Annotated in this window: 44 protein-coding genes, 4 pseudogenes and 1 CRISPR repeat array; of the genes and pseudogenes, 12 read left to right on the forward strand and 36 right to left on the reverse strand. The window is 69.3% G+C overall.

The window, feature by feature from the left end; genetic code table 11:
• Window positions 1-99: pseudogene (locus IF99_RS33505) on the forward strand (IS481 family transposase); the annotation flags it as partial.
• 1,332 nt (window positions 100-1,431) lie between these two features.
• On the opposite strand, the gene IF99_RS0118445 reads toward IF99_RS33505, so the two are convergent.
• The 6 genes from IF99_RS0118445 to IF99_RS0118470 form a co-directional block, all read right to left on the reverse strand.
• On the reverse strand, window positions 1,432-2,187 hold the full coding sequence (locus IF99_RS0118445) for an ABC transporter permease (protein WP_051703556.1): 756 nt from the start codon (window positions 2,185-2,187) through the stop codon (window positions 1,432-1,434).
• Window positions 2,188-2,199: 12 nt separating this feature from the next.
• Entirely contained in the window at window positions 2,200-3,162 is a 963-nt protein-coding gene (locus tag IF99_RS0118450; RefSeq protein ID WP_030997635.1) for a daunorubicin resistance protein DrrA family ABC transporter ATP-binding protein, read from the reverse strand.
• A gap of 59 nt (window positions 3,163-3,221) precedes the next feature.
• Window positions 3,222-3,869 carry a PadR family transcriptional regulator gene (locus tag IF99_RS0118455; RefSeq protein WP_051703557.1) on the reverse strand — a complete coding sequence of 216 codons (648 nt, stop codon included), beginning with the start codon at window positions 3,867-3,869 and terminating at the stop codon, window positions 3,222-3,224.
• Window positions 3,870-3,945: 76 nt separating this feature from the next.
• Complete coding sequence (locus IF99_RS0118460; protein WP_030997637.1) at window positions 3,946-6,402, reverse strand: excinuclease ABC subunit UvrA; 2,457 nt, start codon at window positions 6,400-6,402, stop codon at window positions 3,946-3,948.
• Window positions 6,403-6,460: 58 nt separating this feature from the next.
• Window positions 6,461-8,002 (reverse strand): FAD-dependent monooxygenase, encoded by a 1,542-nt coding sequence (locus IF99_RS0118465; RefSeq protein ID WP_234340744.1) that lies wholly within the window; start codon window positions 8,000-8,002, stop codon window positions 6,461-6,463.
• Window positions 7,999-9,177: a nucleotide disphospho-sugar-binding domain-containing protein gene (locus tag IF99_RS0118470; RefSeq protein ID WP_030997639.1), complete on the reverse strand. Its 1,179-nt coding sequence runs from the start codon at window positions 9,175-9,177 to the stop codon at window positions 7,999-8,001. Before IF99_RS0118470 ends, IF99_RS0118465 begins: the two co-directional genes overlap by 4 nt.
• Window positions 9,178-9,390: 213 nt before the next feature.
• On the opposite strand from IF99_RS0118470, the gene IF99_RS0118475 reads away from it, so the two are divergent.
• A complete protein-coding gene (locus tag IF99_RS0118475; RefSeq protein WP_030997640.1) occupies window positions 9,391-10,530 on the forward strand; it encodes a glycosyltransferase in 1,140 nt (379 codons plus the stop codon).
• Between the two features lie 360 nt (window positions 10,531-10,890).
• On the opposite strand, the gene mtmMI is transcribed toward IF99_RS0118475, so the two are convergent.
• The 5 genes from mtmMI to IF99_RS0118500 form a co-directional block, all read right to left on the reverse strand.
• The gene (gene mtmMI, locus IF99_RS0118480; RefSeq protein WP_030997641.1) at window positions 10,891-11,928 is read right to left on the reverse strand and encodes a demethylpremithracinone o-methyltransferase; all 1,038 of its coding nucleotides are present in this window, start codon (window positions 11,926-11,928) and stop codon (window positions 10,891-10,893) included.
• Window positions 11,929-11,966: 38 nt separating this feature from the next.
• The gene (locus IF99_RS0118485) at window positions 11,967-12,995 is read right to left on the reverse strand and encodes a class I SAM-dependent methyltransferase (RefSeq protein WP_107048982.1); all 1,029 of its coding nucleotides are present in this window, start codon (window positions 12,993-12,995) and stop codon (window positions 11,967-11,969) included.
• Between the two features lie 12 nt (window positions 12,996-13,007).
• On the reverse strand, window positions 13,008-14,198 hold the full coding sequence (mtmGIII, locus tag IF99_RS0118490; protein ID WP_030997643.1) for a mithramycin biosynthesis glycosyltransferase MtmGIII: 1,191 nt from the start codon (window positions 14,196-14,198) through the stop codon (window positions 13,008-13,010).
• Between the two features lie 13 nt (window positions 14,199-14,211).
• Window positions 14,212-15,435, reverse strand: a complete 1,224-nt coding sequence (locus IF99_RS0118495) for a nucleotide disphospho-sugar-binding domain-containing protein (protein ID WP_030997644.1) — start codon at window positions 15,433-15,435, stop codon at window positions 14,212-14,214.
• Window positions 15,436-15,615: 180 nt separating this feature from the next.
• Complete coding sequence (locus IF99_RS0118500; protein ID WP_234340745.1) at window positions 15,616-16,557, reverse strand: aldo/keto reductase; 942 nt, start codon at window positions 16,555-16,557, stop codon at window positions 15,616-15,618.
• A 208-nt stretch (window positions 16,558-16,765) separates the two neighbouring features.
• Here IF99_RS0118500 and IF99_RS0118505 point away from each other — a divergent pair, with 208 nt between their 5' ends.
• From IF99_RS0118505 to IF99_RS0118520, 4 genes are all read left to right on the forward strand, one after another.
• The gene (locus tag IF99_RS0118505) at window positions 16,766-18,202 is read left to right on the forward strand and encodes an NDP-hexose 2,3-dehydratase family protein (protein ID WP_051703558.1); all 1,437 of its coding nucleotides are present in this window, start codon (window positions 16,766-16,768) and stop codon (window positions 18,200-18,202) included.
• Window positions 18,199-19,194 carry a Gfo/Idh/MocA family protein gene (locus tag IF99_RS0118510; protein ID WP_234340746.1) on the forward strand — a complete coding sequence of 332 codons (996 nt, stop codon included), beginning with the start codon at window positions 18,199-18,201 and terminating at the stop codon, window positions 19,192-19,194. Before IF99_RS0118505 ends, IF99_RS0118510 begins: the two co-directional genes overlap by 4 nt.
• Before the next feature lie 125 nt (window positions 19,195-19,319).
• A complete protein-coding gene (locus IF99_RS0118515) occupies window positions 19,320-20,582 on the forward strand; it encodes a class I SAM-dependent methyltransferase (RefSeq protein ID WP_030997648.1) in 1,263 nt (420 codons plus the stop codon).
• Window positions 20,582-21,328 carry an SDR family NAD(P)-dependent oxidoreductase gene (locus IF99_RS0118520; protein ID WP_420705684.1) on the forward strand — a complete coding sequence of 249 codons (747 nt, stop codon included), beginning with the start codon at window positions 20,582-20,584 and terminating at the stop codon, window positions 21,326-21,328. Before IF99_RS0118515 ends, IF99_RS0118520 begins: the two co-directional genes overlap by 1 nt.
• 87 nt (window positions 21,329-21,415) lie before the next feature.
• Here the strand turns inward: IF99_RS0118520 and IF99_RS0118525 are convergent, their stop codons facing one another.
• The 7 genes from IF99_RS0118525 to IF99_RS0118555 all read right to left on the reverse strand — a co-directional run bounded on the left by IF99_RS0118525 (window position 21,416) and on the right by IF99_RS0118555 (window position 27,783).
• Window positions 21,416-22,189: a cyclase family protein gene (locus IF99_RS0118525; protein WP_030997650.1), complete on the reverse strand. Its 774-nt coding sequence runs from the start codon at window positions 22,187-22,189 to the stop codon at window positions 21,416-21,418.
• Window positions 22,190-22,194: 5 nt separating this feature from the next.
• The gene (locus tag IF99_RS0118530) at window positions 22,195-23,499 is read right to left on the reverse strand and encodes an FAD-dependent monooxygenase (RefSeq protein ID WP_051703559.1); all 1,305 of its coding nucleotides are present in this window, start codon (window positions 23,497-23,499) and stop codon (window positions 22,195-22,197) included.
• A 9-nt stretch (window positions 23,500-23,508) separates the two neighbouring features.
• The gene (locus IF99_RS0118535) at window positions 23,509-24,273 is read right to left on the reverse strand and encodes an SDR family oxidoreductase (RefSeq protein ID WP_234340747.1); all 765 of its coding nucleotides are present in this window, start codon (window positions 24,271-24,273) and stop codon (window positions 23,509-23,511) included.
• A 28-nt stretch (window positions 24,274-24,301) separates the two neighbouring features.
• Window positions 24,302-24,571, reverse strand: a complete 270-nt coding sequence (locus IF99_RS0118540; protein WP_030997653.1) for an acyl carrier protein — start codon at window positions 24,569-24,571, stop codon at window positions 24,302-24,304.
• 73 nt (window positions 24,572-24,644) lie between these two features.
• Entirely contained in the window at window positions 24,645-25,910 is a 1,266-nt protein-coding gene (locus IF99_RS0118545) for a ketosynthase chain-length factor (RefSeq protein WP_030997654.1), read from the reverse strand.
• Window positions 25,907-27,175, reverse strand: a complete 1,269-nt coding sequence (locus tag IF99_RS0118550) for a beta-ketoacyl-[acyl-carrier-protein] synthase family protein (RefSeq protein ID WP_030997655.1) — start codon at window positions 27,173-27,175, stop codon at window positions 25,907-25,909. The genes IF99_RS0118545 and IF99_RS0118550 overlap by 4 nt, the downstream gene beginning before the upstream one ends.
• A 155-nt stretch (window positions 27,176-27,330) precedes the next feature.
• A complete protein-coding gene (locus IF99_RS0118555; RefSeq protein WP_030997656.1) occupies window positions 27,331-27,783 on the reverse strand; it encodes a nuclear transport factor 2 family protein in 453 nt (150 codons plus the stop codon).
• Between the two features lie 233 nt (window positions 27,784-28,016).
• Between IF99_RS0118555 and IF99_RS0118560 the strand changes: the two genes are divergently transcribed.
• From IF99_RS0118560 to IF99_RS0118580, 5 genes are all read left to right on the forward strand, one after another.
• Window positions 28,017-28,964 (forward strand): aromatase/cyclase, encoded by a 948-nt coding sequence (locus IF99_RS0118560; protein WP_030997657.1) that lies wholly within the window; start codon window positions 28,017-28,019, stop codon window positions 28,962-28,964.
• The gene (locus IF99_RS0118565) at window positions 28,957-30,567 is read left to right on the forward strand and encodes a class I adenylate-forming enzyme family protein (RefSeq protein ID WP_051703560.1); all 1,611 of its coding nucleotides are present in this window, start codon (window positions 28,957-28,959) and stop codon (window positions 30,565-30,567) included. The genes IF99_RS0118560 and IF99_RS0118565 overlap by 8 nt, the downstream gene beginning before the upstream one ends.
• A complete protein-coding gene (locus tag IF99_RS0118570) occupies window positions 30,561-30,860 on the forward strand; it encodes an antibiotic biosynthesis monooxygenase family protein (protein WP_037827130.1) in 300 nt (99 codons plus the stop codon). Before IF99_RS0118565 ends, IF99_RS0118570 begins: the two co-directional genes overlap by 7 nt.
• Window positions 30,853-32,451, forward strand: a complete 1,599-nt coding sequence (locus tag IF99_RS0118575) for an FAD-dependent oxidoreductase (protein WP_030997660.1) — start codon at window positions 30,853-30,855, stop codon at window positions 32,449-32,451. The genes IF99_RS0118570 and IF99_RS0118575 overlap by 8 nt, the downstream gene beginning before the upstream one ends.
• Window positions 32,452-32,528: 77 nt before the next feature.
• Entirely contained in the window at window positions 32,529-33,290 is a 762-nt protein-coding gene (locus IF99_RS0118580) for an SDR family NAD(P)-dependent oxidoreductase (RefSeq protein WP_030997661.1), read from the forward strand.
• A 356-nt stretch (window positions 33,291-33,646) separates the two neighbouring features.
• On the opposite strand, the gene rfbB is transcribed toward IF99_RS0118580, so the two are convergent.
• From rfbB to IF99_RS0118595, 3 genes and pseudogenes are all read right to left on the reverse strand, one after another.
• Window positions 33,647-34,639: a dTDP-glucose 4,6-dehydratase gene (rfbB, locus tag IF99_RS0118585; protein WP_030997662.1), complete on the reverse strand. Its 993-nt coding sequence runs from the start codon at window positions 34,637-34,639 to the stop codon at window positions 33,647-33,649.
• A complete protein-coding gene (locus IF99_RS0118590) occupies window positions 34,636-35,703 on the reverse strand; it encodes a glucose-1-phosphate thymidylyltransferase (RefSeq protein WP_030997663.1) in 1,068 nt (355 codons plus the stop codon). The genes rfbB and IF99_RS0118590 overlap by 4 nt, the downstream gene beginning before the upstream one ends.
• Before the next feature lie 88 nt (window positions 35,704-35,791).
• A pseudogene (locus IF99_RS0118595) lies at window positions 35,792-36,925 on the reverse strand (adenosylhomocysteinase); the annotation flags it as partial.
• On the opposite strand from IF99_RS0118595, the pseudogene IF99_RS32530 reads away from it, so the two are divergent.
• Window positions 36,918-37,178 (forward strand): annotated as a pseudogene (locus IF99_RS32530) (transposase); the annotation flags it as partial. The pseudogenes IF99_RS0118595 and IF99_RS32530 overlap by 8 nt on opposite strands.
• Window positions 37,179-37,336: 158 nt before the next feature.
• Here IF99_RS32530 and IF99_RS0118605 read toward each other — a convergent pair.
• The 15 genes and pseudogenes from IF99_RS0118605 to IF99_RS0118675 form a co-directional block, all read right to left on the reverse strand.
• On the reverse strand, window positions 37,337-38,137 hold the full coding sequence (locus tag IF99_RS0118605; RefSeq protein WP_078655150.1) for an AfsR/SARP family transcriptional regulator: 801 nt from the start codon (window positions 38,135-38,137) through the stop codon (window positions 37,337-37,339).
• 802 nt (window positions 38,138-38,939) lie between these two features.
• A pseudogene (locus IF99_RS32535) lies at window positions 38,940-39,334 on the reverse strand (helix-turn-helix domain-containing protein); the annotation flags it as partial.
• A gap of 715 nt (window positions 39,335-40,049) precedes the next feature.
• Window positions 40,050-40,268 (reverse strand): hypothetical protein, encoded by a 219-nt coding sequence (locus IF99_RS34040; RefSeq protein WP_158716621.1) that lies wholly within the window; start codon window positions 40,266-40,268, stop codon window positions 40,050-40,052.
• Window positions 40,269-40,370: 102 nt separating this feature from the next.
• Complete coding sequence (locus IF99_RS0118615; RefSeq protein ID WP_234340748.1) at window positions 40,371-43,847, reverse strand: RHS repeat domain-containing protein; 3,477 nt, start codon at window positions 43,845-43,847, stop codon at window positions 40,371-40,373.
• 769 nt (window positions 43,848-44,616) lie between these two features.
• The gene (locus IF99_RS0118620; protein WP_030997669.1) at window positions 44,617-44,982 is read right to left on the reverse strand and encodes a hypothetical protein; all 366 of its coding nucleotides are present in this window, start codon (window positions 44,980-44,982) and stop codon (window positions 44,617-44,619) included.
• A 7-nt stretch (window positions 44,983-44,989) separates the two neighbouring features.
• Window positions 44,990-45,838 (reverse strand): helix-turn-helix domain-containing protein, encoded by an 849-nt coding sequence (locus IF99_RS0118625; protein ID WP_234340749.1) that lies wholly within the window; start codon window positions 45,836-45,838, stop codon window positions 44,990-44,992.
• A 1,224-nt stretch (window positions 45,839-47,062) separates the two neighbouring features.
• Window positions 47,063-47,740, reverse strand: a complete 678-nt coding sequence (locus tag IF99_RS0118635; RefSeq protein WP_030997671.1) for an HNH endonuclease family protein — start codon at window positions 47,738-47,740, stop codon at window positions 47,063-47,065.
• A 430-nt stretch (window positions 47,741-48,170) separates the two neighbouring features.
• Window positions 48,171-49,175: a CRISPR direct-repeat array (repeat unit 29 nt; unit sequence CGGGTGACCTCCGCGCGAGCGGAGCGGAC).
• Between the two features lie 17 nt (window positions 49,176-49,192).
• On the reverse strand, window positions 49,193-49,510 hold the full coding sequence (cas2e, locus tag IF99_RS0118640; RefSeq protein ID WP_030997672.1) for a type I-E CRISPR-associated endoribonuclease Cas2e: 318 nt from the start codon (window positions 49,508-49,510) through the stop codon (window positions 49,193-49,195).
• Between the two features lie 22 nt (window positions 49,511-49,532).
• Complete coding sequence (cas1e, locus tag IF99_RS0118645; protein ID WP_030997673.1) at window positions 49,533-50,513, reverse strand: type I-E CRISPR-associated endonuclease Cas1e; 981 nt, start codon at window positions 50,511-50,513, stop codon at window positions 49,533-49,535.
• A complete protein-coding gene (gene cas6e, locus IF99_RS0118650; RefSeq protein ID WP_030997674.1) occupies window positions 50,510-51,223 on the reverse strand; it encodes a type I-E CRISPR-associated protein Cas6/Cse3/CasE in 714 nt (237 codons plus the stop codon). The genes cas1e and cas6e overlap by 4 nt, the downstream gene beginning before the upstream one ends.
• Window positions 51,220-52,095, reverse strand: a complete 876-nt coding sequence (cas5e, locus tag IF99_RS0118655) for a type I-E CRISPR-associated protein Cas5/CasD (protein ID WP_030997675.1) — start codon at window positions 52,093-52,095, stop codon at window positions 51,220-51,222. The genes cas6e and cas5e overlap by 4 nt, the downstream gene beginning before the upstream one ends.
• A complete protein-coding gene (cas7e, locus tag IF99_RS0118660) occupies window positions 52,092-53,279 on the reverse strand; it encodes a type I-E CRISPR-associated protein Cas7/Cse4/CasC (protein WP_030997676.1) in 1,188 nt (395 codons plus the stop codon). Before cas7e ends, cas5e begins: the two co-directional genes overlap by 4 nt.
• A 113-nt stretch (window positions 53,280-53,392) precedes the next feature.
• Window positions 53,393-54,163, reverse strand: a complete 771-nt coding sequence (casB, locus tag IF99_RS0118665) for a type I-E CRISPR-associated protein Cse2/CasB (RefSeq protein WP_030997677.1) — start codon at window positions 54,161-54,163, stop codon at window positions 53,393-53,395.
• On the reverse strand, window positions 54,160-55,803 hold the full coding sequence (casA, locus tag IF99_RS0118670) for a type I-E CRISPR-associated protein Cse1/CasA (protein ID WP_030997678.1): 1,644 nt from the start codon (window positions 55,801-55,803) through the stop codon (window positions 54,160-54,162). The genes casB and casA overlap by 4 nt, the downstream gene beginning before the upstream one ends.
• Before the next feature lie 225 nt (window positions 55,804-56,028).
• On the reverse strand, window positions 56,029-56,679 hold the full coding sequence (locus IF99_RS0118675) for a hypothetical protein (protein WP_234340750.1): 651 nt from the start codon (window positions 56,677-56,679) through the stop codon (window positions 56,029-56,031).
• Window positions 56,680-56,840 lie beyond the last annotated feature (161 nt).

Consider the following 56,840-nt stretch of genomic DNA (forward strand, 5'->3'; position numbering starts at 1 on the left):
GACTTCCTCCACACCTACAACCACCACCGCTGCCACACCGCACTCGGAGGCCAACCTCCGATCAGCCGCGTCAACAACGCTCCGGGTCAATACACCTAGCGGCTCATGAGCCGAAATGGTTGTCCTTAGCACACCCGATCCCGGACGCGACCGAACGCAACCCTGATGCCTGGAACACCCCCGCGTCGTCGGGGGCCGCCTTGTAGGCAGCGTGATGGCTGGCGGAGCACCCCTGCATCGGCGGTGGGGATGTAGCCGCTGGGACAACGCCGCAGCCTCGCGGCGGACGCCGGACAGACTCCGGAGGAATACCTCCAGGCGGCCATCGCCCAGGCGCTGGCCCGCGGCCGCTCTACGCGGCGGGCACGGCTGGCCTGCGCCCTGAGCGGACTGTTCCGCGAGTCTACGCCTGAGGAGGTTGTGGCAGAAGTGGCACATCGGATCAGCAGAGTCTGACAGCGCGGCTTTCGGCCGGAAAGCGCTGAGGTCTCGACTCGCGTGCCGGGGTGGAGAGGGCCGACGGGCGGGCAGCCACTGGGGAGGATGCCAGGCGAGCTGCGTGCCGTTCGCCGGCGGACAGTGGCTGGACACGCCTACGGGCCAGGCTCGACCGGAAGCTCTGCGGCTGGGTCGTTCCACGCACGGCGACAAGCCTGATGTCGGCTGACGTCGAGTGAGGACGTACCGCTCCAGAGCCTCCCGCAGGTGCGCGATGGACCCATGGAATCGAGTCGCGGGACAGGTCCCGCCCATCCGGTCCCGGCTGCGCACCACAGAGCGCCAAATAGTTCCGTGGAGAGGCACAACTCCTCGATCGCATGGAACGTCCGGTCGACCGGAAATAGGGCGCGTCAGCCGCAAACGACGGCGCGGAAGTACTGCCAGGCACGGCGCAGGACGTCTGCGGAAAGGTGACGGTGCGGCAGCGACGCGCTGCTGCTGGTCGTAGTCGACGTGGTCACGGACGGTGTGGGCCATCAGCGCCTGCAGGGCGTGGTGGGCCAGGAGGTGGGAGTAAATTCCCGGCGGGTGCCTTCGGGCGTCTCGCCAGGACCGCACTCTTCGTGCCGGGTTGGTGAGTCTTGAGCTCGTCCAGCACCGTTTCGCTTTACCAGCCCTGCGGGTAGAGCGCGGAGGTTGGGCGGCCGGGCCGTGTTGGGGTGCCTCCCTTGGAGGGAGCTGGCCTTGGGGCCGCTCAGGCTTGGTGACGCGAACGGGCGGATGACGAGCGCCTCATCTCGGCGTCGAACTCCCGGCAGCGTGGCCCGACGGATCCTTCGGGACACGTTGGGCAGTACGCGCCGAGGTGAGCCAGAGGGAACGGGATACGGCGGCAGAGGAGGGTCCTCCGGCCGCCGCGAACGTCATCCCGTCACCGCACTGCGACAGTCGTCCGCCGCGCCCGCGACGACACCGGAGACGTAGGAGGGCTCAGGCGTTGTACTTGGCGAAGATGCGGGTACCGGCCGTCGCCGACACGATCATCAGGCCGACCACCACGGCCAGGCCGGTCAGGACGGCGTGCGAGCCGTACTCGCCGGCGAAGAATCCGCGCATGGCGTCCACCGCGTACCGCAAGGGGTTGGCGGAGCCGATGGTCTTCAACCAACTGGGGGCGTACGAGAGCGGCAGGAGGATGCCGGACAGTAGCATGAGCGGCAGGGCAATGCCATTGAGGACGGGCGCGAAGAGCCACTCCGATGTCAGCTTCAGTGCCAGCGAGTAGGAGAGGAAGGCCAAGCTGATCCCGACGAGCATCATCATGGCGATGGCGGCCAGTACGCCCCCTACGGGAGCACGCAGCCCGAACAGCAGGGCGATGAGGACGATGATGACCGACTGGATGAACAGGGCCAGCACGTCCCAGAGCACCCGCCCCAGCAGCAGCCCGAGCCGGCTCGCCGGGGTTACCCGAAGCCGTTCCAGATAGCCGGAGCGGACATCGGGGATCAGACCGAACCCGGCGTAGCCGGTGGCGAACAGGCCCAGTTGGACGAGCAGGCCAGGAATGTAGATCTGCCAGGCGGACGGGCCGCTCTCCGGCAGCATTTTGACCAGGAGCGGGCCGAAGAGGGCCATGTAAACCAACGGTTGGACGAGGCCGATGAGCAGGCCCATCCTCTTCTGCGCGGCGGCCGAGGCCTCGTCCCGGAAGACGATTCCCGCATCTCGAATCGTGTGCATCATTGGGCGCCCCCCTCAGGCGTGGACGGCGTCCGCGTCCGGCTGCGGACTGCGGTCGGTCATGGTCATGAAGACGTCGTCGAGCGAGGGCCTCGCCACGCGCAGGGACTCCGCCCGGATGTGCGCGGACTCCAATGCGCGCAGAAGGTCGGCGAGGATGCGCTCGGCGCCTCGGCAACTGACCGACAGCACGGTGCCGTTCACCGAGACGCCGTGGACCTCTGCGTGGGCGTCGATCAGTTCGGCGGCTCGCGCCGCGTCGCCGTCCACCTCGATCTCGATGGTGTCGTGGGCGATGGCGGCCTTCAGGTTCTGCGGGCTGTCCTCGGCGATGATGCGGCCCTTGTCGATGATCAGGACCCGGTCGCAGAGGTTGTCGGCCTCGTCCAGGTAATGGGTGCTGAGGAACACGGCGGTGCCGTGCTCGTCGCGCAGGCGACGGATGTGTTCCCAGACACCGTTGCGGCTCTCGGGGTCGAGGTTGGCGGTGGGCTCGTCGAGGAAGAGCAGCTTTGGTTCGTGTACCAGACCGAGTGCCATGTCGACGCGGCGGCGCTGGCCGCCCGAGAGGGTCTGGATGACACGGTTCGCCAGCTCTTCGAGACCGAGCTGCGCGATCACCTCGTCGGCGCGGGCTTCGGCCTCGGGGCGGGACATCCCGTAGAGGCGGGCCTGCAGGACGATGTCCCTGCGGACCGGGGAGCTGGGCTTGGATCCGCCTGCCTGGGAGACGTAGCCGATGTGCATCCGGACCTTCGCCGCCTCCTGCAGCAGATCGCATCCGGCGATGGTGGCCGTGCCCGAACTCGGGCCGAGCAGGGTGGTGAGCATTCGCATGGTGGTGGTCTTGCCGGCACCGTTGGGGCCGAGAAAACCGACGATCTCCCCCGCGTTCACTGTGAAGTCGACTCCGGCCACCGCCTCGACGCGGCCCTGCTTGGTATGGAAAGTCTTGGCCAGCCCCTTGGCCTGGATCATGGGTAATGCCTCCTGTGACGGATCCTGTACGGCACGCTCGTGCGATGCGGGTAGTGCGGTCATGCCTGCAGTCCTTCGCGCTCTTCCTGCTCTTCTTGATCGGCCCATACCTGGCGGCCCTCCTTGGTGGTGAGTTCGGGCCAGGTGAGGGTGCCGTCCTGGATCTCGCTGACGATCCGGCCGGCCCAGTCCCGCTCGGCCTCGGCCATGGTCAGGGCGTATTCGAGTTCGATCACGAACAGCCGTGGCGTCTGCTGGCGTAGCACCTCGGACTGCGCCTGACGCGCCTGGTCGATCTCCTCATCCAGCCGGGCAATGCGTTCCCGCAGAGCCAGGACCGCGCGTTCCGGCCCCAGGACGCCGAGGTAGCTCACCGCGGCGAGGAAGCTGGGATATTCCTTCACCGGTGTGCGGACGAGTTCGTCCAGCCAGCTCATGAACTCCTTGCGGCCCAGCTCGGTATGGGCGTACACCTTGCGCTCCGGCCGGCGTCCGGCGCGCTCGGTGCTGTGTTCGGCGATCCAGCCCGCCCGGACGAGCGATTCGACGACGTCGTAGAGCGAACCGGTCTTGATCTTGAAGCTGGTGTCCTTGTTGCGTTCCCGCAGGGTCGTGGCCATCTCGTACGGATGCATCGGCTGCTCCAGCAGCAGTCCGAGGACCGCGAGCCCGAGCAGGTTGGAGACCGGCCGTTTGCGCGCCGCCATCTTTCAACCTCCTTTAGTCGGAACCGACTATACGGCATCGACTTGTGCATCGATCGACCGACGCATCGGCTGACGGTCAAGTAGTGGCGGACTCTGACTGGAGCCGCAGCAGAAACTCGGCCGTAGGGCCGGAGTCCGGTCGCAGGGCGTCCGGACGGCCGCAGTGCAGGACCGTGCCGCCGGCCTCTCCGCTGCCCGGCCCCATGTCGATCAGCCAGTCCGCGGCGGCGGCCAGGTGCAGGTCGTGCTCGGCGAGTACGACGGTGTTGCCCGCGGCGAGGAGCACGTCGAAGGCGTCGACGAGAACCTGGACATCCGCCGGGTGCAGACCGGTGACCGGTTCGTCCAGCACGACCAGACCGGGCTGCCGCGAGCCCTTGGTCAGCGCGGCCGCCAGCTTCAGCCGCTGTGCCTCACCGCCGGAGAGCACCGTGGCGCTCTGCCCGAGCCGCAGATAGCCCAGACCTGTCTGCCGCAGGGCCGTGAGCACCGATCGCAGTGCGGGAGTGTCGAGGACCTCGGCGGCCTCGTCGACGGTCAGGTTCAGAACCTCGTCGATGGCCAGGCCTTGGTAGGTCACCGCGAGCACGTCGGACCGGTACCGCCTGCCCTCACAGACGTCGCACGTGACCCAGACGTCGGGCAGGAAGTTCATGTCGACCTGCCGTACGCCGTACCCGGTGCACGGCTCACATCGGCCACCCGGCGAGTTGAAGGAGAAGGAGGCTGCGGTGAGCCCGCGGCGGGCGGCGGCGTCGGTGGCCGCGAAGAGGTTACGGATCAGGTTGAAGGCCTTGGTGTACGTGGCCGGGTTGGAGCGCGGTGTTCGGCCGATGGGCTCCTGGTCCACCACGGTCGCCCAATGCAGGGGGCCCGCCCAGGTCACTCCGCCCACAGCCGGCGCACCCGTGCCGTCCAGCCGGCCCTGCACCGCGTCGGCCACGCCCTCGATGAGCAGGGTGCTCTTGCCGCTGCCGCTCACTCCGGTCAGGCAGGTCAGCGCTCCCAGCGGGATGTCGATCCGGTCGGCACGCAACGTGCGCACCGCGACGTCGGTCAAGGTCAGCATCCGGTCGTCTCGGACCGGGCGTCGATCGCGCCGCACCCGCCCGCCGCGCATGGCCAGGTAGCGGCCGGTCAGCGATTCGGGTGCGGCCATCACGTCCTGTGGAGTGCCCTGGGCCACGAGCCGCCCGCCGCCGCGTCCGGCCTGCGGACCGATGTCGATCACCCAGTCCGCCCGCCCGATCAGCTCGGGATCGTGCTCGATCATGAGGACGGTGTTCCCGGAGCCGCGCAGTTCTTCGATGAGCTCGCCCAGCCGCTCTTTGTCGGCCGGGTGCAGCCCCGAGGACGGCTCGTCGAGGACGAACGCCACCCCCGACAGCTCGGTGCACAACTGGGCCGCAACCCGCGCGCGTTGCAGTTCCCCGCCCGACAGCGTCGAAGCCGGCCGCGAGAGCTGGACGTGTCCGACACCGAGTCGGACCAGCAGCCGGAGCCTCGCCTGCAGGGCGGGCAGTACGGCCTGAGCGGCCTCCTGCTGGGCCGGTCCGAGTGTCGCGGCCAGGCGTTCGCCCCAGTCCAGGACTTCTAGGACAGGGCAGTCGAGCAGCTCGTGCAGGCGCCGCCCGCTGAGCCGGACCGTACGGGCGATCGCTCCCAGGCCCGTCCCTTCGCACTCGGCGCACGGCTCGTTCCTGACGAAGGGCGCGTAGGACTCCCGGACGGCAGGGCTGGGGGCGCCGGCGTACAGCCGCTCGGCCTCGGCGACTGCCCCCGGCCAGGGGCGGCTGTTGCGGACGCTGACCGAAGTGCCGCTCTTCTTCATGGTTGTCTCGTAGGCGATCTCAAGCTCCTCGTCGCCGGTGCCGTACAGCACCGCGTCACGGAAGTCCCCGGGCTGCTCCTGCCAGGCCATGTCGAGATCCGTCCCGAGGCGCTCGGCCAGCGCTGCCACCGTCGCCCGCTCGGGGGTGCGCGCCATGGTGAACCACAGCGATGCCCCGGCCAGCAACGGCAGGCCGGGCTCGGTGATCAGCAGCGCCTCCTCTGACCGAGCCCTGCCCCCGCTGCCGCGGCACTCCGGACAGCACCCCTCCGGCGCACCTGGGTTGAACTGCGCCGCCTTCAGCACGGTACCCAGTGCTGGGTCCCAGTCCCGGTCCAGCGGAGGCAGTCGGGCGAAGGCCAGGCCGAGGTAGTCGCTCACGCCGGTGACCGTGGCCATCGTGGACCGCGGGCTGCGGGCCGGGATCCGCTGGTCGACGGCGAGTGTGGGGGGCAGCCCGTCGATCCGGTTCACCTGAGGACGGTCCCGGGGGGTGATGAACTGGCGGACGAACGGGCTGATCCCCTCCAGATACCGCAGCTGGGCCTCGGCGTGGATGGTGTCGATCAGCAGGGAGGTCTTGCCGCTGCCGCTCACGCCCGAGAACGCGACGACCTTCCCCTTGGGCACCGAGACCGACAGGTCCTCCAGGTTGTGCGTACGTGCACCGACCACCTCGATGGCGTGCTCTTCAGATCCCATGACACCCTCCTCGGATTCCGATATTCGGACCCGAATATAAGGGTTCGGCTATTGTGCTTCAAGGGCGATCAGCACCAGGAGGACCGAACCAGCGGGCCAGACCCGAGCGCAGCCCGGCGGGCGTGTCGTCCGCCGAACCCGCCCAGGCGACATAGCCGTCGGGACGGACCAGTAGTGCCTGGGCCGACGGCTCCAGGGCCGCCTCCCCGGCGACCACGGACACCCGGTCGGCCCACGGCCGCGCCGCGTCCCGCAGATCAACGCGCCCCGCCAGGTCGAGCAGCAGGGGCCGGGCAGGCCGCAGTAGTTCGGCCACCGGCACCGGCTCTCCCGGCCGGCCGGACAGCACCAGATGGCCCGCGAAGCGCCCCGCCCACGGATGTGCCGCCGCTGGCGGCTCGGGCGTGACCGTTGGGTAGCGCACATCGGTGCCGGTGATCATTCCGGCGAAGTAGCGGTTGACCTCGTCGATGCCGAGCAACTCCTCGACGAAGCCGCGCAGCGGGGTGGTGTGCTGCTCGTCCGGCCGCATCAGGGCCAGCTGCGCGCGCGTATTGAGCAGGACCCGTTCGGCGACGGGATGCCGCTCGTCGTGGTAGGTGTCGAGCAGTTCCTCCGAACCCCAGCCGCAGATCCGGGCCGCCAGCTTCCAGCCCAGGTTGACCGCGTCCTGCAGGCCGGTGTTCAGTCCCTGGCCGCCGATCGGGAAGTGCACATGCGCCGCGTCACCTGCCAGCAGCACGCGACCGCAGCGGTATCGCTCCGCCTGCCGGCTGGCGTCACCGAACCGGGACAGCCACGTCACCGGCTCGGTCAGCTCCAGCGGCTCACCCCGCACGCGTGCGACCGCGGCGTTGAGCTGCTCAAGGGTCACGGGCCCCTCGTCCGCCGAGCGCCCGCGTCCGTACTCGATGGCGACCACCCGCCCCGTGCCCCCCTCCGGCGGAAAGGCCAGGATCAGAATGCCGTCGGGGGTGCGCTCCCAGCGGCGCGGTACATTGCGTTCGGGGGTGTGCACGTAGCCGATCAGCGCGGTGACGGTGGCCTCGGTGCCGGGGAAGCCGATTCCGGCCAGCCGTCGCACCGTGCTGCGCCCGCCGTCGCAGCCGACGACATAGCGGGCCCTGATGCGGTAGGGACCCCGCGGGCCCTCCACCATCACTTCCACACCCTCTGCGTCCTGGTGCAGCCCGGTCACCTCGTGGCCGCGGCGGATCTCCACCCCGACCCGGTCCGCGTGCTCCGCCAGCAGCTCCTCGGTGCGCGACTGCGGGACCAGGGCGGTGTACGGGTGCCGGGTGTCCATCAGACCGAAGTCCAGGCCCTGGCTGAAGATCCCGGCGAAGGGAAGCCCCTTGGCGAGCTGGGTCCTCTCCAAGAAGCGGTCCAGCAGCCCGCGCAGGTCCAGCATCTCCACGGTCCGGGCGTGCAGGGCCCCCGCCCGGTCGTGCTCGACGGGCTCGACGAGCTTCTCGAGAACCAGGGCCTGCGCACCGCCGGCCCGCAGCTCCCCGGCCAGCATCAGGCCGACCGGGCCTCCGCCCACCACCACGACATCCGTGGTGAAGCCGTCGTCGACTGTGTTGTCGTTCTGCATCATGCGCCTTCCGTGATCGATTCGACCGGTACGGAACACCGGGCGACCAACTCCTCGAAACCACTGGCGATCTGGGCCGGGGAAGGGCGGGTCAGGGCCTGGCCCTGGAGTGCTGCGGCGGCCCGGGCGTACCGGTCGTCGGTGACCAGCTGTTGTGCCGCCGCCTCGACGGCGTCCGGATCCGCGTCCTGTGAGCCCAGGTGCAGTCCGACGCCCGCTTCCGCCAACCTCCCGCCGTTCAGGGCCCGTTCGAACGTGTCGCTCACGACGAGCTGAGGCAGTCCGCGGGCGACGGCACCCAGGGCGGTGTTGGCCCCGCCGTGGTGGACGACCGCCGTGCACGAGGGCAGCACGGCGTGCAGCGGCACACCGGACACCGTGCGTACCTTGGCGGGCAGTTCGCCCAGCCGGGCCAGGTCCTCGGGGCGCGCCACCAGCACCACCTCGGTGCCGGGCCGCGACAGGCCGCGGACTGCTCGCATCAGGGGATGACCGCCCGGCACACCGTCGGTGAACGTCCCCCAAGTGACGCAGATCCGCTCCTCTTCGGGTAGATCGAGTAGCCAGGTGGGCACCGTCCCGGGCCGGTCCACCGGAACGAAGCGGATCGGCACCTTCTCGCCCGGACCCAGCCGCTGCATCGGAGCGGGACAGGGGTCGACCACCAACTCCCGCGCCGACGGCGGCCACACGCTCCCGGGCACCTCGGCCGTCACCAGCTCGCGCGCCCTTTCGCGCAGCCAGGCACCGTGCGGCGTACCGAAGACGTCTGGCCCCCACAAGTGCCGCAGAGCGGGTATTCCCCGAGCCGCGGCAACCGCCTCGGCTGCGAAGGCCACCGGCTCGTGCACCACCGCGTGCGGCTGCCAGTGGTCGATGAGCGCCGCCAGTCCGCCGAGCATGGCCAAAGCGTTCTCGGCGAACATGCGGGTCAGAGCGTCCTTCTCCCGGTAGTACGGCTCGCCGGGGACTCCCCGCACGTTCTCGCGGTGCCGCCGCGCGAACCCGCCGTCCGTGCTCACCCTCACCACGGCGAGTCCCAGTGCCAGAGCACCGGGTGCCGTGTCGGCGTCGCACGCCACCCGCACGTCGTGCCCGGCGGCCCGCAGGGCCCAGGCGAGCGGAACCATCGGAGCGAGGTGGGAACTGGAGACGGACGTCACGAACAAGATGCGCATGAAAGCCCCTGATCCTGTACGTCGGAAACGGGGCCGACGCTAGGCAGGTGCCCTAGAGGCTGGCATGAGCCCGGGCCGTGCCGTTTCTTCCAGCGCCGCTCGAGTACAGCGCGACCCGCTCCCAGGAGGCTTCGTGCGAGGAGTGTTCGCGTCGTAGCTGCGCGGTCGACGGCTGGGCGCCGTGGCTCCCACCTGGGCTGAAGGTAGGTCGCAATGAAGGTTCTGGTCTGTTCCACTCCGCTGCTCGGGCACCTCAACCCCATGCTTCCGTTGTCCTGGGCGCTGCGTGCCGAGGGGCATGAGGTCCTGGTGTCCACGGACGAGGGCTTCGCTCCCCGGGTCCTCGAGCGCGGGCTGCCCGTTGCCGCGCTGTCTCCTGTGGCACTGCAGGAGGTGATGGCCCGAGACCGGGTCGGCAGGCCGGTGCCCCACACTCCCGAAGCGGACCGGGTGTGGCGCAGCGGCCACGGTTGGGGGCGTTTGGGGGCCCGGCACCTCGTGGAGACGGCCGCGTTGATGCGCCGGTGGCGGCCGGACCTGGTCGTCACCGACCCGGTGGAGTTCGCGGGACCGCTGGCAGCCGCACGGCTGGGCATACCCTGGATCGAGCACGGCTGGGGCATCCGGCCCAGCCCCGAGTTCGCGCTGGCCGCCGAGGAGGAACTCGAGCCCGAGATCGAAGAGTTCGGGCTGAGAGGGCTCCCCCGGCCGACCCGCATCCTGGACACTTGCTCGCCCACCCTTCAGCGCCCGGGCGCGTCCGGTGACCCCATGCGTCACATACCGGTGACCGGTCCCGCCGAACTGCCCGGCTGGCTGGACGAGCCCAGGCGCCGCCCTTTGGTGTGCCTCACCTTCGGGAGCCTGCTGCCCTCCTTGGCGCCGGACAGGCTGCGGGCCCTGACCAGCTGGCTGATGCACACGCTCCCCGCACTCGGTGTGGAGGTCGTGGTGGGCATCGACCCGGCACATGCGGAGGCGCTGCGGCCGGTGCCGCCGGGCGTCCTGTCCGTGGGCTGGCAGCCCCTGGACCACGTGGTGCCCCGGTGTGCCGTACTGGTCCATTACGGGGCGTCCGGTACGACGATGGCCGCGGTGGCCGCCGGGGTGCCTCAGGTGGTGCTGACCATCCCGATCGCGGACGCCCCGGACAACGCGCGGCGCATCGAGGCAGCTGGGCTGGGCATCGTCCTGCCCGGTCTCGACCTCGATGCGGAACAGGTCGTCGCGGCCTGCCGGGCCCTGCTCACCGAACCTTCCTGGAAGGCCCGGGCCGCCGGGGTCGCCGCGGAGCAGATCGGTCGGCCGACGCCTGGCGAGGTCGCGGCGGAGTTCACGACCGCGTTTGGCTGAGTGCTGCACCGCGAGTGAGGACGAGTGGGCGGCCATCCCTGACACCGGGACGGCCGCCCACTCGACTTCCACCAGCGGATCTCGCCTTTGCGTGGGCGTGGTCAGGACGCGCGTGGTGTGAGGGCCGGGCGAGGGGAGGCGGCGGCGCGAGGCCGGGAAGATGCCCGGCGTAAGGCACGCGGCGCAAGGACCGGGAGAGCCCGCGCGTGGGCTGGGGAGAGCGCGCGGCGTAGGTGGAGTCGGCGCCGGCCGGGCTTGGGCCCCACGCCCACCTGCCACGCCGCGCGCGGCCCACCCGCCCCGCCCCACGGCCGAAACGGCGGTCCCGGTGTGCTCGTGGGACCGCCGTACCTGTGCGGCTCAGCCGGGCTTGCGGGCCACCAGGAGCCGGTCGTGCGTCATCGTGTCCAGAGGGATCACCTGCTCCACCTCATAGCCGATCTCCTCCGCCCAGGCCGAGATGTCACGCACCCGGTACTCAGAACCGCCGTCGAGGATGACGGAACACACCAGGCTCTGCAGATACGCCCCCGGCTCGGAGCTCTCGTCGAGCATCGCGTCGTAGACCAGCAGCATGCCGCCCGGGGGAAGGGCGTCGAAGGCCTGGGCCAGCAGCTTCTTGCGGGATTCCTCGGGATGGTCGTGCAGGACGTGCCCGAAGAGGATCACGTCGGCACCGGGCAGGGGATCGTTGAAGAAGTCGCCACCCACGAAGCCGACCCGGTCCGTGGTGCCGCGTGCCGCCATGTGCTCGTCGAACAGCGGCTCGACGCCGGGTACGTCGAAGACCGAGCCCTTCAGGTTCGGGTGGTCCAGCACCAGTCGGGCCGCGACGTTGCCGCGGGCCCCGCCGACGTCCACGAAGGTCGTCCACCGGCTCCAGTCCAGCACGTGGCTCAGTTGCGCGGCCACGAACTGGTTGAAGGTGTCCATGTGATCGAGGAATCGGCGTGCCCGGTCCAGGTCCGGCTGCTCCTCCACCACCGCACCCGCGGTGATGTTCCGCCCCGAGGTGGCCTTGCCGTCGCGCAGCGCATCGGCGAAGCGGTTCCACAGCTCGTAGTGGACCCGGCCGTGCTGGAGCACGGCGCCGCCGATGTAGTGCGGCCGGCCGGGGACCAGGAAGTGGTCGGCGCGGGAGGCGTTGGCGTAGCCGCCGCCGTCGAAGGTCAGCAGGCCGAGTCCGACCAGTGCTTCCAGCCAGTCGCTCACCAGATGGGAGTGCAGCTCAGCGTACTCGCGGATCTCCGCCTCGGTGCGCGGACCCGCGGCGAGGAACTCGAAGAGGCCCAACTCCAGTGCGGTGTGCAGCACTCGGGCCCGGGTGTAGGCGACATTGAGCTGGAGGACCTCGCGAGCCTCGGCCAGCGAGGGTGCCTCCGGCGTGGCGTTCGTCATCACGTGCCTTTCGGTCGAGGGGGGATGAAGGAGGGAGGTCAGAGCCTTTCGGCGATCAGGAGACGCAGCGGTACCCCGCCCACCTGGTGCAGCTGCGGCTCCCCGAAGCCGGTGGCGGTCAGGAGGTCGCGGTAGGTCTCCAGCGCGTGCGACTCGCCCTCGTGGGTCCAGGCCAGCATCAGCGCGGCGAACAGATGGGGAACCGGGTCGGAGGCCGGGTCATGGCCGTCCGCGGTGACCGCGACGATGCCGATCCGCCCGCCCGGCCGGGTCACCTGCGCCAGCCGGCGCAGCATGTCGCCGGCGCGCTCGGCGGAGAAGTGGTGCAGCACATTGGTGATCAGCGACAGGTCGTACGGACCCCCCAGCGGCACCTCGAACATGTCGCCGGGCGTCAGCTCGACCCGGTCCAGTATCCCGAGGCGCTCCGCGTGGCCCCGGGAGAACTCCAGGACGTTGGCCCAGTCCACGGAGCGGACCCGGGCCTGCGGGTTGCGCTGCGCCACCGTGTAGCCGTACAGCCCGTGCCCGCAGGCGACGTCCAGGATGTCCAGACGCTCACGGCCCTCGGCCCACGGGGCCAGCGTCTCCGCCAGGAGATCGGCGACGAGGGGCGTGTGCGGGGTGGGATTGCGTGCCAGGTCCTCCCAGAAGGGGTACTCCGGGGTCTCGGCGTTGGTGTCCAGCACAGTCCCGCCGCGCCGGACCGCGTCCGAGAGCCGGCCCAGTGCCTCCCACTCGTAACGGCTGACCGCCAGCCGGAGGGTGTCGCCGAAGAAGCCCGGGCTGGACCGGACCAGCACGCGGTCGACGCCGGGCGCCAGCCAGAAGCGCTTGCCGTCCGTGTTGAGCAGTTCGATGGCCGCGAGCCCCCGCAACAGCACGCGCACGCCCCGTGGGGGAACGCCCAACTGTGCGGCAACGGTCTCGGGGTCGGCCGGGCCGTCCGCCATCGTGTCGAAGACGGCGAGGTCGAGCCCGGCGCACAGCACTCCGGCACGGCGCACCGCCTGGGCCATGTTCAGCAGGGTGAACTCGTCGATCGTGGAAAGGGTGGTCTGTGTCACGATCCCTCTTCCTCAGTTGTGTGTATACGTGGTGGCCAGTTCGGCGAGCCCTGCGGCCACCTGGGCGGGGGTCGGCTGGGAGAGCATCTCGGCGCGCAGCCGGTCGGCGGCCGTACGGACTTCCGGGTCCTCCAGCAGCCTGATCACCGCGGCTCGGATGGCCTGCTCGTCTGCCTGCTCGCCGGACAGATGAATGCCGGCACCCGAGCCAGCGAGGGCGGCCGAGATGTTGTCCTGGTCGGCCATGTGGGAGATGGCCAGTTGGCCCAGGCCGGCGCGGATCGCGTTGAACACCGTGCCCGAGCCGCCCTGGTGGACGATGGCGTCGCAGTCGTCGAGTACCAGGTGCAGGGGCGGCGAGTCGAGGACCCGGACGTTGCCCGGGAGATCGCCGAGCTGATCGCGGGACGAGGCGTCGATGGCGACCACGATCTCGATGTCCAGCCCGTCGAGCGCCCGGATGATGCGGGGCAGTAGGAAGGCCCGCTCCCCGATGATCCGGCTGATGGACCTGCCCCAGGTGAGACAGATCCGCGCCCTGCTCTTGCCGCCTCGGCGCAGCTGCGGGCCGGGAGCGAGGCCGGCGCCGTTGTACGGCACGTACTGCACTTGCAGCCTGGCGGGCGACGGCGGCGGCTGGAGGCTCGGCGGGCAGGGGTCCACGGTACGGAGCGCGGGGTCGCCCTGGACGTCCAGCCCGTAGGCGCGGTACGGCTCGTAGAATCCCGGTAGCGAAGCCAGGATCTGCTCGCTCCCGGCCGAGCCGAAGAAGTCCCAGCCCCACAGGTGACGGATCCCGGGCACCCCTAGCTCCTGCGCGGCGACGAGCCCGGGCGGGCACATGGTGTCGGCGAGCACCAGGTCGGGTTTCCAGGCTCGGGCGAGGTCCATCACCGGGTCGAGGTTGGCGAGGGCGGCTCGCTGCCACTGGTCGAAGACCTGCCCCCCGTCGTCCGCCCGGTCGGGGTCCTCGGGTTTCTGCCGGGCCTTCAGCTCCTGTGACAGGGTCTTGCGGCGGATCTCCACCATGTCGATGTCGATGCCGACGGCGGCCATGGGCAAACCCGACCGGGTAACCAGGTCCGCCATGGAGGGTTGTGCCACCACCAGAACCTCGTGGCCCGCGGCGCGGAACGCGGCGGCGAGCGGCTGGACGATGAAGTAGTGGGTGGGCCACGGGGACGTGGCCACCAGAACACGCATGTGCTTCTCCTCCCTATCGGGCAAGGTTCGTCAGGTCGGCCACCAGGTCGGCCGGCGTCGGCTGGGTGCGCATGCCGTCGGCCAGCTTCATCGCGGCGGTGCCGTGGGCGGGGTCCGACAGGAGACGGTCCACTTCGGCTCGCAGCAGGCCCACCCCCTCGCGGCCGGCGGGCACGTCACCGGTCATCAGGTGCCGGGCGGCGCCCGACGCGGCCAGCCGGGTGCCGTTGACCGTCGGCTCGGGCCGCGTGGTGATCAGGAGTTGACGCACCCCCGCGCCCGCAGCCGTCATGCTGGTGCCCGCGCCCCCGTGGTGAACCACGAGATCGCAGGACGGCAACAGCAGGTGCAGCGGCAGCCCGACCGTGATCCGCACCCGGTCCGGCAGTGGCGCGGTCTCAAGGGCCCGCGCAGTCTGCTCGGTCACCGCGACCACGACCTCGTCGGCCACCTCGGCGGCGGCATCGACGCACTGGCGTACGAGTTCGACGACCGTGCCGCCGCGCAGTGCCATGGACGTGGCACCCCAGGTCACGCAGACCCGGGTACCGGCACGGCCGCGCAGCAGCCAGTCCGGCAGCAGGCCCGGCCCGTTGTAAGGGACGTAACGCATCTGACGGCAGGTCGGCCCGGCCGGGTAGCGGATGCCCGGTGCGCTGGGGTCGATCCAGGCGGTCGGCTCGGTCCGCACGTCCGCCCGGGCCCGCTCGTACAACTGGGCGTATTCCGACAGTGGTTCGCTTCCCATGCGGTGCATCTCGATGCGCTGCAGCCCGGGAGTGCCCCACAGATGGCTGACGTTGGGCACGCCCAGGGCCGCGGCGACCACGGGCCCGGCGAGCGTGACAGCGTCGTGCACCACCAGGTCGGGCTGCCAGGCCCGGGCGAGGTCGAGCAGGTCGTCGAGCATGGCCGAGGCCATCACCGCCTGCATCCGCCCCAGGTTCTCGATCAGCGCGAACTGCTCGTCGTCCAGCAGCTCCGGTCGGACCGGCCAGTCGTCGGGCCAGCGGCCCTGGATGTGCCATGCGGCCCGGCTGCGGTCGTTGGACAGGGAGGCGAGATCGACGTCCTGGCCGACCGGCACACCGGGCAGGCCGGAGGCGGTCACGGTCGGCATCAGCCCCGGTGAACTCGCGACCCGCACCTCGTGACCGGCGGCCAGGGCCGCCGACTCGAGCGGGACCATGGGGAAGTGGTGGGAGTGCCAGGGGAACGTGGTGAACAGAATGCGCATCCGTAGGTGCCTCTCCGGTTGCGTCGGAAGTTGGGGGTGCAGGGCTCCTCAGGGGGAGGGGCGTGCCGGGGCCCGCGGTGCTCTCTTCGGCACTGACCAAGCCGTGCCGCATGCGGCCGAGGGGCAGCCGTACCGCCGCCTCCTCGGGGCCCGCCAGCCGGTCCGTCACCCTTGGACGGCTCATTCCTCGCCGTACACGACGGAGTCGCCCAGGACCGCGTCGATCCTGGCCATCAGGTCCTCCTCCAGGTGGACGCCGGCCGCCTTCACGTTGCTCAGGACCTGTTCCGCGGTGGAGGAGCCGATGACAGCCCCGCTGACGCCGGGGTTCTGGAGCGCCCAGGCGAGGGAGAGCTGCGCCGTGGTCAGGCCGGCCTCCTCGGCCAGCGGGCGCAGTCGCCCGACACGGCCGAGGACCGTGTCGTCGTCCAGCCAGCGCCGCATCAAGGGAGCTCGGCCGCCCTTGGGGACGGTGGCCCGGGAGCCGACCGGGGGCTGCGCGCCGGGCGCGTACTTCCCCGTGAGTACGCCCTGCTCCAGGGTGAAGTAGCAGATCTGACCGATGCCCAGATCGCGGCAGACCGGTATCACCTTGGCCTCCGGCGCCCGCCACAGCATCGAGTAGCGGGGCATGTGGGAGATCACGGGCACGCCCAGCCGGGTACCGATCTCCGCCGCTTCGGTGATCCGCTCCACGGGCCACTCCGACATGCCGACGTACAGGATCTTCCCCGCACGGACCAGGTCGGAGAAGGTCCACATCAGCTCCTCCAGCGGAGTCGCCGGGTCATAGCGGTGAGCGGTGTAGACGTCGATGTGGTCGACGCGCAGCCGGCGCAGCGAGCCGTCGACCGACTCCATGACGTGTTTCCTGGACAGCCCCTGCCCGTTGGGACCGAGTCCGGTCGGCATCCCCACCTTGGTGCACAGCACCAGCTCTTCTCGGGGTGATCCGGCCAGCGCCTGACCCAGCAGGGTCTCGGAACGGAACATCCCGTAGACGTCCGCAGTGTCGAAGGTCGTCACGCCGACGTCACGCGCGGCTCTGATCGCGGAGAGCACCGTTTCGTCGGGGGTGTCGTCCTGGGGGTACAGCAAGTTGCCGTACACGATCTCACTCACTGAAAGGCCACTTCGGCCGAGGCTTCGGAACTCCACGCGGACCACGCTGAGGTCCCCGGATCGAATGCGGCTCAAGGCCCGCCGGAGCCTTCGTCCGCATCGACGGCGGACTACCGGGACTTGAGCGGGGCTCCAGACCGGGTGCCGACGGTGGACCGGAGCGCCGCCGATGCCTGCGATGGGAGAGACGTCAATGACTCAAGCGATCATGAGCAGGAAGCATCCAGCAGTACCCCCTGACAGCACGGACCACCAACGCATCGCCGAATCGGCGGCCGCCGTCGACGGCGGCCTGCTGTCCATGAGTGATTTCCACCGCTGGTTCGACGAACGCCGGCAGGCCATCCGGATGGACGTCCAGCGCATACCCTTTGCCGATCTGAAGCGCTGGGGCTTCCAGCCGGTCACCGGCAACCTGGTGCACGACAGCGGCCGCTTCTTCTCCGTCGAAGGGGTGCAGGCGCGTTACGACGGCCAGGACCCGGTCTCCTGGTCCCAGCCGATCATTAACCAGCCAGAGGTCGGGTTCCTCGGCATCCTGGTCAAGGAGATCGACGGTGTGCTGCACTGCCTGATGCAGGCGAAGGCCGAGCCCGGCAACGCCGAAGGGCTGCAGCTGTCGCCCACGGTGCAGGCGACGCGCAGCAACTACACCGGAGTGCACGAGGGTAGCGCCGTCCGGTACCTGGAGTTCTTCACGGATCCCGGCAAGGGCCGGGCGCTGATCGACGTGCTCCAGTCCGAACACGGCGCCTGGTTCTACCGCAAGCGCAACCGCAACCTCGTCGTCGAGGCCGTCGGCGACGTCCCCGAGCACGAGGACTACTGCTGGCTGACTCTGGGGCAGCTCCGTCGGCTGCTGGGCATCCCGGATCTGGTCAACATGGACACCCGGACGGTCCTGGCCTGCCTCCCGCTCGCTCAGGCAGTCAGCCCGGGCGACGGGACGAGCGACAACGGCCTGGAGAAGGGGGCGGCGGCACTGACCGCTTCACTGTCCCAGGACACCCCCGCAGCGCACACGCTGCCCGAACTCCTGCGCTGGTACAACGGGGTCAGGGCGAGCAGTGAGGTCTCGGTGGAGCCCGTACCGCTGGCCGCGGTGGACAACTGGGTGCGCGAGGCGGACGAGATCCGCCACACCAGCGGCCGACACTTCACGATCGTCGCCGTGTCGGTCGAGGCCGGCAATCGTGAGGTCACCGGCTGGACCCAGCCGCTGCTCAGCCCGCGCGGCACCGGAGTCGTGGCCTTCCTGGCCAAGCGGATCAACGGCGTCCTCCACGTCCTGGTGCACGCCCACCCGGAACCGGGATACGTGGACGTCATCGAGCTTGGGCCCACCGTCCACTGCGTGCCCGACAACCACACCCATCTGCCGCCCGAGCGGCGGCCGAAGTTCCTGGGCGAGGTGCTCGCGGCCCGGCCGGAACAGATCCTCTACGACGTCGTCCAGTCCGAGGAGGGCGGCCGCTTCTACCGGGCGTTGAGCCGCTACATGGTGGTCGAGGCCGACGGCGATCCCGTCGTGCCCGACGACTACCGCTGGATGACCGTGGGTCAGCTGATCACGCTGCTGCAGCACAGCAACTACTGCAATATCCAGGCACGCAGCCTCATCGCCTGTCTTCAGTCCGTCTGGTGAGCGTCGTGTCCGAGGATCGTGCCCCGGTGCGTCTGGGCCTTCTGGGCTGCGCTGAGATCGCACAACGCCGTGCCCTGCCCTCGCTCGCCCAACTGCGGGACTTCGCCCTCACCGCGGTCGCCAGCCGGGACGCCGACAAGGCGAAACGCTTCGCGCGCCGGTTCGGCGGAGAGCCGGTCGCAGCGTACGAGGAGCTGCTCGCCCGAGAGGATCTCGACGCGGTGTACATACCGTTGCCTGCTGCACTGCACGCGCCGTGGGCAGCCAGAGCACTCGAGGCCGGGCTGCACGTACTGGTGGAGAAACCGGCGGCCCTCACGACCGAGGAGGCCGATCGGCTGAGCCGACTGGCACGCGAGCGGGGCCTGGTGGTGATGGAGAACTTCGCGTTCGTCCACCACAGCCAGCAGCAGGCGGTCCGGGTCCTGCTGGCGGAGGGGGCCATCGGGGAACTGCGCTCCCTGTCCGCCGAGTTCGCCTTCCCTCCGCTGCCGGACACGGACATCCGCTACCTGCCGGAACTGGGTGGTGGCTCGCTGCTGGACGCGGGCGTGTACCCCCTTCGGGCCGCCCGGATGTTCCTGGGCGACGACCTCCAGGTGACGGGTGCCACGCTGCGCAGCCACCCCGCGCATGGAGTGGACGTGGCCGGGGCCGCGCTGCTGACCGGTCCTTCCGGGGCCAGCGCCCACGTGAGCTTCGGTTTCGTCCACTCCTACAGCTGCGGCTATACCCTGTGGGGCTCGGCGGGGCGGATCAGCCTGAACCGGGCCTACAGCGCCCCGGACGACTTCGCACCGACCCTCACGCTGGAACGCGACGGACGGACCGAGGAGCGCCGACTGGCTCCGGACCAGCAGTTCACCACGCTTTTCCGGCACTTTGGCGCCGCCATCCGCCGCGGGGACGCCGCCGGACCGGCACACGACCTCGAACGGCAAGCGCACCTGGTGGAGCGGGTCGCCGCCACCGCCCGGCGCCTCCCGCTGTGAACGGTGCCTCCGCGGTGGGCGGTGCACGGCTCCAGCCTCCGTGGCGCCGTACCCGAGCGCCGCGCACGACAGTCGCACAAGCCCTCGAACCAAGCCCAGCACCACGAAGAGAAAGGTCGACCCGCATGGACATCTCTGGCACCGCGCGAGAAGTGACCGCCTGCCGGATGTGCGGAGAGGAAGACTGGCAGAAGGTTGTGGACTTCGGCCCCGTGCCCCTGGCGGACAGCTTCCTCGAACCCGCCGCATCCTACGACGACGAGCCGCGCTACCCGCTGGCCGTGATCTCCTGCCGCTCCTGCCGGCTGATGAGCCTGACGCATGTGGTGGATCCCGAGGCGCTGTACCGGACGTATCCCTACACGACCTCCGACTCGGAGACGATTAAGAAGCACATGGGGCACGTAGTCGCGGTCTGTGTCGAACGTTTCGGCATCCCCGAGGGCAGCTTCGTCCTGGAGATCGGCAGCAACACCGGCTCTCAGCTCAAGGCCTTCCAGAACGCCGGAATGCGGACCCTCGGCATCGACCCGGCCCGCAACATCGCGGTGGTGGCCAATGAGCGAGGCGTCGAGACACTGCCGGAGTTCTTCTCGGTCGATACCGCCGCGCTCGTCAAGAAAACCTACGGCACACCCCAGTTGATCCTGGGCCGGCACGTCTTCGCGCACATCGACGACGTGGCCTCGGTTGCCGAGGGTGTACGCAATCTGCTGGGACCGGACAGCCTGTTCGCCATCGAGGTTCCTTACCTGGTGGACATGCTCGAACGCAATGAGTTCGACACGATCTACCACGAGCATCTGTCCTACTTCGGCGTCGGCACCCTGGTCACCCTCTTCCAGCGGCACGGTCTGCGGGTGGTTGACGTCGAACGCCTCGCTGTGCACGGCGGATCCATCCTGGTCTTCGTGGGGCTGGACGACGGCACCCGGCCGACGAGCCCGGCCGTCGGGGAGCTCATCGCTCTGGAGAAGCGGACCGGATTGCACGAGGACGCCACTTATCAGCGGTTCGCCGAGCACGTCGAACAGATCACGGGCGAACTCACCGCACTGGTCCGTTCACTGCGGGCCGAGGGCAAGCGGATCGCCGGATACGGCGCGCCGGCGAAGGGCAACACCCTCCTGAACGTCTGCGGGCTCACCACGGACGATCTGGAATTCTGCTGCGACACCACCGAATTCAAGCAGGGCCTGGTGCTTCCCGGGACGCACATCCCGGTGCACAGCCCGGCATACGCGAAGGCCCAGGACATCGACTACTTCCTCTTGCTGGCCTGGAACTACGGCGAGGAGATCATGGCCAAGGAGGCGGCGTTCCTGGCGCGCGGCGGACGGTTCATCCTGCCCAACCCCAGGCCATCGATCGTCCCGTCCGGAGCGTGATGATGGCACGGACGACGGACCGCGCGCTGAGCGTCGTCGTCACCGGCGGTGGTTCCGGCATCGGCCGGGCCACCGCCCGGGCGTTCGCGGCGCAGGGAGCCCATGTGCTCGTCGTGGGGCGGACGGCCGAGCGGCTGGCCGAGACCGCCGAGGGGCATCCGCGCATCAGGCAGCTCGCCGCCGACCTCGTCGACCGTCGTGCTCCCGAGCGGATCGTCGACGCGGCGCTGGACGCCACCGGCCGCATCGACGTGCTGATCAACAACGCCGGCGTCCCGTGGCGCGCCCGGCTCGGTGAGATAGACCGCGACCGGGCCGAGCGGCAGGTCGCCACCAATCTGCTGGGTCCGCTCTTCCTGACCCAGAGCGCGGTGCCGCACATGCCGTCCGGTGCGACGGTGGTCAACGTCAGCTCCAACCCGCCCACGCGCGGGTGGCCGGCCAACTCGGTGTACGGCAGCACCAAGGTCGGCCTGGACTTCCTCACCCTGACCTGGGCGGTCGAACTGGCGCCGCGCGGCATCAGGGTCGTCTCCGTGGCACCGGGGCCGACGGAGACGCCCGCCCTCGCCGAGGCCCGGTCCGGCCTGCCGCCCGAACAGCAGCGCGACTTCTCCCGCATCCCGCTGGGCCGCCCCGCCCGGCCCGAGGAGATCGCCTGGTGGCTCACCCAGGTGACCCGCTCCGAGGCCGGCTATCTGACCGGCGCGGTGCTGCGGGTCGACGGCGGGCTGAGCGTGCGCTGAGTGCAAGAGGAGGGCCCCGTGGCGCCCGGCCGGTACACCAACCGGCCGGGCGCCACCGGGCCCGAAGTCGTCTGTCCGGGAGGGCCCTCAGTCCCCCACCAGGGCCACGGCGCGGGCCCAGCCCGCACCGGAGCCGACCAGTTTCACCGGAAGGCAGGAGACGGTGTAGCCGAAGTCGCCGGGCAAAGCGTCCAGGTTGTGCAGTCGTTCGATCTGGCAGTACTCGCGTCGGCGGCCGGCGAAGTGCGCGGGCCATAGGACGGAGCGGTCGCCAGATTCCTGGTAACGGCGGATCATGTCGCCGAAGGGCGCGTCCAGGCTGAAGGCGTCGGTGCCGATGACCCTGACCCCGAGATCGAGCAGGAAGTCGGTGGCTTCGCCGTCGAGACCGGTGAAGTCCGTGAAGTACTTCTGGGTGCCCAGGTACGCGGAGGCCCCGGTGTTCAGCAGGACGATGTCGTAGGGCCGCGGTGTGCGGCCGATCCGGGCGACCTCCTCCCTGAGGACCTCGACTCCCACCGCTCCAACCGACTGGTCCCGCAGGTTGAGACGGATCGCGGGGCGGTGGAACCAGTCCAGCGGCATCTCGTGGATATGGCGCGGGGTGCCGTAGTCGGCCGTCGAGCCGTAATGGGACGGTGCGTCCACGTGGGTCCCTGTGTGGCTCGTGAGGGTGAAGGTGTCCAGTGACAGCAGCTCGCCGCCGGGCAGCACGAACGGGTCGAACTCGATACCGAAGTGTGCCTTCATCTCCTCGCTCATGTGCCGGGCCCCCTCGGCGGGGGTGAGGATCTCGTGGACCACGGGGTCGGGTTCCCAGGCCGCGGCGTCCACGGGCGAGGACAGGTCGATGATGCGCATGCGGGTCATCCCTTCGTACTCCCCGTGCCGTCGGCATGGACGGTCGGGCCGGTGGTGAACAGATCGGTGCGCACGTCCACGGGGGGATGGCCGAAGGCCACCCGGTGAGTGATCTTCGCGCCGAGCGGGCTGCGCCGGATCAGCCGGGCGATCCCGGAACGCAGCAGGTCGGCCACCGGGCCGCCGGCCCCGAACATGCCCTTGGCCTGCATATCTTGCATCTTCATGACGGCGTCTACTGCGGGCATCCGGGCATTGAGGAAGGGGGTGAACCGCTCCCGCTGCAGGGCACCGGCCCGCAGGGACTCCACCAGTACGGGGTGGAGCACCGCGGCGTCCTGGAGCGCGAGGTTGATGCCCTGGGCACCCAACGGGCTGTGCGTGTGGGCGCTGTCGCCGATCAGCACGAGACCGTCCCGCGTCCACTCGTCGGCCTTTGCGGCGAAGATGTCGAGCAGACTGAGGTCGGACAGGCCGCCGACGGAGGACTCGATGAGGTCCCCGAACTGAGGTAGTGCCGTGGTCAGTTCGCGTTTGACCTCGTCGATGCCGCGGGCGGCGAGCTCCGGCCAGCGCTTGTGCGGCAGGGTCCAGCCGATCTGCAGCTTGCCCGGGTGGGAGTCGTGGATCAGAACGGGGTTGCCGGCGGTGCGGTGGATGCGTACGTACCGGGTCTGCCGGTCGGGGGCGTCCACCTTGAACCACAGCACGTCGTGCTTGAACGCTTCGACACGGCCCGATCCGATCCCCGCCAGAGCCCGGGTCTTGGAGAACCTGCCGTCGGCGCCGACGACGACCTGGGCGTGCACCCGACGGCGGCAGCCGGGGCTGTGGGCCACGGCCCCGGTGACCTGGCCGTCCTCCTCCAGCAGTGCACCGACCCGGTGGCCGTCGAGGTGATGGAAGCCGGGCAGCTTCCGGCACGCCGCGAGGAGCGTGTCGAGCAGATGGCGCTGGGGCATGGCCAGCAGGTGGTCGTACGGGGCGGGCAGCCGCCGGTAGTCGATGTCCAGCAGCACCCGGTTACGGTCGACGAGTTGGAAGCCGTCGAGTTCGCACGCGCCGGCGTTCCGTGCCGTGGTGAGGACGCCGAGGTCGTCCAGGATGCGCTGGCCGCCGGGCTGGAGGATCTCGCCGCGGAAGGCGCGCTCGAACCGGGTGGACTTCTCGAGGACCGTGACGCGTACTCCCGAACGCAGGAGCATCAGGGCGAGGGCGAGCCCTGCGGGCCCGCCGCCCACGACACAGATGTCGGTGTGCAGGTCGTCCGCCGGTTCGGGCGCGCCGGTTTCGGTCGTGCCGTTCGTCATGGACATCCCTCAGCCCGCCACCAGACCGAGGCCGCCGTCGACGGTCACGACCTGGCCCTGCAACCAGCCGGCCTCGTCAGCGCACAAGAGGCTGACGACGTCGGCGACGTCCTCGGGGGTCGTGAGCCGCCCGCCGGGTGTGCGGGCGGTGATCGCCTTGGCGACCTCGGGCGGGACGGTTCCGTCGCCCTTGTCGACCTTGGCGGCGGCGACCGCGTTGACGGTGATGCCGTGTCCTGCCAGCTCCACCGCGAGATAGCGCACGAGGGATTCCAGGGCGGCCTTGGCCACGCCCGCCCCGGCGTAGCGGGGCACGACCCGGCGGGCGCCGGTGCTGGAGACCGCGACGATCCTGCCGGGGCAGCCCGCCATCAGCTTGGCGAGCCGGGGAGCTCCGGTCAGCAACGGGTGCAGCGCGACGTTCAGGGAGCGGTCCACGAGTGCAGGGGACGTGGTGAGGGTGGGCGCCGGCCGGAAGTAGGAGGTGTTGTGGACGAAGATGTCGAGGTGGCCGAAGCGGCGCTGTGCCTCGTTGCACAGCGCGTCGATCCCTTCGGTGACATCGGCCTTGAAGGTGCTGGCCTGGCCCGGGTGCCCGGCCAGCGCGGCAAGGGCCCTTGCGGCGTTCGCCTCGTCTTCGGCGTAGTTGACGAGTACGTTGGCGCCGCTCGCGGTCAGCTTGCGGGCGATCGCGAGGCCCATTCCTCGGGTGGCTCCGGTTACCAGTGCAGTGCGGCCCATCAGCTCCGGGGCGGTGGAGGGGTGCGTTGTCACGGTTCGGCTCCCAAGTGGTCGGGGCAGCTCAGGCGACCCGAGTGGCGGCGGCGAGGGCCTCGTTGACCAGCGCGAGGTACTGGCGCAGGGTCTCCGCCTCAGAGACGGCCTCGTCGTCGAGGGCGATGCCGTAGTCGCGCTCGATGCGGGCGGTGGTTTCCAGGACGGCGACCGAGTCGTAGCCGAGGTCGGTGAAGGAGATGTCGAGGGCACGCTCGGAGAGGTCGGCGTTCTCGCTTTCGCCCGCGCACTCGCGCAGCACGGTGGTCAGGTTTTCCAACTGCATCTGCTGGGACATGGGGTTTCTCTTTCTCGCGATCGATGTCTCTGTCGTGTCTCGGTCGATGCTCCGTTCGCCGTCCCGGCGGCGGTCAGCCGACGGCTCGCAGGACCGCGGCGGCGTTGAATCCCCCGCGGCCCCTGGCCAGTACGAGGGCGGTGCGCAGAGGCAGCTGCCGCGGACGGCCGGTGACCAGGTCGATCGGGCAGTCGTCGGCGGGTTCGGTCACGTTCGCGGTGGGCGGCACGACCTGCTCGCGCAGGGCCAGCAGGGCGGCTGCCAGGTCCAGCGAGGCCCCGCCGGCCGAGAGCCGTCCGGTCATGGTCTTGGGCGCGGTGACCGGCACTCCGTACGGGCCGAACAGTTCGGCCAGTGCCCGGGCTTCGGCGCGGTCCGCGTCCCGGTCGCCCGCGGCGTCGGCGAACACGACATCCACCTGGTCCGGCGTCACCCCGGCTTCCTGCACGGCGAGTTCGGCGGCCCGGCCGAGCCGCGAGGCGCCGTCGTCTCCGGGCGCCGGATCGAAGGTGGCCGCATATCCGGCGAAGGCGCCGTAGACGTGGGCGCCGCGTGCACGGGCCGCGGCGGCGTTCTCGAGGACGAGCAGGGCGCCTCCCTCGCCGACGACCTCGCCGGTGGCGTCCGCCGAGAACGGAAGATAGGCGCGGGCTGCGTCCTCACTCGGGGAGAGCCGGCCGCCCGCCAGGTGGGCGGTCCAGCCCCAGGGGCAGATCGCCGAGTCGACGCCTCCGGTGACCATCAGGCTACTGCCCCGGCGCAGTCGGCGGCGGGCCTGGGCGACCGCGTCGAGGCCTCCCGCCTGCTCGGTGACGAGTACGCCGCTGGGCCCGCGCAGGTTGTGGCGGATGGAGATCTGACCGGTGTTTACGGCGTAGAACCAGGCGAACGACTGGTACGCGCTGACATACTGTCCGCCTTTACTCCACAGGGCTTGCAGTTCGCGCTGCCCGAACTCGAAACCGCCCGCCGAACTCGCGGTGATGACGCCCGCCCCGTACTCAGGCAGCCGCTCCAGGTCGACGCCCGAGTCCTCGATGGCCTCCTGGGCCACGGCGAGAGAGAGCCGGGTCATGCGGTCGGTCTGGGGCAGCAGCCGACCGGGGATGTGGTCGGCGTCGACGAAGTCACGGACCTCGCCGGCGAGCCGTGCCGGGTAACGGGCCGGATCGAACCGGTTGAGCTGGCGGATGCCGCTCTCGCCGCGCAGTACGGCGTCCCACCAGGCCTTGACGGAAAGTCCGTTGGGGGCGGCGACCCCGATGCCGGTGACGACTGCCTGGTCGGGCGCCGCTTGCGGAGCACGGGGCGTGGTGGCCGGGGCGGTGAAGGCGCTCACGCCGCCTCCTTGAGCCCAGGAGTCGTCAGGACCATGGCGCTCTGGAACCCGCCGAAGCCGCTGCCCACGCTCAGCACAGTGTCGATGCGCTGCTCGCGGGCGGTGATCGGCGTGTAGTCGAGGTCGCAGGCCGGGTCGGGATCGTGCAGATTGGCCGTGGGGGGCACGGTGTCGTGCTCGATGGCCAGCGCACTGGCGGCCACTTCCAGAGAACCGATGGCGCCGAGCGAGTGCCCGATCATCGATTTGATGGAGCTCACCGAGACCCGGTAGGCGTGGTCGCCGAGGCTGCGCTTGAAGGCGGCGGTCTCGTGCCGGTCGTTCTGCTTGGTGCCGGAGCCGTGCGCGTTGACGTAGTCGACGGCCGTGGCGTCCAGGCGTGCCTCGTCGAGTGCCGTGCGGATGGCCTCGGCCATCTCCTTGCCGTCGGGGCGCAGTCCCGTCATGTGGTACGCGTTGCAGCGGCTGGCGAACCCCGAGATCTCCGCGTAGATGTGAGCGTCGCGGCGCCGGGCGTGCTCGAGGCTCTCCAGGATCAGTACGGCGCTGCCTTCCCCGAGGACGAAGCCGTTGCGGCTGCGGTCGAACGGGCGGGAAGCGGTGGCCGGTTCGTCGTTGCGCGGCGAGGTGGCCTTGATGGCGTCGAAGCAGGCGACGGTGATGGGTGAGATGGGTGCCTCGGTCGCGCCGGCGACCATCACGTCGGCGCTGCCCTCCCGGATGAGATCCACCGCATGGCCGAGGGAGTCGAGACCCGAGGTGCAGCCTGTGGAAATCAGGGCCACGGGGCCCTGGGCACCGGTGCTCCAGGCGACCTCGGCGGCCATGGAGCTGGGCACGAAGTAGTCGAAGAGGTGGTCGACGGCGAGGGTGTGGTCGACGTACCAGCCGGAGCCTCCCTCGCTCACGACGTTGTACTGGGTGTCGAGGCCCGTCGTGCAGCCGACCGCGCTGCCGAGTGCCACGCCGGTCCGCAGCGGGTCAATCCCGCCGTCGAGGCCGGCGTCGGCGACGGCCTCGCGCGCACTGACGATCGCGAACTGGGTCGCGCGGTCGAGGCGTTCGGCCTCGGCGGCGTCGAAGCCCTGCTGCGCCGGATCGAAGTCTGCCTCGGCGGCGATTCTGGAGCGGAACGAGGAGGCGTCGAAGAGACTGATCCTCCGGGTGGCCGTACGGCCCGCGGTGAGCTGCTCCCAGAACGTCTCGACGCCCACCGCCCCCGGGGCCACGACCCCGATGCCGGTGATCACGACGCGACGGTTCATCGGCCCTCACCGCTTACTGTCCCCATGGTCATGGGTGCTCTCCCGCTTAGTTGTGTGTCCTGCCGACCAGGCTCTGCGAGCCCCCTCGAACCGGGCTCGAAACGCACAGGAGTCCCGGTCGGGGCTCAAAGCCGGGCGGGCCGGGAACAATCCGGTCAGCGCAGATCGTCCCGGGTGACATCACGCCTCCTGACCAGCAGCTCTCCGCCCTGTCGGACCAGGACGTCGGTGCAGGTGCAGACGCGGTGGACACGCGACTCACCGCCCTGCGGCGAGGCGAACACGGTGGTGTACGAGTGGACGACCACCGACCCGTCCTCCTGCGGCCGGACGTCGAAGACGCCGGGCCAGTGACGATGCTGCTCACCGGCGGCGGCGAGCGCTTCGGCGGTGCGCCGCACCGCGGCCGCCAGCCCTTCGCGGCCCACCACCGGGGCCGACAAGGTCGGCACCGAGAACGAGGCGTCCTCGGTAAAGCCGGCCGCCCACTCGTCGGCCTCGCCGTTGTCCAGGAGGTGCATGTGGCGGGCGTAGAACTGCTGGATCTCTGCGTAAAGGGCGCCGAACTCGATGGCGGGGTGCGGCTGTGTCTCGGTCTGCGTGGTCATGGTGTCTCCGTTTCGTGAGGCTGTCCGGGCGGCGACGGCTGGGCCCGGAAGAGTGCGCGGCGGCGCGCCCGGCCATCGTGGGCAACCTCGGTCGAGCCACGTTCGAGTCGCTCTGCAGTGCGGACCGGCTCGCCCCGTCGTCCAGCCGGAATCCAATGCGTCTCAAGCGGCACAGCAGAGCGTTGCCCGGGAACCCCGCACGGCGACGCGTCGATGGCGCAGGAGGACACACGATGCCGAACACCCAGCAGTACTCCGTCCGGGACGAGGTGCTCGTCGCAGCCCCGGCCGAGCAGGTCCGCTCATTGGTCGAGGACGTCACCGGCTGGACGCAGTTGCACGCACCCGCCGTTCACGCGGAGATCCTGTCGGACACCGGCGACGAGCAGTTGGTCCGGCACTGGGCGGTCACCGGCCGGGACTCGGTGCGCACCTGGACGGCGCGCCGCACCAGGGCTGCCGACAGCAGCCGGATCTCCTTCGTTCACGAGGAGGCCGAGTCGCCGTTCGCGTCCCTCGGCGGCGCGTGGACGTTCCAGGAGCAGGACGGCAAGACACTGGTGGAGATGCGTCACGACTTCACCCTGGCCAAGGGCGAGGAAGGCTTGGCGGACGAGGTCTCCACCCGCCTGCGCACGGGGGCCCGGGACTATCTGCGCACCCTCGGCCACGCCGCCGAGAAGCGCGGGGCATTGAACCGACTGATCATCTCCTTCACGGACTCCCTGTTCGTAGCGGGCGACATCAAGGACGCCTACGACTATCTGTGGGAGGCGGACAAGTGGGAGGAGCGCATCCCCCACATCGCCAAGCTGGACCTCGAAGAGCCCGCTCCCGGTGTCCAGTTCTTCGACATGCTCACCTCGACGCCGGACGGCTCCTCGCACCGCACCCGCTCGGTCCGGGTCACGGTTGAGCCAGACATCATTGTGTACAAGCAGACCGAGCTGCCCGCGCTGCTTGACGGCCACACCGGGCACTGGAGGTTCACGCAGACCCCCGAGGGCGTCATCGCGGAGGCCCGGCACACGGCGACCATCAAGCCGTCGGCCCTGCACATCCTCGGCGAGGGCACGACGGTCCTCGACGCGCGCAAGTACCTGCGCCGGGTGCTGAGCGCCAACAGCGTCAGCAACCTGCGCCTGGCCAAGGCGTACGCCGAGGAGCGCGCCGGTGTCTGAGGCTCCGTCCGTCCCGGCGGTTCCGCTGGACGGGCTGCTGCGCCGGGCCGCCGAGAACTTCCCCGAGCGGGTGGCTGTCCGGGACGAGCACGGAGCGATCGGCTACGCCGAACTCGACGCGTACGCCGACAGGTTCGCCCTCGCACTGCTGCGGCTGACCCGCGGACGGCAGACAGCGGTAGGGGTGGCCGGTGTGCTGGACCCGGTGTTCGCGGCAGGTTTCTACGGCACGAGCCGCAGCGGCAACCGCGTCGTGATGGTCAACCCGCTGATCCGCGAGGCCGCCCTGGAGCACGTCTTCCGCACGGCCGGCGTCGAGATCGCCCTGGTCCCTGTCGAGACCGCCGTACGCCTGCAGACGGTACGCGGGTATCTCCCGGCCCTGCGCGAGGTGTTCGTGGTCGACGCGGACCGGGCCGTGACCCTCCCCAAGTGCACGCGCCCGCTGGCCGATCTCCTCGGCTGGGACGGCCCGTCCGCGGCCGCGCTGCCCGATCCTGCCGCGGTCGATCCGGACTCGGTCGCCTGTGTGCAGTTCACCAGCGGCACCACCGGTCCCCCCAAGGGCGTCCAGCTCACCCACCGCAACCTGGTGACCAACGCCGCCCAGGCGGCCCACGTGCTCGGCCTCGACGCCGACTGCGTGTGCCTCAACCACCTGCCGCTCTACCACCTGATGCACCTCAACGCTGCGGTGCTCGCGGGCGCCACCCAGGTGCTGTGCCACGATCCCGACCCGGTGGCGTCGTTCGCGACGGCCGCCGACGCCGGGGCGACCCACTATTTCGGGCTGCCTGTGCGGCTGACCAGGCTGGCGGCGGATCAGCGGCTGGCCGCGGTCGTGCCCGGGCCGAAGCTGAGGCTGATCGCCTCGGGCGGCTCGGCGCTCGCCCCCCTCGTCGCCGACCGCCTGCGTGAACAGCTCGGCGTTCCGGTCATCCAGGGGTACGGGCTCGCCGAACTCTCGCCGCTCAGTCACAACGACCGGCCGGAGCGGAGCAAACCCGGCTCGGTCGGTCCGGTTGTCCCGGGCACCGAGTGCCGCATCGTGGATCTGGAGACCGGAGCCGACCTCGGCACGGGCCGACCGGGAGAAGTCCTGCTGCACGGCCCGCAGTTGATGGCTGGATACCTCAACCTGCCGGACGCGCCCGATATCGACACCGACGGCTGGTTCCACACCGGCGACGTCGGCTACCAGGACGGGGACGGCTGGCTGTTCCTGGTCGACCGCATCAAGGATGTCTTCAAGGTCGACAACGAACTGGTGTCGCCGAGCGAGATCGAACGGATCCTCATGCGCGACGGAGACATCGCCGACTGCGTCGTGGCGGACATGCCCGATGAATTTAGCGGTGCGGCCGTGTGGGCGGGCATCGTCCCCGCCAGCAGCGGACCGGTGGATCTGCGGGCGGTGGTGGAGCGGGCCAACGCCCAGCTGGCCGACCACCAGCGGATCCGCCGTGCCGAACAGCTCACCGCCGTACCCCGCTCGCCGAACGGCAAGGCCGAGCGGCGTCTGCTGCGCGAGCAGCTGCGTGCCGAGCCCCCGTCCCCTCTGACGTCCCGACGTCCCTGCCGACCAGGAGAACCATCATGGTGACTTTCATCAACAAGCTGACCGTCAACGGCGACATCGAGGAGTTCCTCCGGATCAAGCAGTCCATGACCGCGTTCATGTCAGCCCAGCCGGGCTATCGCGGTTCCTCGACGCTGCGCCAGGTCGGGCAGCACAACGTCTTCATCGAGATGGCCGAGTGGGACGACGCCGCATCCCACCAGGCCGCCCTGCGCAGCGAGGAGTTCCGGGCGCTGATCAAGGGCCTCAGCGGCCTGGCCACCGCGGAACCCGGCCTCTACGAGGAGGCCGCTGAGGACGGGGTCGGCCGTGGCTGACGGAACGCAGGTGCTGGTAGCGGGGGCCGGCCCGGTCGGTCTCACCGCAGCCTACGAGCTCGCCCGGCGCGGACTGCGGGTGCGGCTGATCGACGCCGCACCCCACCCCGCCACCACCAGCCGTGCGGTGGCCACCCACCCCCGCACCCTGGAGACGTACGACCAGATGGGCGTCATCGAGGAGATCCTCGAACAGGCCCAGCAGATCAGGGCGTTCACGATGTTCAGCCGGGGCCGCCGGCTGGTCCGGCTGGCCGCCGACTACTCGACCATGCCCACCCGGTATCCGTTCACGGCGATTGTCGAGCAGGTGGACACCGAGGCGGTGCTCCGTGCGGCGGTGTCGCGACTCGGCGTCGAGGTCGAGTGGGGGACGCGGCTGACCGGTTTCACACAGGACACCGAGCAGGTGGTCGTCGGGCTCGAACACGCCGATGGAAGCACGGAATCTGTCGAGGCTGCCTGGCTGCTCGGCTGCGACGGCGGGCACAGCACGGTCCGCAAACGGCTGGGGCTGCCTCTGCTCGGCGAGAGCAGCGAGACCTGGATGCTCGCCGACGCACCCGTGGACGTGGACCTGCCGCGCGACAGCATCTACTGGATCCACACGGGCTCCCAGGCCCTGATGATGGTGCCCTTCAGACGCGGTGGCCGCTGGCGCCTGCTGGATACCACCACCGCACCGCACGGCACCGACGCCGCTCTGATCGCCGACCGCTTCGCCGAGAAGCTCGGCCCCGGCCTCGGCCGCACGGCAGACGTCCGCACCCCCACCTGGACGTCGGTCTTCACCTTCCAGCAGCGGATGGTGCCACGCATGGGCGAGGGCCGGGTCTTCGTGGCGGGCGACGCCGCCCATGTGCACAGCCCGGCCTCCGGGCAGGGCATGAACACCGGCATCCAGGAGTCGTACAACCTGGCCTGGAAGCTGGCCCTGGTCGAACAGGGTCATGCGGCGCGGGAGCTGCTCGACAGCTACAGCCTGGAGCGGGTGCCGGTCGGTGAGACGCTCCTCGGCTCCACCAAAAAGGCGACCTTCCTGGTCCAGCTGAAGAACGCCTTCGCCCCTATCGCGCTACCGATCGTCTTCGGCGTCATCCGCAACGTCACACCGCTGCGCAAGAAGGTGCAGCGCCAGGTCCTCGGCGGTATTTCCGGCCTCCAACTCGGCTACCCCGACTCGCCACTGACCCGGTCTGCGGCCCCCGTCTCGGGGCCGTTCCCAGGCACCCGCGCCTCGGTCGGAGCCGCAGCGGACCCGGCCGACCCGGGCTGCCAGGCCTGGGCCGAGGAACTGCGTGACACCCGATGGACGCTGGCCGTGACACCGGACACGGCGGCCAATGTCCCCGCGGCGGAGGCATGGCTGTCCATCCGCACGCTCGGCGGCAGCACCGAGGGTCCCGGCCCGCTCACCGACCCGAACGGTCGGCTCCGCGCCGCCCTGGGAATCGAACCGGGCGGCTGGCTGCTGGTCCGCCCGGACGGCTATGTCGCCGCCCGCGGACGGGAGTTGACCGGGGCGGATCTGCGACAGGCCTTGGCAGCGGCGCGTATGCGGGTCGAGCGGGGTGTCTCACCGCGCTCCTAGGGCAGGGGCCAGGGACAGGCCCTGGCCCCTGCCCCGCGCACCTCGTACCCGACGGATGAGCAAGAAGGCGAACACGCATGGACATGGGACTGAAAGGTCGCACAGCGCTCGTGACGGGCGCGTCCTCCGGAATTGGCGCGGCCATCGCACGCGCCTACGCGGCTGAGGGCGCCCGCGTCGCCCTGACCTACCGGAGCGACGGCGAGGCCGGCGAGCGGCTCGCCCGTGAACTCGGCGCCGACCAGGACTCGGCGATGGCGCTGCGGTACTCGCTCGCCGAACCGGACACCGTGGAGTCGGCCGTGGCCGAGGTCACGAGGCGCTGGGGCGGCGTGGACGTGCTCGTCGCCAACGCAGTGCGTTGGGCTTCCAGGAGGGCACCCGGCGAGCAGTTCGAGAACATCCCGCCCGGCGAATGGACGGCCTTCCTCGACGACAACCTCGCGCCGACCCTGCGCACGGTACAACTCGTGGTAGCCGGTATGCGGGAGCGGTCCTGGGGCCGGATCGTGCTCATCTCCTCGCATGTGGCACTCGACGGCCACCGCGGCCAGGAGTTCTACGGGGCTGCCAAATCGGCACTGCACGGTTTCGCCCGCAGCCTCGCCTGGGACCTGGGCCCCGACGGTGTGCTGGTGAACGTCGTATGCCCGGGTCTGACCGCCACCGAGCGCGTGCTCGACGGGCTGCCCGCCGAGGTCCGGGAGCGGGAGACCCGGTTGACTCCCACCGGCCGGCTCAGCAGCCCCGAAGACGTCGCAGGCGCGGTGCTGTCCCTGGGCTCCGCAGCCAACGGCAACACCACCGGCCAGATCGTCACGGTGGCCGGCGGCCGGTGAAGCCTCGCCACGCGACTGCCGCGCCCGCCTGACTTCACCGTTACTGCCCACCAAAACCGCCCGTCCCGACGCCGCAGCCGTCAGGACGGGCGGATTTCCACTATCGGCCGGTAAGCCGTCCGCCATGAAGTCGACCGTCGGCCTGTGCGGGCTGCCGGCCACGGCTCACCGGTCCGTGGTCCACGAAGTAGCCCGTCTGCCCCAATGCGGACAGCGCCTGGGCCTCCTCGTAGTACAGGGGGCCGCAGTGGAGGGAACCCAGACCGATCAGGCAGTGCCACACGCTTGGTAAGCAGCGGTGCACGAAGATGCGGTACCCGCTGCGCAGCGCCCACTTCATACCTGTCCCCGCTCTTTCACGCAGCCGTCTGCAGACGCTGCTTGAGCGGCTCCCACCAGGTGCGGTTGCCGTGGTACCAGGCGACCGTCTCCGCCAGTGCGGCCTCGAACTCCCTGGTCGGCCGGTACCCGAGCTCTCGCCTGATCTTCGTGCAGTCGACGGAGTAGCGCCGGTCGTGGCCCTTGCGGTCGGCGACGTGTCGCACGCTGTCCCAGTCCGCGCCGCAGGCGTCCAGGAGCAGTTGGGTCAGCTCCTTGTTGGAGAGCTCGGTGCCGCCGCCGATGTTGTACACCTCGCCTGCCCTACCGCCCGTGCGCACCAACTCGATGCCATGGACATGGTCATCGACGTGCAGCCAGTCGCGCACGTGGGCGCCGTCCCCGTACAGCGGCACCTTGCGGCCGTCGAGCAGGCTGGTAACGAAGAGCGGGATGACCTTCTCGGGGAACTGGTGGGGCCCGTAGTTGTTGGAGCAGCGGGTGACGCGGACGTCCAGGCCGTGGGTGCGGTGGTAGGCCAGCGCGATGAGGTCGCTGGACGCCTTGGCCGCGGAATAGGGGGAGTTGGGGTTGAGGGGCGAGGTCTCCGACCAGGACCCCACGTCGATGGAGCCGTACACCTCGTCGGTGGAGATGTGCACGAACGTCTCGATCCCGTGCCGGAGTGCCGCATCCAGGAGGGTCTGGGTTCCGGTCACGTTGGTGCGTACGAAGTCGGCGGCGCCAAGGATGGAGCGGTCGACATGCGACTCGGCGGCGAAGTGCACCACCTGGTCATGTCCCGCGATCAGCTCGTCCACCAAGGACGTGTCACAGATGTCGCCCAGCACGAAGGTGAAGCGGTCGCTGTCGCTCACCTCGGTCAGGTTGGTGATGCTTCCGGCGTACGTCAGCTTGTCGAGGACGGTGATCGTCACATCCTTCGCACCGTGCGGACCGAGCAGCGTCCGGACGTAGTGCGAGCCGATGAACCCTGCCCCGCCTGTCACAAGGATGGCCTTGGTGGTCATGAGGAGATCTGCACCTCGCTGTGGTCGCCGAGAACGAGCCGGTTGCTGGACGGCATCCGCAGGGCGGGGGCCACGCTGACACTGCGGCCGATGAGGGATCCCCTGACCCGCCGGACTCCCTCCAGGCGGGAATCGCGCAGCACGATGGAGAACTCGATCTCGGTGTCTTCGATCCGGCAGTTCTCCGAGATGGAGGTGTACGGACCGATGTAGGAGTCGATGATCACCGTACCGGACCCGATGACCGCCGGGCCGACGATGCGCGAGCCGGTGACCTGGGCCCCGGCCTCGATCCTGACGCGGCCGATCACCTCGCTGTCCGCATCGACCCGGCCCTCGGTGCACGGCTCGATGCCCTCCAGAACGGACCGGTTCACCTCAAGCATGTCCATGACATTCCCGGTGTCCTTCCAGTAGCCGTGGATCACGGTGGACCGCACGTCGCGCCCGCTGTCGAGCAGCCACTGGATGGCGTGGGTGATCTCCAGCTCGCCGCGCCAGGACGGCTCGATGGCGCGCACGGCCTCGTGCACGACCGGGGTGAACAGGTACACGCCGATCACAGCCATGTCGCTCTTGGGCTGCGTCGGCTTCTCCTCCAGGCCTACGACCCGGCCGGCTTCGTCCAGTTCGGCGATACCGAACGCGGTCGGATCAGGAACGCGGGTCATCAGGATCTGTGCGTCGGGCCTGTGGGCGCGGAATGCGTTCACCAGGCCGGCGATGCCACCGACCACGAAGTTGTCCCCCAGGTACATCACGAAGTCGTCGTCACTGAGGAATTCACGGGCGATCAGGACCGCATGCGCGAGTCCCAGCGGTTTCTCCTGCGGCAGGTAGGTCACCTCGAGCCCGAACTTGGAACCGTCACCGACCGCTTCCTGGATCTCGCTCGCGGTCTCTCCCACGATGATCCCGACCTCGGTGATCCCGGCCTGCACGATGTCCTCGAGGACATAGAAGAGCACCGGCTTGTTCGCCACCGGCACCAGTTGCTTGGGCGATGTGTGAGTGATGGGCCTCAGGCGTGTCCCCGAGCCACCGGACAGTACGAGAGCCTTCATGCCATGGACGCTATGTGGGTGTTCTGGAACCCCACTTGGGAGCTGGTCGATGCCGCAGGGCGCTTCTTTCCCCGCGGCCGCCGAGCCGTCAGTAGCGGTAGTGGTCTGACTTGTACGGGCCCTCGACCTTCACGCCGATGTACGCGGCCTGCTCGGGGCGGAGCGTGGTCAGCTTCACGCCGAGCGAGTCCAGGTGGAGGCGGGCGACCTTCTCGTCCAGGTGCTTGGGCAGCGTGTACACGCCGGTCGAGTAGGCGTCGGGCTTGGTGAACAGCTCGATCTGGGCCAGCGTCTGGTCCGCGAAGGAGTTGGACATCACGAACGACGGGTGGCCGGTGGCGTTGCCCAGGTTCAGCAGGCGGCCCTCGGAGAGGACGATGAGGACCTTGCCGTCGGGGAAGGTCCAGGTGTGGACCTGCGGCTTGACCTCGTCCTTGACGATGCCCGGGATCTTCGCGAGGCCGGCCATGTCGATCTCGTTGTCGAAGTGGCCGATGTTGCCGACGATCGCCTGGTGCTTCATCTTGGCCATGTCCGAGGCCAGGATGATGTCCTTGTTGCCGGTCGTGGTGACGAAGACGTCGGCCTTGTCGATGACCTCGTCGAGGGTCGTGACCTGGTAGCCGTCCATCGCCGCCTGCAGGGCGCAGATCGGGTCGATCTCGGTGATGATCACGCGGGCGCCCTGGCCACGCAGGGACTCTGCGCAGCCCTTGCCCACGTCGCCGTAGCCGCAGACGACCGCGGTCTTGCAGAGGAGGACGCCGTCGCGCTGCATCTCGTACAGGGGGTGGACGCCGGTGGTGGTCTCCTCGGTGACGCCGCGGATCTCGGAGGACAGCTGGGTCCACTTCTGCGAGCCGTCCGTGATGGTGCGGTGCAGGAGTTCGAGGATGACGCGGTGCTCGTCGGACTCGGCGGTGTCGACGTCCGGGACCTTGCCGTCCTTCTCGTACTCGACGCCCTTGTGGACGAGGAGGGTGGCGTCACCGCCGTCGTCCAGGATCATGTTCGGGCCGCCGGTGGGGGTGTTCGGCCAGGTCAGGGCTTGCTCCGTGCACCACCAGTACTCCTCGAGAGTCTCGCCCTTCCAGGCGAAGACCGGGATGCCCTGGGGGTTGTCGGGCGTGCCGTTCGGGCCGACGGCGATCGCGGCAGCGGCGTGGTCCTGGGTGGAGAAGATGTTGCAGGACGCCCAGCGGACCTCGGCGCCCAACACGACAGCCCAGAACAAGGTCTGGCTCGAGATCGTCCAGATCGCCCTCGACCTGCTGGCCTGGATGCCCATGCTCGCCCTCACCAGCGAGGCCCGACTCTGGGAACCCTGGCGCCTGCGATTCCGTCTGTTCTCCGCGGCCGCCCAGCTCGTCACCACCGGCCGACGCAAGATTCTCCGCCTCACCCAGCACTGGCCTTGGACCGGCGAGATCACCACTGCCCTCGAACGGCTCGCGTTCCTGGCCACCCCCGGCTGACCAGCAACTTTCCACCATCCCGACGACAACATCACCTCCCCGGGCAGTGGAACCGGCGCCCATCCGACGCGACAACCGGGCCACCGGCCTGCCCACCCTCAGCCCCGGAAAGCGAGAGTCCACCGACTCCGTCGGCGGACTCTCGCGAAAGATCGAGACTAAGCGGCATTTGATGCCGAGCTGAGGATCACATGCTGTGCCTGCTGCAGTTTCTGGGACGGCTCCAGCCCTAATTCATCCATCAGATTCTTCCGCAGCTGATGAAATATACCGAGAGCCTCCGAGCGGCGCCCCGCAAGGTTGAGGGCACGCATGTATTGTTCATGTATATTCTCATTAAGAGGCTGCTGGGCGGTCAGTGTGACCAGGTCGAGGATTGCCTCATCATACCTGCCCACCTGCAAGTCGGCTTCGACCCTGCTTTCTAGGGCAATCTGTCGCTGCGCCTGAAGTCCGCGCACTTTCGGCTCGAGAACGGAGCCGGTCGGGACATCGACCAGGGCCGGCCCCCGCCAGACCCCTAACGCCTTCCGCAGAAGATGGGACCCACGCTGCGGATCACCCTGCGAGAGGGCGATCCTCCCTTCGGTCGAGAGCTCGTTGAATTGACGGAGGTCGAAGGGCGCCATGGGTAACCGCAGGAGATAGCCGCCCTGCCGCGTGAGCAGAATGTCGCGCCCCAGCGTGGACTCGTGCTTGAACGCTTTGGACATGAGCTTCCGAAGATGCAGAATGTACGTCTGCAGAGTCGTTTTCGCGCTCCTGGGGGGCCTTTCTGCCCACAGCTCGTCGACAAAGCTCGACGATGTCACCATCTGGCCTTCATTTAGGGCCATGAGTGCAAGTACCTGCATCTGCTTCGGTGCAGTAGGGGTGACATCGACGCCATTCACGCTGAACTGCAGTGGACCAAGAACAGACATAGCAATCTCTGTCACATCGGTCGATTTCACAGACATACGAGCCCCTCCATCAATTTGAGACCATATCTGGCGATTTCGGTCCTTATTGACTGGGGTGCAGCACGAGCGGTGCCGATAGATGACACGAGCTTGCCTGCATTGAGACTTCCCCCGTCCTCCGGCAAGGCTATACCGGCCCCCGGGGAGGATCAACAGTCTTTAGGGAAGCATTAGAATCAATCATTCCTCAAGGGATACTCAAGTCATTACTGTGAAAATAGAATTCCGGAATTCGTTACGCAATATGCCAATTCTGGCAAAAATAGGTGATTGGGGTGTCCGTGTAGCGTCACAGTGGATACACAGCTTGACTTCGTTCCGCTTTCAATATCAGGGGCGCGCCTCCGCGTATATCGCGGTCGGGCCGGACTTGACGACACTGCGACAGAAGTGGACCCAGGAATTCCATAACTGGAAGCGCTGTGTGGATTTCGGACCTTCCGTAGCCGCGAGACACGCGAGTGATGTAGGCTGGCGACGACGCCTCGCCGAAGCTGCACCGTTCTGACCGGCGCGTCGCGGACTGGAGCAGTGAAGGCCACGGGTCTCTCGCCGGCATCGTCGCGGAGGGGGCACACGACCTTGTCGAGCGATACGAGCACGTCCGCAGAGCTACCAAGAACTTCGCTCACGAGGCCAAGCGACTCGACGTGTGGCGGGACATCATCGACCCCTCGCGGATCCGACGCCACCCCTGAACCTCTGTCCCAGCGCCCGGCCTGAACCGTGGGAAAATCGACGGGACGGCGTGGGAAACGATCTTTCCGCATGGGTGCATAGCCCCTGACCAGCGAGTTCCGTCGGTGCCCCACCGGTAGTTCTTGGACCGCTCCGCCACCGCATGGTCGTGGGTGGGGGCCAAAGTGCCCTCCACGATGAGCACGGCGTCCTTGTGAAACCGCTTCCGGGGCCGGAACGCGAGAAGGGGCCCGACATGCCTGACGATGCGGCCGGCTGCGGACTAACGAGACACCAAAGAGCGGAGCGAGCTGCCGCAGTGTCAGGTTGGTGCGCCAGTACGCAGCCACCAGAAGCACCCTGTCCCCCAGCGGAATCCCCCACGGCCGGCCCCGCCGAGCGACGTCGGCGCCTTCCCGCCGCAGGGCACGCACCACCCGGTTGAACTGGCGCGGAGCCCACACCAGTGAACGGGGCTATCCAGGAGGGCTCGAACGCTGTGATCACGCGTGACACACTCGAGATCATCTCAGGGCAAGATCACTTACGGGACAGCCCTTAGCCCTCGAATGTCCCCGAGGAGTCCACGCTGTCACGTCGCGAGTGCTTCGTGCTCCACAGGGACCACGATCCGTAGGCGAGCGTAAGCAATGGGAACAGCATAATCACATGGAAGGGCTTGCCGTTAGCCAGCGCCAATATCACAATTACGGCCATCAGGGCGGTCAACCCCAGCAGAAGCCACCCGATAATAACGGAAGCCGGACCATTCTGCATTTTCGATTCTTCCTCTTAGTGTGGATTGTGCAAAATCCACCCAGTGCGCATGCGATGAAAATAGGAAGGGCCCAGCCTTCGGGTATCCATGAGGCGCGTCCCGTGTAAGCCAAAATCAATGGTGTCCTTCCAGGTCGCCGGGAGAGGTGATGCCCTCTCCCGGCGCGCTGCTCACTTCTTACCAGTTGCTGGTTGCATCCTCTGCGAGGCCGGAGGCAGAGTCACCGGCGTAGATGCGCATGGGCTTTGCAGCGGCGCCTGTGGGCCTAGCGCGAAGGGCCATTCGCGAGCATCCTCCCTCAACGCTTTTCCCAACAGCCCAAGGGAACGTCTGGCTACCAGCTTTCCCCCAGTCGCCATCCCGGACAGAGGAGTAAACTTCCTTACCTGTCTTTAGATCGCCGATTCCGATCTGGTCATACGTGAACGCGCCGTTGACCTGGGGGCGGGAAGGTCAATCATCCTTCCGAAACCGGATCTTCCGTCGCGCCAATGTTGAAAGAACTGCCAGTACCACCCCGCAGAGCGCCGCAATCACGCCAAAGATGATCAGAAGAGTGTCTCCGGCAACCAATCCGCCCACGAAGATGCAGATAGCCGCGATGATGAGTACGCCGGAAAAAGCTGCTGTACGCTTTACTGCTGAATTGATGGGAACTTCTCTCGGGGTCACTTGATCACCCTTTCGTCGGTAATCTTTCTATGCGTGTGGGGCGTAGAAATTTCTACGCCCCACACGCATAGGTGTCCGGACCTTGATGAGCTTTTCTATCGCCTACCCGTAAGTGAGGATATCTGCACCGGCATAGCCTGCAGCGCCTCCGACAAGGCAACTGCCAACTACAGCGGCGCCAGCGCCAACGGCGCTACCGACACCAGCTCCGACCACTCCTCCTACGGCGGCACTATAGGCAATTGCCCCAGTTTCAGCCGCAGCCCCGACACCCGCCACGCACCCGGTGACGACTCCGAAAATGTCGCTCCCCTTGTCGAGGATGTCCGAGAAGCTAAAGAGCCCGCGGGGATCGATGTTGTTGATCGGGTCGCCACCCGCGTAGGCGTAACGGTTTCCGCTGCCCGGGTTTGCGAGGAAGCTATACAGGTCTTGGGTGGTGAAGCGACCGGTGGTGGGGTCGTACCAGCGCTGGCCGAATTTCACGAACCCGGTGGGTTTGTCGTAGGTGCCGCCGACGAAGCGGTAGGGGTTCTGGACTCCTGCCGTGCCGGTTTCCTTGGTGGTCTGGACGGTGCCGTAGGGGTCGTAGTCGTAGATCGTGGACTGGACCGTGGACTGGTTGATGAACTGGACCGGGTTCCCGATGCCGTCGACGATGTAGTACGCCTCGTACCCGTTCGTCGTCCGGAGCGAGAGCGGCTGGCCGGTGGTGGGGTCGTGGTCGATGTAGGCCGTGCCCTCCTTGAGCTTGACCTGTTCGATGACGGGCATGCCGTACTGGTCGGGGGCGCCGTAGACGTAGTCGGTCTTCTCGCCCTCGTCGCTGGTCTGGGAGACCAGCTCGGTGGCGTCCTCGCCGGCGTAGGTGTAGCTGCTGGTGCCCTTGGTGGTCTTGGCGCCGGTCATGCGGTTGGCGGCGTCGTAGGTGACCGTGGACAGCTTGGCGGTCTTGGTCTGGTTGCCCTGGGCGTCGTAGGTGTAGCCGTCGCTGGTGATCTGGTTGGCGGCGTCGAAGGCGAGGGACTGGTCCGTGCTGCCGTCGGAGGACGACTTGCGGTTGCCGCGGGCGTCGTAGGTGTAGGTGTACGTCTTGCCACCCCCGTCGGTCGCGACCTTCGTCAGTCGATTCGCCTTGTCGTACGTGTACTTGGTGGTCTTGCCGCTCAGGTTGTCCTTACTCCACTGGATCAGGTCGGTGTTGTTGGCCTTCGCCGTGGAGCAGGAGGAGGTGGAGCCGAGGCTGCGGCAGTAGGTGGCGTCGAACTGGCGGGTCGGGTCGGTCGCGGGTCCCTGGTCGGCCCAGACGCGGCTGATGCGGCCGGACTTGTCGTAGTCCTGGTGTACGCGCGCCTTGAAGATTGTTTTTGCGTCGTTGGTGCCGTAGTACGTGTCGGTGCGGCGGCCGCGGTCGTCGTAGCTGAAGCCGATCTTCGTTTTGGTCGAAGGGGCGTCGGTGATGGCCTGGGTGAGCTTGTCGGCCTGGTCGTACTTGTACTGGGTGGTGCCGCGGGCGTCGGTGGTGGTGAGGCGGTTGCCGTTCTTGTCGTAGGTGTAGGACAGGGTGCCTCCGCCTGAGGTCGCGGTGCGCGAGGTCATCGCGCCGAGGTCGTCGTACTCGTAGGTGACGGTGCCGGTTCCGTCGGTGCGGGTCTTGGTGCGGCCGAAGGCGTCGTAGGTGTACGAGACGTCCGGCGTCGCGTCGCTGTAGTCGACCTTCAGGACGCGGTCGGCGTCGTCGTACGTCGTCGTGGTGGTGACGCCCCGGCCGTCCGTGGCGGTGGCCAGGCGCCCCCAGGCGTCGTAGGTGTACGACTGGGACTTGAGCGAGCCGCCGGCCGGGTCGACCTTGGTGAGCTGCTTGTCGCTGTTGTACGTGTACGAGGTGTCGGTGCTGTTGCCGGGGTCGGTGGAGGTCTTGAGGGTGCCGTCGTCGTTGTAGTCGACCTTCGCCTCGGCTGCCTCCGCGTTGCTGGAGGAGGCGAGGTTCCCGGCACCGTTGTAGGAGTAGGTGGACTTGTTCGACTGCCCGTCCGTCGACTCCGAGGGCGAGTATTTCGAGCCCGCTGCCGTGTTGCCGTAGGCGGCGGAGAACGTGGAGCCGTCCGCGCCCTCGGACTTCGTCAGCGATTCGCCGTCGTTGGCGCCGAAGGTGTTCGTCGTCGTGCCCGCGCTCGCGCCCGAGCCGTCCGTCGCCGAAGCGGTGTCGAAGTTGGCGGTGTATGTCTTGGAGCGCTCGCGGCCCTCCGCGTCCGTCGCCTTGGAGACGCGGGCGGAGTGGTTGTCGGTCAGCTCGTAGGTGGTGTGAGGGACCGCCGTGATGTCCTTGGACTGGTCCGTGTTCGGCGAGGCCATCACGGTCTTGTCCGGGTCCGCGTAGGACAGGCGGGTGACGGAGTCTCCGGGGGAGCCGACCGCCTTGTTCTCCTGGGTGATCTTCGTGGTGCCGATGGTGCCGATGTCGAAGCGGGTCACCCCTCCGCCGGGGTTGGTGACCGCGGTCATCCTGTGACCGGTGTAGGTGAAGCTGGTGGTGCGGCCCAGGGTGTCCTTGATGGCGACGAGGTCGCCCGCGCTGTCGACGGTGTAGGTGACGGTGCGCTTCTTGCCGTCCGAGGCGGTCTGCGTCAGCGTCGTCACCCGCCCGTTCGCCGAGGCGTACACCCCGGTGCGCTGCGACTTCGACCCGCGGGTGGTGACGATCGTGTCAGGCAGGTCGCCGTTCCACGAGAGCGTGGTGGCGTTGTCGTTGCGGTCGGTGATCTTGGTGAGCTTGCCGGAGCTGTTGAAGGTCTGCTTCGACTGGGAGCCGTGGTCGGTGAGGGTGTAGGTGCCGTCGTCGTTCTTCTTCAGGTCGGCCTTGAACCCTCCCGGCGTCGTGAACCCGCTGCCGGACTTCACGAACAGGCCGGTGATCCCGCCCTGGCCGTAGTAGGTGACCGAACCGTCCCCGCGGACCTTGAGCTCGACCTCGTAGGGGGTCAGCCGCCACCCGTACCCCAGGGGCGACTTCGCCGAGGTGGCGTCCGTGCCGATCGCCGCACTGTTGTAGGCCGCGCCCAGACCCACATCGCCATTGATCCCCGGCAGGGTCAGCCCGCTCGCGTTGACCAGGAGGTTGCCCGAGCCGACATCGACCTGCGCGGCCGTGGAGTCACCGGTCGAGAACCGCAGGCGCGTCGCACCGGGCCGCTCGCCCGCGCCCGTCATCGGGCTCACACGGGCGGACTGGAGCGGTGAGAGGTCGGAGCAGTCGTCATCGACGCACGCCTTGACCTGCCACTGGAACTGGGTCCCGATCCGCATGTCCGGCAGCTTCAGCCGCGCCACCTCGCCCGAATCGACCGTCACCTCCTTCCCGTCAGCGAGGTCGTTGTCACCGTTGGCATCATAGGTACCGGCGTAGAACTTCGCCGTCACCTTCCCGCTCCCCGACGGCGCCACCACCTTCGCGGTCACGTACGGCGTCACACTCTCCGTCAGCGCCACCAGCTGCGACGGAGTGTCAGGAGCCGCCGCGTACGCGGCCGGCATCCCCCACACCGCTACCGCCGACACGACAGTCGTCGCGATCCCCACCTGAACCGAGCGTCTACGGACGCCGGATGAAGACATGTGTGTCCCCCCACATGAACGAAGCGCACCACTCTGACGCGCTCACACATCGTCAGCCAGGGACCTCCACGGCAGGAACACTTTTCCACCGAACCTCACGCACAGTTACCTCACGCACGCAGCGTGTTCCCATGGATTTTTGAACGTTGTCGCGTGACAAATGAAGACCGATTACGCTACCTGCCTTGCATTAAAAGGTCCTACGCGGCATTGACTGAGGATGGCGAGGTGGCTGCCGTACCCGAGACATGAGTCACAGGAATATTCACTGCGGCCGGGGCAAGGAGTCCCCGGCCTTGTCTCACGTCCCCTTCTGCTACAGCTGCCAGACGCTCCGGATTACCACCGCGCGCCCCGCCGGTGGGTTCCTCCCCACTCGCGCCGCGGCTGGGCGGCCGGGCGCGACCAATCTGAGCCGGCTCATGCTCCCGGCGACTGAGGCACCCTGCGGGCGGGCCTTCGGCGCTCGTCACCCCTGCGAAGCGGCTGCACGAACTTCCGGCTGGCCACGACTGGCTCGCCGTGACGAGCAGCCGCGCGCGGCGGAAGTCCGCTCATGGCCGTGAGCTTGCGCTCGAGGCCGGAGAGGATCGGGGCGACGTCAGACGGAGGCGCCGGCCTGGCCAAGCCAGACTGCCGCCGCGCAGGGCCCGCCCCCCACCGTTGCCGAGGCCCGCGCGCACGTGCTCTCGTCCCAGCCCCCGGCGTACCCGGCCCTGCGACACGCAAGTCTTCAGCGGCGGGTGGCGGTGAGGAGGGTGCCGACGAAAGGGGGCTCGGTTCCGGTGAGGGTGGCGATGGTGTTGATGCTGTGGTGGAGGGTGTCGTAGAGGAGGGCGGCGTCCTGGGCAGGGGTGCGTGGTGCGCCGGTGCGCAGGGCGATGTGGTAGGTGAAAAGGTTCCAGGCGAAGGCGGCAGGGTTGGGGCGGCCGATGACGCGGGGCCAGTCGGTGGCCAGGAGGGTGAAGACCTGGGTCACGACTAGGTGGGCTTCCTCAGAGGGGAGGAGGGCGCTGGCGTAGTCGCGGTAAGCGAAGCGGTTGAGGTCGTAGAAGGCATGGAAGGCGGCGGCGCTGGCGGCCAGGGTGCGGGAGGTCATCGTTGCCTCAGCCGAAGTGCTCGGCATGCAAGGAGGAGGGCTTCGTGATGTGGGCTTGGACGGCCGCGTGGTGGTATGCGGCTTGCCAGAGCGGGCGCATATCGGAAGGGAGGCTGAACAGGGCAGCAGCGAGCTGCTCGTGCACGCCCCAGTTGGGGATGCGGGGGCCGTCCAGGGCTTCGCGGAGGGTGGCAGGGGTGAGGGTGCCCGTGAGGGCGTCGTTGAGGGTCTGCCGGGTGTGGCCGGAGGCGAGAAGGAGTCCGCCGAGGTAGTCGCGCAGGTAGGCGACGGGGTCGGTGCCCGGCGGCGGTTCGATGTCGGCGGCGACGTTGTAGAGGGGCAGGAGGAGGCGCTCGGCGATACCGAGGGTGCGGGCGAAGGCCTGCACGTAGGGCCAGTGCAGGGGCTTTTCTCCCGACAGGAGCCGGGAGACGTAGGAGGGGTGGCGCTTGATCGCCTGGGCGAGCGTGCGCTGCGTGGCCTGGGAACGACGCGTTGCGTGGGAGAGCGCGGCGCGCAGGCGGTCGGGGGCCCGGCGCTCGGAGCACTTCTGAGCACGCGGGAGCGAGGGCTCGTGACCGGGCAAGCCGTCGGCGCCTTTCCCGTCGAGAAGGCCGTGTTCCTTCCACGGGTTCGCGTAGTTGCCAAGGGTCCGGTGGAGGTACTCCTTGCTGAACTTCTTGCGGAAGTGGTCCGGTGACATTGCGAGGTGAACGGCGAGGGAGGCGTGGGTCTCGTGCTGGGCGCGGCCGCGGGCCACTGCGGCGGCCTGGGCGGCGGTGAGCGCGCGCTGGACGCAGGCGATGCGGGTGAGGAGTTCACCGGTGGGGGCCATGGTGCCGTAGGTCTCGTGCATCAGTGCCTCCGCATGGCGGACGGCGTCGTCAACGGCGGCGCGCAGCGCTTCTTCGCACAGAGCGCGTGTCGCCCGGTCCTTTTCCTCCTTCCGCTGTTTCTCCGGGGCCCGGGAGCGGCAGACCGGGCACCGGGCGGAAGGCCGGCCGGAGCGGGCGGGCTCGAGTTCCAGCGGCGTGTCGCAGTCCCGGCAAAAGCGGGAAGCGCGATGGCGAACATCCATGTGCGGGGTCCTCAATCCGGGGGTTCTTACCGCGCCGGGGTGGGGGATTTCCCCCACCCCGGCGCGGCATCGCAAGACCAACCACCGTGGCGAAGGCCCCCGGAAGGGGGGCGCCTTGCCACGGCAGTGGATCGGGGGGCGGTGCGGCGTCAGTGCTGCCAAACGCGCCGGTAGACGACGCAGGACCCGTATGCGAACACGCTCAGGGCGGTCAGAGCGGGCGCGGCCCAGGGCGACGAGCTGCCCGCGATGAGGAGGCATGGGCCCGTGACCGCGCCGGCGAGGAGATTTCCGCGCACGGTGACCGCCAGGGCAGACCACCGCTGGGTTTGAACCCCGGAAAGAGGCGGGATGATAGCGTCACGGGCCCGGTTACCCCGCGGAAACGTGAGGATCCGGTACCAGCACCGGCTGAGAACCATGGTGTTCTCCGTTCGTGATTTGAAGGTGCACTGCGTGAACGAGACCCTGGGGGTGGGCGTCCAACCAGACCCCCGGGGTCTCGCCCGTACCGAGCGGCTCACGGCCGACTCACGTACGGGGCGAGCACACTATTCGGCTGCGCGACGTGGCGACAACTTCACTCTGCGGAAGCGGTGTTGAGCACCCTCTCCGCCATGAATCCCTTTTGTCTCCGTGCGCGGGACGATGCACGTGCACGCGATCGCAACCCGATAATTAGCGGCCAAAAAGCGACACCGTACCCGACCGAAGTACTACAAAATGCGCATCACGGCGCGCCTGACGGCGCGCCCGCACCCCGCCCGCGCGCCCCCCGAAACACACCACCCGCGCGCCCCGCACCGGTCACCGCACCCCCGCCCCCGCCCCAATCAGGGAGATTCACCACCCCCCGGACACACCTCTCCCACCACACCGAACCGCAGGCCGCCCCGCGCGGGCCCGTACCGCCGCCGCGCGGCCGCGCCGGCGCAGCGGCACAAAGGCTGCAAACTTATACAAGTGCGGCCCGATCGGCACTCGATCAGGCCGCACTCGCGCTCAGCGGGCCAGTTCGACCTTGATCGGCACGTTCGGGCACTCCGCCGCGACGCGCTCCAGGGCCGCCTTTTCGGAGGTGTCGATCGAGAGGCCCCACCTGGTCTTCACGGTGGTCCAGGTCGTGACGTAGGTGCAGCGGTAGGAGTGGGCCGGTGGCATCCAGCTGGCGGGGTCCTGGTCGGCCTTGCTGCGGTTGGTCTTCGCGGAGACGGCGATCAGCGACCGGTCATCAGCCAAGTCGTTCGCGTACCGTTCGCGGTCCTTCGCGCTCCACTCATAGGCGCCGCTGTCCCAGGCTTCGGCTAGTGGCACGAAGTGGTCGATGTCGAGACCGCTGGGCCCGTTGATGGTGGTGTCGTCGTAGGCGGAGCGCCAGGTGCCGCCGGTCAGCTTGCACCCGGCGCTCTTGTCCGGAGCGGTGATGGCTTCCGAGAGCAAGACTTCGTTGCGGGTGTTGCATCCGTCGCGGTCTTCGTCGATCCAGTGCTTGAACTTCGCCCGCTCATAGCCGGTGCGCCTCTCGGCCCGGGTCTCGAGGGCGGCGATGGCTTTGCGGAGCGGGAGGGTCACGGTGTCGCCGGGAGCGGCTGGGTGGTCGGCGGCGGCCGCGGTGGGGGCGAGCGCGGTGCTGACGGCGAGCGCGGTGAGGGCGGCGGGGATGGTGCGGGACAGGCGCAAGACGTCCTCCGGAGATCACGACAGGTCAGGATCTTCCTACCGGGAGGAAACAGCACCTCGTGGCCGTAGAGCAGACCCATCACCCCGGAGAGCGGTAAGTCGTATCAGCGCAGGAGAGGGGGCCAGGGGGCACCTCGATAGGGCCCTGCAGATTTCGGCTCGTCTCAAGCCGTACGCCCCGATGTGATGCTCTCGCTCTCCGGCCGACGGGCCCACCCCACATCCTCGGCCTGGCGCAGGGACGCACGCTGGACTCCGCCGACCGAACGAGGACGAGCCCCCGTCGCCGAAATCGGCCCGAGCCTCACGTCGACGCCGCCCCGGCGCCGCGCGCTTGAAGTTCAGGCAGCGGCGCGGATGAGGCGTTGCAGCGCTTCGTGTGCGCGAGCGGAGCGGACCCGAACCTGACCATGGCCTGGGGCTGCAAGCTCGGGTGACTTCCGCGCGAGCGGAGCGGACGAGGGGACGGGCTACTCCTGGTCCGCCGACGGCGGGTGACCTCCGCGCGAGCGGAACGGACGCGAAGACCTGGAGGAGCGGATTACGCAACACCGGGTGACCTCCGCGCGAGCGGAGCGAACACCGCCATGGCGCACCCCGAGCGGCCCGTCACCGGGTGACCTCCGCGCGAGCGGAGCGGACCGCTGCTTGGGGTACCACTGGCCGTGCTCTGCCGGGTGACCTCCGCGCGAGCGGAGCGGACGCGCCGACCGTCCGCGCGACCTTCCACGCCTGCGGGTGACCTCCGCGCGAGCGGAGCGGACCACGTCACCGGCCTCCCGTACGAGAAAGACATCGGGTGACCTCCGCGCGAGCGGAGCGGACGCGTGCTTACGCAGTCCGCGCGGCAGGAAGTCCGGGTGACCTCCGCGCGAGCGGAGCGGACTGGATCGAGTGGTCGCCCACTGCGGGGAGCATCGGGTGACCTCCGCGCGAGCGGAGCGGACCAAGGGAGCGTCACTTCGACGGTCGGGAACTCCGGGTGACCTCCGCGCGAGCGGAGCGGACGGGTTCGATGGGCATTCGTGCTCCTTGTGACATGGGTGACCTCCGCGCGAGCGGAGCGGACGCGACCGCGTCCGTCCGACGCACCCCGACCGCCGGGTGACCTCCGCGCGAGCGGAGCGGACGGGATCGTCCCCGCCCCGAGGTCACTGATGGCCGGGTGACCTCCGCGCGAGCGGAGCGGACGACGCGATCCAGCGCGCCCGCGAGAGCCGCGACGGGTGACCTCCGCGCGAGCGGAGCGGACGGCCTGTTCCTGGCCCCGTTCAAGCTCCAGTGCGGGTGACCTCCGCGCGAGCGGAGCGGACGGCCTCTACCTGCGGTCGCAGGGGGCGGCGCATGGGTGACCTCCGCGCGAGCGGAGCGGACGTGCCCACGGGCTCGTCCACGCCGTACGCGGTCGGGTGACCTCCGCGCGAGCGGAGCGGACCTTCGCGACCTGCACTGTTAGGACGGCTTTGCAGTTTCTTGACTATCGCGCAAGCGCTGAAAGGCGATCAGTGTGAGGCCGTCGAAGTCCACGGTGTCGCGGCGTTGTGGGCCTGCTGTGTGGAGGGTGAAGCCCTGCTCGTTGTTCGTGGGGTAGGCGAGTACCGCGCTGCCGTCGGTGAGGCAGGCAGTGAGGTTGTTCCAGAGTTCGGTGCGGACACGGGTGGAGATGGTTCCGACGTAGAGGGTGGGAGTGACTTCCAGGAGCCAGCGGGTGAGGGCTCCCCGAAGGTGGTCGGGAACGGCGGTGGCGGAGATGACGGTCATGGCGGGCACGGCAGGGGGCGGGCCTCTCGTGTCAGGGGGCGTGGTTGGTGCCGCCGGGGAGGGGGCCGGTGACGGGGTCCCAGAGGTCCACGAGCTGTTCGTCGAGGTCTTCCTCGTTCTCTGTCGGGCGTGTGTGCTCGGGGTCCAGGAGGTTCTGGACGTCGCGGACGATGCGGGGCATGAGGCGGAAGAGGCGGAGGTTGTCGCGGAAGGAGCGGCGGGCTTCCGATTCAGGGGAGGCGGAGGCGTGGAGGGAGAAGGCGAGGGGGATGGTGAGTTCGGCTTTGTAGAGATCGGCGATGTCGTAGACGAAGGACTGCTGGTTTCCGCTGTGGACGAAGCCCAGGGCGGGTGAGCAGCCGAGGGCGACGAGGGCGGCATGGGTGATGCCGTAGAGGCAGGTGTTGGCGGCGGAGAGCGCGAGGTTGACGGGGTCCTGGGTGTCCCAGGTCTCCGGGTCGTAGGCCCGGCGGAAGCGGCCGATCCGGTGCTGGTTGGCGAGGAGGCGGTAGAGGGCTTTGACGCGTTGACCTTCCAGGCCGCGCAGTTGTTGCAGGGTGGCATTGGCGGGTGCCTGGCCGGGGCCGAAGCGGTGTTCGTACATGGCGGTGGCGACGGCGAGGCGGCGGGTGTCGTCCGACCAAGCGCGTGCCTGGTGTTCGAGCCAGGTGGTGGTGAGGGTGCCGGGGACGGTGGCGCAGTAGCAGCGGACGCCGCCCATGCCGGTGGCGACGACGGTGGTTCCGTGGCGGGCGAAGGTGGCGAGGGCGCGTGCGGTGATGGAGGTGCCGGGGCCGAGGAGGACACAGGCGAGGGATGCGGTCGGGAGGTAGACGGTTTCGCGGCCGCGTTTCTCGGTGGTGATTTCGGCGCAGACGCCGGTGTCGTCCTGGTGCACGCGGACGACGTCGAGGTAGAGGAAGGAGAGGCTGTCGGCGACACGGGGAAGCATGGCGATGGTGGGGGCGGCGAGCCGGCGGCGGCCCGCGCCGTCCGTGGTGGGGGCGCTCATGCGGCGTCCGTGGTGGGGGCGATGCTGAGCAGGCCGCAGCCGTAGGCCTTGCCGGGGCCGATGCCGTGGACGAGGGCAGCGCGGAGCTGCTCGGTGTCGGCGATGGTCGCGGTGCCGTCGAAGCGGATGCGCTGGTGCCGTACGCGGTTGTTCTGGCTCTTGCCTGTGCCGCCGTCCGAACGGCCGCTCCTGCCGCTGCTTGTGCCTGCGGGGGCCTGGCGGTCGTGGACGGTGTCGAGCGGCTGGGCCTGCTGGGAGAGGAGTTTGAGGCCGGCGTTCTCGGCCTGGCGCTGCCACCACTCGTCCGCGGCGGATCCCTTGAGGGCGACGACGGCGGGGAGGTTGTAGAGGGCGCGGGTGTTGGCGGTCGGCTTGCGTACGGGTGATGCGGCGCACCGGTAGTGGAGCGGCAGCCCGTCCTGGAGCGCTTCGAGGAGGGCGTCCAGGGGGCGGGTGGTGAGGGTGCCGTATCCGTCGGGGAGGCGGCCGGGATCGGGGCGGTGGTTCGACTGGATCAGGAGATGGCTGCCCCGGGCCGTGTCCTCGACCCGGTAGAGGACCTGATAGCGGGCGCGGGCGGGGCCCTGCGTGTCGTCGGGGAACAGGGACATGACCCGGCGGTGCAGGGATGTGCCGGGCAGCCCGGCGAGTTCGTCGCGGGCGATGCGCGAGGCGGGACCGGGCGCGAGACGGGTGAGCCACAGGCTCATCGTGCGGGACTCCCTTCGTGAGCCGGGGTGTAGGACGGGGAGGCGTACGCGGCCAGTGCCTGCAGCTGCTGGGTGCCGTAACCCTTCTGCAGTGAGGCGGGCAGCGCCAGGGTGCGGCGGTAGAGGGGGCGGGTGCGGTAGCGGCGGTGGCCGGGGGTGAAGTCGAGTGGGACGTCCAGCACGGTGGAGTGCGGCTGCGCTCCCTGCCCCTGATCCTCGCCGGGGCCGGGGTTCCCGAAGGGCAGGGGCTGGTCGGAGAGGAACAGGACGGGGACGGCAGCCTGCTTGGCCCCGGAGCTCTGCCCGTACTGGTCGGCTCGTGTGGCGAGGGGCAGGTGGGTGAGATCGTGCAGCGCGTCGGTGCTGGTGCCGAGGAGGACGGGTCCGGCCGGTGGGCAGGAGCGGCGGCCGAGATAGAGCGGCCAGCACGGGTTGCTCAGCGCTGTCGCCCACGTAGGTGGCGGCGTGCTGCGGTCGGTGAGGGTGAGCGCGACGGTGAAGACCGCGTCCTGGAGGTACCAGCGGGTGCTGGTCAGGGTCGTGGTGTCGCCCGTGCGCCGGCCCCCGTCGGCGGTGACGACGGTCTGCGCCCCGCTGAGTCCGCCGCCGACGGTGTGGAAGTCGCGCAGGCGGTTCCCGGCCCGGTCCACCCGTACGGTGATGGACAGGCTGGCGAATTCGTCGAGTGGCGCGTGCCGGGGGCGGCCGAGCGCGGCGGCGAGCATGCCGGTGATCCCGGACCGGCTGGGAAAGGCGAGGGTGTCGCGATCGCTGAAGTGGCTGTGCTCGCCCCAGGACTGCAGCGGGCCCGCCAGGCGCAGCAGGAGCCCCGGGAGAGCGAGCGCACCGGTACCGGCAGCGGCGGCCGTCATGCCGCGCCGCCCTGGACCTGGGCGTGGGCCTGCGGGAGCTGGGCGACGGCCTCGCTGACGAGGGCGTCGAGCCCGTCGGTGCGTGTGCCGAGCGCTTTGGGCAGGTCCTTCAGCTCGGGGCTGGCCCAGCTGTTCCACAGCAGCTGGGAGCGGCCGAGGAAGCTGGTCACGGCCTCGGCGTACGTGGCGAGGGCCTTGGCCGAGGCGGTGCCGTAACCGCCCTGGGCGGCGGCGCGCACCGGCTCCTCGAACGCGGCGGCGTACGACACCGGCCGGTCCCCGCGCAGCGCGAAGTGCACGAGGTGAGGCAGGGTGTGCGGCGCCGTGGAGTTCTTCTTGGCCTGCGGCAGGGCGAGGACGAACGCGCTCAGGAAGCCGGTGAGGACCTCGCGCAGGTCACTGCCGGAACCCGCGAGGTTGCCGGCGAGTTCGTCGAGGTCGATCGTGGCGTACCGGTAGAAAGTGCCCGCGCTGAACTCGGTGTGCCCCATGTGGGCGCTGCCGGTGCCGTCCTTCCAGGTCGAGGTGAGGTCGTCGACCGCCGTGAAGTAGTCGAGATCGACATCCGACTCGTGCGTCGTCATGGCGTGGGCGACCTGTACGGCGCCGTCCACGCCGGCGCGGTCGATCTCGGCGAGCATCCGCCCGAAGAGATTGATGACGTCGTTGCGGCTGCGCAGGATCGCGTCGACACCGGCCTTGGGCAGCGCGGAAGCCTTGGTGTCGCCGTTCTTCTTGATGTCCTTGGCCGCCTCCAGCTTCGCGCGGTGCTCCTCGGCGAAGTCGGCGAGTTCGACGACTGCCGCCCGTGGGACGTAGACCATCGCGTTGGTCACCACGTCGTTGACGATCGGCTTCTTGTCCTCGTCCAGGTCCAGCTCGAACTTACCGACGCTCGCGGCGATGTGGGCCCCCGCGCGCTCGGCGAGAGCCTGCGGCCAGCTACGACCGGCGAGCTCGCGGGCAACGGCCTCGCCGATGCGCCGCGTACGCAGCGCGCTGTTCCCGGAGACCTCCTCGAACTTCACCCGCGCGGCTCGCTTCCACGACTGGCTGCTCACCCGCGTACGCACCTTGTTGCCGTACAGCACGGTTTTGACCGAGTTGGTGTCGTCGCGGTTCAGGTTGGCGAAGGGGACAGAGTGGATGACGTGGAGGTCGAGGAAACGAGGGGCGAGGGGCATGGGAAAGTCCTTCGGGATGAGGTGGTGCGGTAGTCGGTCCTGCTCCGGGCTTGGCCCGGAAAGCGCAGGACGACGGGACAGAGGTGTGGCGGACGCAGGGGTTCGCGGGGTGGTCAGGCGTCGTCCTCGGAGAGGGTGTCTTGCTCGGCGCTCACCTTCTCCTGATGGGCGCTGCGGGTGCGGTAGTAGTCCTGGAGCCAGCACCGCTGGATCTCCTTGGCCCGGTAGGGCCACCCGGCGAGGTCGCTGAGGAGGGCGGCGAAGTCGACACCCGCCCCGGTCGCGCGCACCATGCGCACGGTGGCGGGCAAATGCCGGTGGAGTCCCGCGACGCTCTGACGGGTCAGGAGGTTCAGCCGCTTTTCCACGCCGTCCTCGCGCAGGCCGCCGTCCTTCACCGCCACCGCGCGGGCGAACGAGGCTCCGAGGCTGTCCCGCCGCTCGTTCCGCGCGGCCACCCGGGGGATGGCGGCGGACCCGGTCGGGGGCTGGTCAGGGATGCCCGCCACCGGCGTGGCGTCGTTCTTGTCCGCGGGAACGACGACTCCGTCCGTACGGTCCTCGTTCTCGGCCGTGGGGCGGTCGCCTTCGTCCGCAGGGGCCTCGCCCTCCTCCGTCTCCGGTGTGCCGGCCGTGCTGAAGGCGTGCCGGGGCTGGTCGGCGATCATCGCGGCGACCGCGTAGTAGGCGCGTTCCTCCTCCGGCGTCACCCCGCGGGGCAGCCAGGCCGCGACGATACGGTGCAGTCCCCGTACGTCGTTCAGGTCGCGGCGTAGCCCGCGCCGCAGCGCGACACGCGCGCCCGGGTCGGTGGCACAGGTCTGGTCGATCCACGCGACGTACTTCTCGTACACGTCACGACGGGTGGGCGCGGGCGCGGTCATGCGGGCTGTTCCTCCTGGGCGATGGGCTGGTCCTGCTGCGGAGTACGGGGGCGGGGCACGGACTTCTTGGGGCCGCCGTACAGCTCGATACGGGCCTTTCCGACGGCCTTGGCACCGCGCTGGGTGTGGCACACCGGGTCCGTGATCTCTTCGAAGGCGCGCGTCGCGAGCTTCAGGAAGGCTCCGCGTGCGGCCTTGCGGTCCAGGCCCGCGTCCACCTCCTGGTGGTGGCCCTCGCGGTCAAGCGTGCCGAAGCGGTCCCAGAACTCCTGCTCGGCCTGCGGCCAGTAGAGCGCGGCAGCCCGCTCCGCCCACGCCTCGGCCTGCTGGGGGCCGGACTCCCCGGTGTAGAGGTGGCACGCGCGGCGTACGGCGCGGTCCATCCGGCGACCGTACATCTCGCCGTAGCCGCGCATCCTGCCGACGGCCGTCGCTGTCCGGGCGTTCTCGTGTTCGGCGGTGTCGAGGACGGCCGGGGTGAGGCCGACGACGAACTGCCGGTCCTTGGCCTGCCCGTCCTGGTCGAAGCCGAGCGCCCGCACGGCGAGCGGCCGCTTGAGCGCGTCCGAGAGCTCCAGTGCGTGCTCGTAGCCGAAGATCTCCGGCTGCCGGGCCTGTGCGGGGCCTCCGGCGTTCTTCAGGAGGAGCGCGTCCAGGTCCCGCCACAGCGCCCGGCCCGCGTCGGCGGGCCGGGGGTAGGGGTTGCCCTGCTGGCTGATCTGCCAGATGAGGTACGGGTCGTCACGTACCGAATGCCCGTCCCGGTAGGCCCAGGTGATGAAGGCGTCCTTGACGCTGCTCGGGTCCGCGGGGTCGGGCACGAGAAGCAGGGCGTGCCGCGAGGCGCCAGTCAGCCGACCGCACGGACCGTTCACAGCAGGCGGCTCGCCGTCCGGGTCGGGCAGGGCGTCGCGCTCCCAGGGGCAGAGGTCCGCCTCGCGCCGAACCGCGGGATCGGGGCGCAGCAGCCCGGCCAGGAGCGTCTCGAACAGCGTCGTGCCCTCCGGGTGGTACGAGAGCGCTCCGCGCAACGGCCCCGCCTTCATGCTGGCCGACGCCTTGCCCCCCACGGTGCGGGACGAGCAGCGCCCCGAGGGCCCGTAGTAGTGCCACGTCAGCAGGTTCAGCACTGCCTCACCGGCCGGGACCGGGTCAGGAGCGCTGTCCTGGACGTGGGTGAACCACGAGTGGTTGTTGCCCGACGGACGTGTCACCACGAGCTTGTTCACGCCCGCCGAGCGCGCCGGGTCGCACTGCGTGGCCAGACGCGGGTCCTGCATCCAGGGCCGCTCGGGATCGAAGAGGCGCAAACGGTGCCCCCAAGCGCCGAAGTACGCCTCGATCCCGGCCTCGGGGAAACGGCCGGCCTCCAGCACGTCGAGCCTGCGCTCCGACCAGTCCGCTTCCGAACCGTTCTCCTCCTCGTCCAGCGCGCACACCCGTGCGGTGAGCGCGTACAGCACACGCAGGACGGCGGCCTGGGCGGGCGGCTCGGTGATAGCGAGCCCGCTGATCTCGTGGGCGCGAGCCAGGAGGGTCCGCAGCCCGACCACGGGCGGCGACTGCGGGTCGCGCGCCAGGGCGGCGGCCGACCACTGGACCGGGAGCCACGGCTCCTCGTCGAGACAGTAGAGGGACACTGGTTGGGTCCACGCTCCTCGCGGCAGGTCTTCGGCACAATGAAGGCGGGGCTCCGCAGTCGCGGAGGTGAGTCCGGAGTCAGGTAGGTGACCTGGTCCGAAGTTCTCCCCCTTGCCCGCGGAAGCGGGCTGGACGGTTCCTGCGTCTGGCCGGGAGGCAGACGCAGGAACCGCTGACACACTAAAGGGAGTAAGGTAGGTTAAAGAGCGGAATATCGGTTTCGGTCAGAGTCGTTCAAGACCAGTCACGCGGGTGAACTGCACCGACAACGAACCGAGTTCACCGACCCAGCGCGGACAACCAGCCTCCCGCCCCCTATGCCGCACCGGCAGCAGGACGATGTCCCGCAGGTGTGACCGCTCCTCCCACCCCTTCGGCACAGCAGGCCGCGCCTCGACCGGTGGCAACCAGCTCCCCGGCACCGGAATCGTGCGGGCCACCACCTTCCGCGCCACCCGCAACGAAGCGCCCTGCCAGTCCCCCATCGGCAGCCGGCCCTCCTCGTCGAGGAAGACGCCGCCGTCCTCGTCGGTGAACTGCAGCAGCACCCGCCCGCTGTCGGCGCCCAGCCGGGTCGCCAGCAGATCCGCCGTAACCTGCACGGTCCCCTCGCTCATCTTGGAGAAGTCGCCCCGCACCCGCCCCGGCGAACAGATCCCCGTCATCGCGGCCACCTGCTCCTCCGTGACCCGCTCCCCCTCACGCCGCTGATCCAGCCGCGCCAGCCGCAGCACCTCCGCAGCCTCCACCTGCCCCGCCTGCTCCAGGCGCTCGGTGAAGTCCGCCGCGTACACCGCGTCGACCAGCTCCTGCACGTCCTCCGGGATCGCGATCCCCGCCCCACCCCGCCCCGCGAGCAGCACGGCCGTACGCACCAGCAACCCGTGGTCGTACACGCTCCCCCACGAACGAGGCGGATCCGTCACACCCCTTGCGTCGACCGGCTCCAGCACAACCAGCGGCGGCGCGTCCTCCCGCGCCGCCCACCCCGGCCGCCCCCCGCCCCCACGCGCATGACGACGCCCCCGCCCCGCAC

Origin of the sequence: Streptomyces sp. NRRL F-5630, from assembly GCF_000719475.1 — a bacterium.
GTDB lineage: Bacteria > Actinomycetota > Actinomycetes > Streptomycetales > Streptomycetaceae > Streptomyces.

Excerpts from the sequence above, each read along its gene's own strand:
- IF99_RS0118445 (WP_051703556.1), bottom strand. The coding sequence starts at position 2,187 with ATGATGCACACGATTCGAGATGCGGGAATCGTCTTCCGGGACGAGGCC.
- IF99_RS0118450 (WP_030997635.1), bottom strand. The coding sequence starts at position 3,162 with ATGATCCAGGCCAAGGGGCTGGCCAAGACTTTCCATACCAAGCAGGGC.
- IF99_RS0118455 (WP_051703557.1), bottom strand. The coding sequence starts at position 3,869 with ATGGCGGCGCGCAAACGGCCGGTCTCCAACCTGCTCGGGCTCGCGGTC.
- IF99_RS0118460 (WP_030997637.1), bottom strand. The coding sequence starts at position 6,402 with ATGGGATCTGAAGAGCACGCCATCGAGGTGGTCGGTGCACGTACGCAC.
- IF99_RS0118465 (WP_234340744.1), bottom strand. The coding sequence starts at position 8,002 with ATGATGCAGAACGACAACACAGTCGACGACGGCTTCACCACGGATGTC.
- IF99_RS0118470 (WP_030997639.1), bottom strand. The coding sequence starts at position 9,177 with ATGCGCATCTTGTTCGTGACGTCCGTCTCCAGTTCCCACCTCGCTCCG.
- IF99_RS0118475 (WP_030997640.1), top strand. The coding sequence starts at position 9,391 with ATGAAGGTTCTGGTCTGTTCCACTCCGCTGCTCGGGCACCTCAACCCC.
- mtmMI (WP_030997641.1), bottom strand. The coding sequence starts at position 11,928 with ATGACGAACGCCACGCCGGAGGCACCCTCGCTGGCCGAGGCTCGCGAG.
- mtmGIII (WP_030997643.1), bottom strand. The coding sequence starts at position 14,198 with ATGCGTGTTCTGGTGGCCACGTCCCCGTGGCCCACCCACTACTTCATC.
- IF99_RS0118495 (WP_030997644.1), bottom strand. The coding sequence starts at position 15,435 with ATGCGCATTCTGTTCACCACGTTCCCCTGGCACTCCCACCACTTCCCC.
- IF99_RS0118505 (WP_051703558.1), top strand. The coding sequence starts at position 16,766 with ATGAGCAGGAAGCATCCAGCAGTACCCCCTGACAGCACGGACCACCAA.
- IF99_RS0118515 (WP_030997648.1), top strand. The coding sequence starts at position 19,320 with ATGGACATCTCTGGCACCGCGCGAGAAGTGACCGCCTGCCGGATGTGC.
- IF99_RS0118520 (WP_420705684.1), top strand. The coding sequence starts at position 20,582 with ATGATGGCACGGACGACGGACCGCGCGCTGAGCGTCGTCGTCACCGGC.
- IF99_RS0118525 (WP_030997650.1), bottom strand. The coding sequence starts at position 22,189 with ATGCGCATCATCGACCTGTCCTCGCCCGTGGACGCCGCGGCCTGGGAA.
- IF99_RS0118530 (WP_051703559.1), bottom strand. The coding sequence starts at position 23,499 with ATGACGAACGGCACGACCGAAACCGGCGCGCCCGAACCGGCGGACGAC.
- IF99_RS0118540 (WP_030997653.1), bottom strand. The coding sequence starts at position 24,571 with ATGTCCCAGCAGATGCAGTTGGAAAACCTGACCACCGTGCTGCGCGAG.
- IF99_RS0118550 (WP_030997655.1), bottom strand. The coding sequence starts at position 27,175 with ATGAACCGTCGCGTCGTGATCACCGGCATCGGGGTCGTGGCCCCGGGG.
- IF99_RS0118555 (WP_030997656.1), bottom strand. The coding sequence starts at position 27,783 with ATGACCACGCAGACCGAGACACAGCCGCACCCCGCCATCGAGTTCGGC.
- IF99_RS0118560 (WP_030997657.1), top strand. The coding sequence starts at position 28,017 with ATGCCGAACACCCAGCAGTACTCCGTCCGGGACGAGGTGCTCGTCGCA.
- IF99_RS0118570 (WP_037827130.1), top strand. The coding sequence starts at position 30,561 with ATGGTGACTTTCATCAACAAGCTGACCGTCAACGGCGACATCGAGGAG.
- IF99_RS0118580 (WP_030997661.1), top strand. The coding sequence starts at position 32,529 with ATGGACATGGGACTGAAAGGTCGCACAGCGCTCGTGACGGGCGCGTCC.
- rfbB (WP_030997662.1), bottom strand. The coding sequence starts at position 34,639 with ATGACCACCAAGGCCATCCTTGTGACAGGCGGGGCAGGGTTCATCGGC.
- IF99_RS0118590 (WP_030997663.1), bottom strand. The coding sequence starts at position 35,703 with ATGAAGGCTCTCGTACTGTCCGGTGGCTCGGGGACACGCCTGAGGCCC.
- IF99_RS0118605 (WP_078655150.1), bottom strand. The coding sequence starts at position 38,137 with ATGTCTGTGAAATCGACCGATGTGACAGAGATTGCTATGTCTGTTCTT.
- IF99_RS0118620 (WP_030997669.1), bottom strand. The coding sequence starts at position 44,982 with ATGACCTCCCGCACCCTGGCCGCCAGCGCCGCCGCCTTCCATGCCTTC.
- IF99_RS0118625 (WP_234340749.1), bottom strand. The coding sequence starts at position 45,838 with ATGCACGAGACCTACGGCACCATGGCCCCCACCGGTGAACTCCTCACC.
- cas1e (WP_030997673.1), bottom strand. The coding sequence starts at position 50,513 with ATGAGCGCCCCCACCACGGACGGCGCGGGCCGCCGCCGGCTCGCCGCC.
- cas6e (WP_030997674.1), bottom strand. The coding sequence starts at position 51,223 with ATGAGCCTGTGGCTCACCCGTCTCGCGCCCGGTCCCGCCTCGCGCATC.
- cas5e (WP_030997675.1), bottom strand. The coding sequence starts at position 52,095 with ATGACGGCCGCCGCTGCCGGTACCGGTGCGCTCGCTCTCCCGGGGCTC.
- cas7e (WP_030997676.1), bottom strand. The coding sequence starts at position 53,279 with ATGCCCCTCGCCCCTCGTTTCCTCGACCTCCACGTCATCCACTCTGTC.
- casB (WP_030997677.1), bottom strand. The coding sequence starts at position 54,163 with ATGACCGCGCCCGCGCCCACCCGTCGTGACGTGTACGAGAAGTACGTC.